The following is a 44,132-nucleotide window of genomic DNA, read 5'->3' on the forward strand; positions in this document are numbered from 1 at the left end:
CGCGCCCCGGGCGTGTGGGGGCGCGGGGTGCCCCCCCGGGGGGGGGCCCCCCGGGCGGTGGGGGGGGGCGGGGGGGGGGGCGGGGGGCCCCCCCCCCCCCCCCCCGGCTCTTTCATGATCTGGCGGGAGGGGCCGGGAGAAGGCCACGGCAGGGGGCTGCGACCTCGTCCCGCCGGCGTCCGCCGTGGCGATGCGACGCCCCGGCCTGTCATGATGTCGACCTGAGGGACCGTCACGCCTTCGGCTGCTGCTGGGTGATGCAGTGGATGCCGCCGCCGTTGGCGAAGATCTCGCGGGCGTCGACCAGTTCGACCGTGCGGCCGGGGTAGGCCGCGCCGAGGACGGCGGCGGCCTCCTGGTCGCGCGGGTCGTCGAAGGCGCAGAGCACGACGACGCCGTTGGCGACGTAGTGGTTGATGTACGAGTAGTCCACCGGCTCGCCGTCCTCGTCCGACAGGACGGTGGGGGCGGGCAGTTCGATGACCTCCAGCTGTCGGCCCCGGGCGTCCGTGGCGGAGCGCAGGATCGCCACCAGCTCCCGGCACACCTCGTGGTCGGGGTGCGACGGGTCGGGCTGGACGTGGGCGACGACGACGCCCGGGCGGACGAAGGCGGCGACGATGTCGATGTGGCCGCGGGTGCCGAACTCGTCGTAGTCGCGGGTGAGTCCGCGCGGCAGCCAGATCGCCTTGGTGGTGCCGAGGAAGGCGTGCAGCTCGGCCTCGACCTCCTCCTTCGTCCAGTCGGCGTTGCGGCCCTCGCCGAGTTGGACGGTCTCGGTGACCAGGACGGTGCCCTCGCCGTCGACGTGGATGCCGCCGCCCTCGTTGATGAGCCGCGAGGCGAACCGCCGGACACCGGTCAGTTCGCCGATGTGCTCGGCGACGTGCTGGTCGTTCTCCCAGCGGGCCCAGGACTGGGCGCCCCAGCCGTTGAAGATCCAGTCGGCGGCGGCCAGGCCGCCCTTGCCGTCGATCAGGAAGGACGGGCCGATGTCGCGCATCCAGGCGTCGTCCAGCGGGCGCTCGACGATCTCGACCTCCTCGGCGACGTACTTGCGCGCCTCCGCCGTCCCGCCCGTGTTGACGACCAGGGTGACCGGCTCGTACCGGACGACAGTGTTGGCGACCGCGGCCCAGGCCTCGCGCGCCGCGTGCAGGTGCTCGGGGGTGTCGAAGGTCGGGTTGTCGGTGGGGAACGCCATCCAGGTGCGGTCGTGCGGGTGCCACTCGGCGGGCATCCGGTAGCCGAGCGAGGCGGGGGTGGGGGTGGTCATCGTCGTGTTTCCTTGCGGGGCGGGTGAGGGTGGCCGGGGGGAGGGGGAGTCGGGTCGGAGGTCGGTCAGAGGAAGTAGAGGCGGCTGAGCGAGACGCTGTCGGCGGGCTCGGAGCGCAGCGGGGAGCCGTCGAGCGAGACCAGGCCGGTCTCGGTGACGTCGACGCGGCCGATCCTGGCGTTGCGGACCATGTCGCGCGGACCGATGCCGCGGGTGTTGCGGACGCCGACGCGTCGGCGTCGGGTGGGCAGGCCGTCGGCGGCCTTGTCGAGGTAGGCGCCGTCGGCGGCGGCCTGGGAGACGAAGGCGACGGAGAGGTCGGCGGCGGTGGCGCCGTGGGCGCCGAACTGGGGCCCGAGGACGAGGGGTTCGCAGCGGTCGGTGGAGGCGTTGGGGTCGCCGACGACGCCGTAGGCGGGGAAGCCGGCCTTGAGGACGAGCTGGGGCTTGGCCCCGAAGTGGTCGGGGCGCCAGAGGACGATGTCGGCGAGCTTGCCGACCTCGATGGAACCGACCTCGTGGGCCAGGCCGTGGGCGATGGCGGGGTTGACGGTGAGCTTGGCGATGTAGCGCAGGACGCGTTCGTTGTCGTCGCCGCCCTCGGTGGTGCCGTAGGAGCCGGTGCCGTCGAGGGGGCCGAGCTCGGCCTTCATCTTGCCGGCCATGGCGAAGGTGCGGCGGACGGTCTCGCCGGCGCGGCCCATGCCCTGCGCGTCGGAGGAGGTGATGCCGATGACGCCGAGGTCGTGCAGGACGTCCTCGGCGCCCATGGTGCCGGCGCGGATGCGGTCGCGGGCCATGGCGGCGTCGCCGGGGAGGTCGACCTTGAGGTCGTGGGCGGAGACGATCATGCCGAAGTGCTCGCCGAGGGCGTCGCGGCCGAAGGGGAGGGTCGGGTTGGTGGAGGAGCCGATGACGTTGGGGACGCCGGCCATCTTGAGCACGTTGGGGACGTGTCCGCCGCCGCAGCCCTCGATGTGGAAGGCGTGGATGGTGCGGCCGTCGAGGACCCTGAGGGTGTCCTCGACGGAGAGGCACTCGTTGAGGCCGTCGGTGTGCAGGGCGACCTGGACGTCGTACTCCTCGGCGACGCGCAGGGCGGTGTCCAGGGCGCGGGTGTGGGCGCCCATGTCCTCGTGGACCTTGAAGCCGGAGGCGCCGCCCTCGGCGAGGGCCTCGATCAGGGGGGCCGGGTCGGAGGAGGAGCCGCGGCCGAGGAAGCCGATGTTGACCGGCCAGGCGTCGAAGGCGTTGAAGGCGTGCCGCAGGGCCCAGGGCGAGTTGACGCCCACTCCCCAGACCGGGCCGAACTCCTGGCCGATGACGGTGGTGACGCCGGAGGCGAGCGAGGCCTCCATGATCCGCGGCGAGAGCAGGTGCACGTGGGTGTCGATGGCGCCCGCGGTGGCGATCATGCCCTCACCCGAGACGATCGTCGTCCCCGTCCCGACGACCACGTCGACGCCGTCCAGGGTGTCCGGGTTGCCGGCCCGGCCGATCGAGGCGATCCGGCCGCCGATCAGGCCGATCGAGGTCTTCCGGATGCCCTGGACCGCGTCGATCACCAGGACGTTGCTGATCACCACGTCGCAGGTGTCGCGGACGGCGGCGGGCTTGAGGTGCAGGCCGTCGCGGGCGGTCTTGCCGAAGCCGGCCAGGAACTCGTCGCCCGGCGCCTGCGAGTCGGACTCGACCCGGACGATCAGGCCGGAGTCCCCGAGCCGGACCCGGTCCCCTGCGCGGGGGCCGTGGACGGCGATGTAGTCGTGCGGGGTGATGGCGGTCACGACTCGACCTCCGCATCGTCGAAGCCGGTCAGGTATCCGGTGGCGCGGGCCTTGGCCAGCGCGGCCTCCTTGGCGCCGGGCGCGTCCAGCGGGCCGTCCACCAGGCCCGCGAAGCCGATCGCGACCCGGCCGCCGCCGATCGGGACGAGGCCGACCTCGACGGTGGCGCCCGGGTCGAAGCGGACCGAGGAGCCCGCCGGCACCGCGAGGTGGGTGCCGTAGGCGGCGGCCCGGTCGAAGGCCAGCCGGGGGTTGGCCTCGAAGAAGTGGAAGTGCGAGGTGACCGAGATCGGCACCCCGGAGGTGTTGTGGACGGGCAGGACGACGGTCTCCTCGACCGGGTCGTAGCCCGCGCCGTCGCCGGCCAGCGCGCCGCCGGGGGCCTCGTCGCCGAGCGAGCCGGCGCCCCGGAACGGGTCGTTGACCACGGCGAGACGGGTGCCGTCGTCGAAGACCGCCTCGACCTGGACCACGGTGACCACGTCGGGCACGCCGGGCAGGACGTCGTCGGCGCCGAGGACCGAGCGGCCGGCCTCGACGGCCTCGGCCAGGCGCCGGCCGTCGCGGGCTGCCTCGCAGACGGTGTCCGCGATCAGCGCGGTGGCCTCGGGGATGTTGAGGCGCAGGCCTCTGGCACGGCGGGCGCGGGCCAGCTCGGCTGCTGTGAAGATCAGCAGCCGGTCCCGCTCGGTGGGGGTCAGTCGCACGGTTCCTCGCTCGCGGTCGCCGGGGAGGGTGGGTGGGGCGGTGGGCGGTGGGGCCGGGGTTCCTGGGGGAGCTGGGGTTCCTGGGGGAGCTGGTGAACGTGGTTCCGGAGGGAAGTTAGAACGCCGTTCAAACATCCCGGGTCATTGAACCCGGACCCGGCCACCCTGTCCAGCGTTGCCGCTCGGGCGGCGTTCGGCTCGCCGGGAGCCGCCATCGGGCCCGGCGTGTCGCCGACGCGGCCGGGCGGCGGGCCTCGAAAGCGGACCGTATGCTTCGCAAACCTGTCCGGTGCGGGCAGTTGGATCACGCAGAAAGCCCCGTGCCCCTTTCACCCCAGGTGATCGCCCGTGCACTGTTCCAAATGCCGAAAGGTGGGCATGAGGATGGGTGGTCAGAACCACGGGGCCACCCGACCGGCGGGGGATCCGGCCCGGGGGTCCGGAGCGAGGGCGGGGGCAGGAGTGATGGACGGTCAGTCGCGATTCCCGCGACAGCGGACGGGTTCGGGGGGCGCCTTCCGGCCCACGGGTCACGGCGGTACGGCGACCCCGGCGGGCGCCGGCCCGGCAGGTGCCGGTTCGGTGGGCGCGGCCGGCGCCGCGCTGCAGGGCGTACCGGCACCGGGGTGTGCACTGCACCGCCGGCTCCACCTGGCGGTGGAGGCGGCCGACCTGGTCGCCGTCGGCGCGGTCCGCCGGCGGCTGCGTGCGGCCCTCGGGCACTGGGGGGTGCCGGAGCTGGCCGACACGGCCGAGCTGCTCTCCTCCGAGCTGGTCACCAACGCACTGCAGCACACCAGTCAGGGCGCCGTCTTCGACGCGGTGCTGACCGCCGACCTGCGGCTGCGGATCGAGGTCCAGGACGCCGCCGCCCGGCTGCCCGGTCGCCGTCGCGACCCGGAGGCCGAGTACGCCACCTCGGGGCGCGGGCTGGTGCTGGTCGAGGCGCTGGCCGACTCCTGGGGCGTTCAGCTGAGAGGGGACGGCAAAGTCACCTGGTTCGAGCTGGCCTCGGCCGCGGCCTGACGCGGCCGAACACTGTTCGCTGTCGAACGATGCCCTGAAGTGAAGGGCAAAGCCAAGATTTCCGGCCCGTTGCCATTGCCGCTGGGCCGAACATTGGCCAGGATGGTGGGAATGTGTGTCCACGTGCGAGGAGCGGCGGGGAATTCTCACCTCGACTGACCGTCGCCCGTCGGCACCGAGCCACCGAGCACCACCCATCACACCGCCATGCGGCCCGTCCGGACGGTCGGCGCGGTCCGCCACGGCAGCGGCAGGAGCAGCATGCCCACAGAGCCCGAGTCACCGGGGCCGGCCCTCCCGCCCGGCTCGTCCACGACCGGGTCGGGCCGGACCAGACCCCCCGCCCAGGCGGCCCGGCGGCACGCGCTGCGCACAGCTCCCGGCCTGGCCGCCGGCCGCCTCGCGCCGATGCTCTCCGGTGGCCTGCCGGTCGTCCAGAGCGACTCCACGCCGGACTGGCTGGAACCGGCGATGGCCGCCAACGGCATCGGCTCCTTCGACTGGGACATCCGCCGCGACGTCCTGGAGGGCGACCAGCGGGCCTGCACGATCGTCGGCCTGGACACGGCGGACAAGAGCCGGTTCGACCGCACCTCCGCCTCCTTCCTGGCCCTGCTCCACCCCGAGGACGCCCCCGTGGTGCGCCGCCGCGTCGAGCGCGCCGTCGCCGAGCTGGGCCAGTGCGGCGCCTACTACCGCACGGTCGGCCCCAGCGGCACCATGCGGGCCGTCCGGTTCCGCGGCCGCGTCCTCGCCGACGCCTTCGGCCGTGCCTCCCGGATGGTCGGCTTCGTCTGGGACGCCACCGTCGAGCTGCACAAACGCGACCGCGCCGACCGGATGGCCCTGCTGCGCGAGGAGCGCTCCCGCTTCATCAAGGAGGCCGCCCGCGCCCTCTCCGAGGCCGTCACCGTCCGAGACGTCGCCCGGGTCTTCACCGAACTGCCGCTGCCCGGCCTCCCGCCGGACGGCCTGGTGCTCGCCGCCTTCGAGGCCGGCCGGGTGCAGATCCTCGGCGCCTCCGGCTACCGGGCCGAGGAGCTCGCCGGCTACGACCGCTCGGTGCTGCCGCAGACCCACCCGGCCGCCGAGTCCCTGCGCAACCGCTCGCCGGTCTTCTGCGCCAGTCGCGAGGAGTACCGCGAGCGCTACCCGGAGGTCTGGGAACAGACCCGGCGGACCAGCCGCAGCTCCTGGGCCTTCCTGCCGCTGGTGGCCAGCGGCCGGGCGATCGGCGTCTGCGTGGTCAGCTTCGACGACGACCGCCAGCTGGACGCGGACGAGCGCACCCTGCTCTCCACCCTCGGCGGGCTGGTCGCCCAGTCCCTGGCCCGGGCCCGGCTGCACGACGCCGAGCACGAGCTGGCGGCCGGCCTCCAGCGGGTCATGCTCCCGCGCACCGTCCCCTCGGTGCCCGGCGTCACCACCGCCGTCCGCTACCTGGCGGCCGGCTCCGGCCTGCAGATCGGCGGCGACTGGTACGACGTCGTCCCCCTGCCCGGCGGCCACGTCGGCCTTGTGATCGGCGACGTCCAGGGCCACGACGTGCACGCGGCCGGCATCATGGGCCAACTGCGGATCGCGCTGCGCGCCTACGCCGCGGAGGGCCACCCGCCCGCCGCGGTGATGGCCCGGGCCTCCCGGTTCCTCGCCGACCTCGACACCGACCACTTCGCCACCTGCACCTACGCCGAGGTCAACGTCGACTACGGCGTCGTCTACGCCGTCCGGGCCGGCCACCTCGACCCGGTGGTCCGGCGCGCGGACGGCACCGCGGCCAGCGTGCCGGTGGCCGGTGGACTGCCGCTGGGCATCGCCCCGGACGAGGAGTACCGGGTCACCCGGTTCAGCCTCGACCCGGGCGAGACCGTGCTGCTCTGCACCGACGGACTGGTCGAGTCACGCGGCATGGACCTCGACGAGGGCGTGGCCCGGCTCACCGCGGTGCTCGCCGAACCGCTCGCCGACCCCGCGCGGGCCGGCCGCGACCCGTTGGAGGTCCTGGCCGACCGGATCGCCTCCCAGGCCGCCGACTCCAGCGAGCGCGAGGACGACATAGCGCTTCTGCTGCTGCGCTGGGACGGCCCCGAGGGCGGCCTGGCCGCGCAGCAGCTGCGCCGCCGGATCGGGCAGGCGGACCTCGCCCGGATCTCCGAGGTCCGCGCCGAGCTGCGCGACGCGCTGCGCCGCTGGGGAGTGGCCGAGCTGATCGACACCGCCGAGCTGCTCACCTCCGAGCTGGTCACCAACGCGATCCGGCACACCGACCGCGACGCGATGTTCACCGCCCGGCTCTACCGGGAGCCGGCGGCGGACGGCGGCCGGGCCAGGCTGCGGGTCGAGGTCGAGGACGAGTCGGACCTCTGGCCGACCCGCCGTACGCCGGGCGAGCAGGCCTCCTCGGGGCGCGGGCTGATGCTGGTCGAGGCGCTGGCCGACGGCTGGGGCGTGGAGCCCCGGGGGTCGGGCAAGCGGATGTGGTTCGAGATCACGGCGACGGCGACCGCCGCCGCCGGGGCGACGGCGGGCTGACCGGCGGCCGGGCCGGCGGCCGGGCCTGCGCCCGGCGGCGGCCCGGCCCCGGCCCGGGAACCCGTCGGCCCGCGGGCCGACGGGTCGGCCGACCCGTGGGTTCGCGGGCGCGCAGCTCCCCGGCGCCTCAGCCGAACTGCTGTTCCAGGTCCTTCAGCTTGCGCTCCAGCGAGTCCAGCCGGGGCAGGGCCACGGTGTCCTCCTCCGTCGTCAGGTCGATGGTGCGCCGTTCCGGGCGGGCCGGGAGGCCCGGCTGCGCCGGTGTCCCCTCGGCGGCCGCGCCCTCGACCGCTCCGGCCCCGTCGGTGCCGCCGGGGCCGCCCGCTATGGCGGACTCCGGGCCGGGTTCCAGCTGCCGGGCCCCCGACGACGAGCCGCCGCTGCGCTGGCGCCAGACACTGTGGGTGCGGTTGATCGCCCGGATCTCGGCCCGCTCGCGACGTCCGGCGAGTTTGCGCCGCTCCTTCTCCAGGGCGTTCTCGCGCTTGTCCTCGCGGACCTCGTCGACCGCCTCGTCCAGGCTCCGCACGCCCTCCAGCAGCATCAGGGACCAGGCCGCGTAGGTCTCGCGCGGAGCGCGCATCCAGCGGACGATCCGGATCTGCGGCAGAGGGCGGGGGACGAGTCCCTGCTCGCGCAGGGCGGCCCGGCGGGTCTGTTTGAGGGCCCGGTCGAACAGCACGGCGGCCGAGAGCGACATCCCCGCGAAGAACTGCGGGGCGCCGGCGTGGCCGAAGCCGCGCGGGGCGTGCACCCAGTTGAACCAGGCCGAGGCGCCCGCGAAGAGCCAGACCAGCAGGCGGGAGCCGAGCGCGGCGTCGCCGTGGCTGGCCTCGCGGACGGCGAGTACGGAACAGAACATCGCCGCGCCGTCGAGACCGAACGGGACCAGGTACTCCCACCCGCCGGAGAGGTTGAGGTTCTGCACCCCGAAGCCGACCAGCCCGTGGAAGGACAGCGCGGCGGCGACGGCTGCGCAGCAGAACAGCAGCGTGTACGAGGCCCCGCCGTACAGGGACTCCTTGCGGCGGCGGCGTTCCTCGGAACGCTCCCAGGAATCCTGGCCACCCGATCCGGTGGTGGATCCCCGACTCCGGACCAGGGCCACCAGCAGGGCGCTGACCAGCAGCACCGCAACGCCGGTGACGGCCCAACCAAGCGGTATGTCGGACAATTTCATCGCCTGGACCAGCCTCGCTTTCCTGCGTCGCAATTCCTGCGTCGTGATGGCGGGGACCATCATGACCGATGCTCGGCCCGAGAATGGCTGATTTGCCGTCAATGCGCTGACGAGAGGGATTTCTGGCGGGGGATAAGTCGCATCGTCATATGAATTCCGGGCGGGTGTCTCCCGGAATTCCGCCCCCGACCCGTTCCGCGCCGGGAGGAGTGCCGTCAACCTCGCGTGACGCGGGGACAGCCCGCGCACATCGCCTTGGCCTCGACGGTGTACACGAGGCAGCAACTGGCCCGGCAGCGGTCGAAGTGCACTGCGGAGCCGGACGCGGGGCCGGTGAATCCGGCGCCCGGCGTGAAGGGCGCGCACTCCGGCGCCGGGCGCGCGTCCTGTAGGCCCGGCGCGAGCAGCGCGGACAACTCGGCCCGGGCGCGCTCCTCCTCGCCGAACAGCCCGGCGGCGTGCCAGAGGCTCTCGACCGCGGCGTCCGTCGCCATCGCCCAGAGCGTGCGCGGACCGCGTCGCACCTCCGGCCGGAAGGCCGCCAGCAGCGGGGTCAGGAAGTCGGCCAGGGCGATGCGCAGTTCGCCGGCCAGCGCCGCCTCGTCGGGCACCGTGCGGGCGGTGTGACGGCGCACGGCGCACGGCGTCTCGGCCGCCGTGCCCGCCGTGTCCGGCGCTTCCGGTCGGGCCGTCGCGCCGCCCGGGGCGGCCGCCGGGTCGTCGGGCAGGCAGACGAAGGCGCCCGGACGGACCGTCAGCTCGCCGGTGCGGCGACGGATCGAGATGTCGGCGGGGGTGAGCAGCGGCACCCGGCGCTCCAGGAACCACGGCAGGGTGAACAGCAGCGAGACCGGCCAGACGAAGCGGTGCAGGCCGAACCCGGCGGCCACGTCCGGACGCAGTGGCCGCCCGTACCGGGCCAGGCCCTGCCGGGCGTCGTGGGCGATCAGTTCGCGCAGTGCCTCCGGGTGGGTCAGGAGGTCGGCCCCGGCGATCCAGCCCCGGCCGGTGCGCGGCGGGGCGCAGTGCACCCGGAGTGCCGGCAGGAGCTCGCCGAGCCGCCGGTAGGCCGCGGCGCCCGGGGCGGTGCTGCCCGGGGCTGCGGCGCCCGGGACGGTGGTGCCCAGGACGGCGGTGCTGTCGGCTCCCGGGTCGGTGCAACCCGCAGCGCCGGGTGCGGTGGTGACGGGCCGTGACGGCGGTAGGGCGAGTGCCGCTTCGACGGCGGCGGAGGCGCGCGGCGCGGGGCCGGGCCGGGTGCTGCTCACGGTCATGGTGCGGGCCCCATCGGGTCGACCGGAGCCCGTGCCGGACCGCCCGGTCCCGCGCCCGGCGGGGGCGTCCGTCGTCGAAGCACCCCGGGTGCCCTCGCCGTCGTTGCGCCCTGCGTCTGGGCCCGGCCGGACGTAGGCCTGGCGGAGCCCGGGAACGGCAAGGCGAACCTGGCCGGGTCACTGCTCGACCCGGCCAAGTTAGGCTCACCTTAGCTGATCGGTCCCTGGGCCTGCCTTCCGATGCGTCCGTCCGGGGGAGCGCCCGGCGTGCGCGCCGCGCTCAGCTGGCGCGCGAGCCATACCGGAACACCCCCGAGCGCCTTCACCAGCCGGGCCGCCTCCGCCCGGAGCCGGGCGGCCTCGGCCGGTTCGGAGACCTCGGCCAGCGCCGCCAGCGCGGGCGCCACCCCGACCGTGAAGCCCAACTGCTCGCGGAGCCGGAGCGAGGCCTCGAACCCCTCGCGGGCCCGCTCGCGGTCGCCGGCGGCCAGGGCCAGGGCCGCCAGGTGCCGCCAGGTGGAGGAGCGCAGCAGGTCGTCCCCGCGCTCGCCCGCGCCGTCGTGCGCCCGGCGGTAGGCGATCCAGGCCGCCGTCGGGTCGCGCAGCAGGTTCTCCGCGACCAGCCCCCGCCGGAAGTCCAGCAGCGGACGGCCCGGTGCGTCCGGCGGCAGCAGTGCGGACGTGCGCCCGAGCGCCGCCTGTGCCTCGTCGAGCCGGTCCCGCGCACTCAGCACGCTGGCCGCGTACGCCAGGAAGCCGCGTGCGCAGGCCGCCGCCGCGCGCTGTTCGGTGGAGGTCGCCCCGGCCTCGGCGAGCCGCAGCGCCTGTTCCGCCTGGGACCAGTTCGCTGCGGTGAACAGGCATTGTTCGATCAGGAGTTCGGCTCTGGCCAGCGCCGCTGTCGGATCTCGTTCGGCGGCCGGGCGTAACAGCTCCGCGGCCTCCCGCCAGCACGCCCGGGACCGCAGCCGCCACACGGTGTCCCCCGGCTCCTGGGGTGCGGTCGCCCGCCCCCGCCCGTCCCGGCCGCTCGGGCCCCATCCGTGCTCCGACAACGCCACCTCCTTGTGCGCGCCATCCAGCAGGACGCGGACCCTGCCCCTCGTGGCATGACACGCCCCCGGGCCCGCGCTGTGGCGGCAATTCAACACGGGGGCGAGCTTGTGCACCAGATCACGAGCGGAGGTTGTTGCGCTCGGGCGGGTTTTCGTCTAAACGATCAGCGGTCGGCGGGTCGGGTCCGAACGGGGGCTCAGGACGTCCAGCCGGTCTCCATCAGGGCCTCGGCGGCGCCGTTGGCGGGCTGCGGCACCCCCGCCAGGTCCAGGCTGAACAGGGCCACCAGCAGCTGCTCCCCGCGCACCGTGGCCTGGTGCGAATAGCCCGCAAGAGTGAACATCGCGGCGGCCATCTCCTCGGCGTGCAGGGTCTGCAGCCAGAGGCACTCCACCGACTTCACGTCCGCCGGTTCGGTCCAGGTGTCCACCTGGGCGACCATCCGGCTGCCCAGCAGCGTCACCCCGTCGCGCTCCTGAGCCTCGGTCAGCTCCAGGTCGTCGAAGCCCAGCCACTCCAGGTAGCGGGCGGCGGTGAACACCGCGTCCTGCGAGGTCCGCACCGGGTGCGGACGGAACGGCGCCCGCCGCCGCCACGGCGTGGCGGGGCCGCTCGCCCCTGCGGTCGGCGCCGGGGCGGGCGGCGCGTCCAGCGGCTGGGTCGGCCGCGCCGGGTACGGGTGGGAGGCGCGGGGTCCGGCGGCGGCGCTCAGCGGCCCGGTGGACGCGCCGCCGCCCAGCCGGGTGGTGCGGTCCACCGGGAGCCGGACGGTGGCCCCGCAGTTGCAGGTGAACTCGGGCTGCGGCCACTGGTCGGAACGGCCGCAGTGCGGGCAGCGCATGTTCAGCCAGGAGTCCTCCCAGGACCGGAACCGCACCTGCACCGGCACGCCCCCGCGCAGCAGCGGCACCTTCAGCGAGGCTCCGCACGGGCAGGGCAGCGACGGCGGCTCGTACAGGTGCTCGCGCCGGCAGGCGGGGCAGCGGATCGCCCGGGCGCCACCCCCGGTCCCCGGCCCGCGGCCGGCCGGGTCGTGTCCGGTGAAGTCGTCGGGCAGTCCGGCCATCGCGGGCACCGTCCGTTCGAATCGGGGAGGAGGGACGGGTCCCATGCTCCCCGAAACCCGCGGACCGCGGCGCGGAATGAGGCAATCCTCAGGGAGGAATCAGGGGTGTGCGCTCGATTCCTCGGCGGGGAGGAGGAGGGCGGTTCCACCCCGGAGGGGGATCCGTTCGAAGAAGAGCGGTACCCGCGTCACCCCGCACCCCAACGGGCGAGGTCGGCAGGCGTGTCCAGGTCGTCCGGAGTGGCGACATCGGCGCACTCGACGAGCGTGATCCCCTCGGCGTGCGCCGCCAGCAGAGCCCGCGCGCCCGCGTCCCCGACCGCCCCCGCCGTCACCTCGGCGAAGTACCGGGCCCCGATCAGCACCGGGTGCCCCCGCCGCCCGCCGTACGCCGCCGCGGCCAGCTCCGCGCCCGCCCGGTGGGCCGCCAGCAGCCGGGCCACGGCCGCCGCGCCCACCCCCGGCGTGTCCACCAGCATCACCAGCACGGCCCGGGTCGGCGACGGCAGCGCGGCCATCCCGGCCCGCAGTGAGGAGCCCATGCCGGACTCCCAGTCCGGGTTGGCCACCAGCCGGCAGCCCGGAAGGTGCGCCGTCGACCGGACCCGCTCCCCGGCCGCGCCCAGCACCACCGTCACCTCCCGGCAGCCGCCGGCCCGCACCGCCGCCACCGCGTGCTCCACCAGCGGCCGTCCCCGGTACGGGACCAGTGCCTTCGGCCGCCCGCCCAACCGTCGCCCGCCGCCCGCCGCCAGGACCAGCGCGGTGACCGCGTCCTCGTTCTGCATGCGTCCAGCCTGCCGGTCCGGCAGGGCGGCCCGCAGCACCGGCGGGTGACCCTTGGACGAAGCCACAACCGGGGCGGGTGCCGGGCGCCCGCGGCCCGGCGGTTCGGCCGCTGGAGTTTCCGCGCCGACCCCCCTGTACTGGGCCGATGAACTCCGCACCGCGCCCGCTGGTGGACCGCTTCGGCCGGGTCCACACCGACCTGCGGGTCTCCCTCACCGACCGCTGCAACCTGCGCTGCACCTACTGCATGCCGGCCGAGGGCCTCGCCTGGCTGCCCGGGGCCGAGCTGCTCGGTGACGACGAGGTGGTCCGGCTGGTGCGGATCGCGGTGCGCCGGCTCGGGATCAGGTCCGTCCGCCTCACCGGCGGCGAACCGCTCCTCCGGCGCGGCCTGCCCGGCCTGGTCCGGCGGATCGCCGCGCTCGGACCCGAGGTGTCCCTGACCACCAACGGCATCGGACTGGCCCGCACCGCCGCGGAGCTGAAGTCCGCCGGGCTGCACCGGGTCAACGTCAGCCTGGACACCCTGCGGCCCGAGCGGTACGCCGCGATCACCCGCCGCGACCGGATCGCCGACGTGTTCGCGGGCCTGGCCGCCGCGCGGGACGCCGGCCTCGCCCCGGTCAAGGTCAACGCGGTGCCGGTGCGCGGTGTCAACGACGACGAACTCGTCCCGCTGGTGGAGTTCGCCGCCGAGCACGGCTACCGGATGCGGTTCATCGAGTCCATGCCGTTGGACGCCCAGGGCGCCTGGGACCGGGCCCGGATGGTCACCGCCGACGAGATCCTGGCCGCGCTCGGTACCCGTTGGGAGCTGCTGCCGACCGGCCGGGCCGCCGGGGCGGAGGGGGCGGGGCCCGCCGGGGCCGGTCGGCGCGGCACCCCGCCGGCGGAGGAGTGGCGGATCGCCGGGACGGACACCGTGGTCGGGGTGATCGCCTCGGTGACACGGCCGTTCTGCGGCGGCTGCGACCGCGTCCGGCTCACCGCCGACGGACAGTTGCGCAACTGCCTCTTCGCCACCGAGGAGTCGGACCTGCGCGCACTGCTCCGCGAGGGGGACGGCGGCGGTCACGGGGGCGGCGGTGGGGACGACGAAGGTGACGCCCGCATCGAGGCCGCCTGGCGCGCCGCGATCGCCGGGAAGGGGCCGGGCCACGCCATCGGCGCCGCCGGGTTCGTCCGGCCGGCGCGCCCGATGTCGGCGATCGGCGGCTGAGCGGCACCGGCCCCGGCCGGCGGGCTCGGCCCCTGCCGTGTCGACGGTGCGGGCGTCGCCTGCGTGGTCCGCGCCGGCCCTTCCGGGCGCGCCCTTCCGGGTGTGACCTTCGACATGATCGAAATGCTCCGTGTTGTGCCCCCTTGACCGGGTGTGGGGCGGCTGGTCTGCTGGTGCGCCGTCAGTCGCCCGCCACCTGGGGAGTCCTCCGTGCCCGCCCGTCGCACCGCTCTGTCCGCCGCCACCGTCTTCCTGATATCCGCCCTGGCGCTGACCGGCTGCTCCGGCGCCGGGAAGCGGGCCGCCGACGCGGCCTCCGCGGGGGCGGGATCCCCCGGGGCGGCGGGCGCCGCCGGCCCGGGCACCAGCCCGCTGCAGAACCCCGACGGCACCAAGCCCGGTCTGGGACCGCTGACTTCGCCCGAGGAGCTGAGCGCCGGCCGGGAGCTGATAGCCAGGGTGGCCACCGCCAGGACCGGCTCGAAGGACGGATACGACCGCGACGAGTTCGGCCCGGCCTGGACCGACAACGTGGACGGCGTCCCCGGCGGCCACAACAAGTGCGACACCCGCAACGACCTGCTGGCCCGGGACGGCACGGCGGTCGAGCGCAAGGACGGGTCCTCCTGCGTGGTCACCTCGATGACCATCCACGACCCGTACACCGGCAGGACGGTGCAGTGGTCCAAGCAGCAGGCCTCGAAGATACAGATCGACCACGTGATGCCGCTCTCCTACGACTGGCAGATGGGTGCGGCCACGTGGGACAAGGCCAAGCGGGTGCAGATCGCCAACGACCCGCTCAACCTGATCCCGGCCGACGGCTCGCAGAACGCCTCGAAGGGCGACTCCGGCCCGTCCGCCTGGCTGCCCGCCGCGCCGGAGATCCGGTGCGCGTACGCGGTGCGGTTCGCGCAGGTGTCGTTGAAGTACCGGCTGCCCGTCACGGAGGCGGACAAGACGGCCATGCTGCAACAGTGCGGCGGATGACGGGAGCTGATGAGCCGTGGCCGGTCGGTCGGGCGGTCGAGCGGCGGCCCGGCCGGGCGGGAGAGTGGGCGGGCGCGTGACCGCTGAGCGGCAGGTGCGTGGCTGAGGAAACGATTCCTCTTGGTTCGCCGGACTTTGTCCCAGCGCCACGGACGCCGGAGGGTGGGGGCGAGATGATCAGTGTGATGACCGGATGATATTCGTGTGCGGTGCACTCGATGATCACCCGGTTCTCCCGCGGCGCCCTTCCCGCCGTCGCCGTAGCCGCCCTGCTGGCAGGCTGCACCAGTTCGGCCGGATCCACCGACGCGGCCTCCGGCACGCCGTCCCCCGTCGTGACCGCGACGCCGACCCCGGCGGACACCCCCAGCCCCACGCCGACCCCGACCCCGACGGTCAAGCCCACGGGCCAGGCGGATCCGGCACTCCAGCCGTTCTACGGTCAGCAACTCGGCTGGGCGGCCTGCAAGGACGACCCGAAGACCGACAAGCTCGACGAGTCGGCGGTGCAGTGCGCCACCCTCAAGGTGCCGCTCGACTACGCCAACCCGGCGGGCGACACCATCGACGTCGGGATCGTCCGCAGCCCCGCCGGCAAGCCGGACCAGCGGATCGGCTCCGTCCTCGTCAACCCCGGCGGTCCGGGCGGCTCCGGCGTCGGCTTCCTCCAGCGCAACCCCAAGCAGTTCCAGGGCGCCGTGGGCGAGCGCTACGACACCGTCAGCTTCGACCCGCGCGGCGTCGGCCTCACCGCCCCGGTGAACTGCCTCGACGACAAGGCCCGCGACGGATGGGTCACCACCGACGCGCTCGGCGTCGACCACGGCAAGGTCCTCGCCGACGCGTGCCAGGCCAAGTACGGCAAGGTGCTGCCCTTCCTCGGCACCCGCAACACCGTCCGCGACATGGACGTGCTGCGCGGCGCGCTCGGCGACCAGAAGCTGACCTACTTCGGTCTCTCCTACGGCACGTACGTCGGCGCCCTCTACGCGGAGGAGTTCCCGGACCGCGTCGGCCGGCTCGTCCTCGACGGCGCCGTGGACCCGTCCATGCCGCTGCTCCAGCACAACATCGCCCAGTACGCGGCCTTCGAACGCTCCTTCAAGGACTTCTCCGCGGCCTGCGCGAAGAAGGACCAGTGCCCGATGGGCAAGGACCCGGCCAAGGCGGCCGAGAAGCTCGCCGACTTCCTCGACGGCCTCAAGCAGAAGCCGCTCACCACGGCGAGCGGGCGCACCCTCACCGCCAACGCGGCCTGGGTCGGCATCATCGACGGGCTCTACGGCGGCCAGCCGAGCTGGGACTCCCTGCGCAACGACATCGGCTGGGCGATGCTCCGCGGCAAGGGCGACTACCTGCTCGCCCGCGCCGACAGTTCCAACCGTCGCGACAAGGACGGGCACTACATCGTCTCCGCCGACGCCTACACCGCGATCCACTGCGCCGACGGTGCGACCAACGTCGCCGCCGGCGCCGAGCTGGAGGCCGCGTACGCCGACCTGGCCGCCAAGGCCCCGCTGATCACCCGGCACGAGCCGGACACGGCGCTGTTCGACCCCGACTGCCGGACCTGGGCCTTCCGTTCGGCCGAGAAGGCGCACCCGATCGCCTCGAAGAGCGCGTCCACCATCGTCGTGGTCGGCTCCACGGGCGACGCGGCCACGCCGTACGCCTCGGCAGAGAAGCTCGCCGCCCAGCTGGGCAACGCCGTCCTCCTGACCCGCGACGGCGACGGGCACACCGGCTACGGCTGGAGTGCGTGCATCCGCACCTCGGTGGACGCCTTCCTGCTCGACGGCACGGTGCCCGCCGCCGGGACGCGTTGCGCGACCGACACCGCGGGATGACCTGATCCGACGCGCGCGCGGGGCGCGTCACGGCGGCTCGGGATCCGAGTGCCGTGGCGCGCCCCTGCTGTGTCGTGCTCGGTGCCCGCGGGCGCCCTCCGGTGCCCGGTGGGTCAGGAGGTGGGCGGCTGGGTGAGGTCGTAGACGGTCGAGCCGCCGACCGTCCGGGCGGTGTAGTGGCTGGTGACCCAGCTCTCGATCTGTGCGGTCGGCGAATCCGCCGATCCGGGGCCGCTCGGGCCCGCGGTGCCCGCGGTCGGGGCGCCGGGGCCACTGCCGTTGGCGTCCGTGCCGTCGGGCGAAGTGCCGTCAGGTGTCGTGCCGTTCGGGGCCGTGCCGCCTGCGCCGTCTGTGCCGCCTGCGCCCTCGCCGTCCGCGCCCGTACCGCCTGCGCCTGCGCCCGTGCCGACCGTCCGGCCCGGGCCGCCGCTGCCGGCGATGAACCAGTGCACCTTGCCCTCCTTCACGTACTGCTGGAAGGCGCTCAGCGTGAGCGACGGGTCGGTGCTGTTGAAGCCGCCGAGCGCCATCACCGGTACCCCGGAAGCCAGTTGGTAGCTGGCGGCGTTCTGCGAGCCGCTGGTCGCGGCGGCCCAGCGGTAGCGGTCGGCGTCCTGCTTCAGCAGGGCGGCGGCCTCGTCGCTCACCTTGGCACCGTTGAGCAGCCCGCCCATGCCGCCGGGGCCGCCCATGACGCCGTAGACCGACTGGCCACCGCCCGGCAGGCCGCCGGTGCCCTGGCCGCCGCCCGGCCGGTTGCCCCGGCCGCCCTGCGGCGGGGTGCCCGGACCCCCGCCCTGGCCGCCGCCCTGCGGGGGAGCGACCTGCTGGCCGTTGATCCAGAACATCCCCTCGCCGCCCGGCCCGCCACCGGGCCCGCGTCGCATCGCGCCCGGTCCGAACCCGCCCGCGACCGCCGGGCCGGCCGTCACGATCGAGCCGGTGTGCGCGGTGTTGACGGTGTCCACCGCGTACGCCGCCGGACCGCCCAGCGCCGCCGCGGCACCCGCCAGACCGGCCACGGTGGTCAGCCGCCCGGCGAGCCGGTGGCCCTGACGCCCGTTCCTCGGAGCGCCGTTCACGCCGTTCACACCGTGCGCGTCGTCCGCCCCGGGACCGCCGTCGCCGTGCGCGCCGCCGCCCTGTGCGTCCGGCGCGTCCTGTACGCCCCGGGCGCTCTCACGCGGTGCGAGCCGGGCGGCCAGCGGCCCGGCCGCCGCCAGCGCGACCGCCGACACCAGCCCGCCGACCAGCACCGTCCAGCGCAGCCAGGGCAGGAAGTCGGAGCTCCGCCCGAGCAGGACGAACGCCCAGGACACCGTGACCGCCAGCGTCCCGGCCAGGACGGCCGCGTACGGCAGCCGGTGCCGCGCCCGCCAGAGCCCGTCCACGCCCATGCCGACCAGGGCCGCGACCGCCGGGGCCAGCGCCACCGTGTAGTACTCGTGGAAGATCCCCGACATGAAGCTGAAGGTCAGCGCCGTGCAGACCAGCCAGCCGCCCCAGACCAGGAAGGCCGACCGCGCGGTGTCCGTCCGGGCGTACCGGCGGGTCGCCCAGAGGCCGAACAGCAGCAGGACGAGCGCGGCCGGCATCAGCCAGGCGATCTGCCCGCCGATGTTGCCGTCGAACATCCGGGTGATGCCGGTCTCGCCCCAGCCGCCCCCGCCGCGCACGGTCGGAGCGCCGCCGGCGGGCGCCTCCATCCCGGCCGGGAAGCGGGCCCGGTTGCCGCCGCCGACGCTGCCGGTCTCGTTGCCGTTGAGCCGGCCGAGGCCGTTGTAGCCGAAGGTGAGGGAGAGGAAGCTGTTGTCCTGCGAACCTCCGACGTACGGGCGGGCCGAGGCCGGTACCAGCTCGACCACCGCCACCCACCAGCCGCCCGCGACCACCATCGCCAGCCCGCCGGCCAGCAACTGCCGGACCCGCCGCCAGAGTCCGGTGGGCGCCACCACCAGGTAGACCACCGCGAAGCCGGGGAGCACCAGGAACGCCTGCAGGGTCTTGGTGAGGAACGCCAGCCCGAACATCGCCCCGGTGAACACCAGCCACCGGGTGCTCGCGGTCTCCGTCGCCCGCACCAGCCCGTACGCGGCCAGGGTGAGCAGCAGCACCAGCAGGGCGTCCGGGTTGTTGAAGCGGAACATCAGCGCCGCCACCGGGGTCAGGGCCAGGGCGACGCCGGCCAGGAGCCCGGCCAACGGGGAGAAGCGGCGGCGCACCGTCGCGTACAGGGTGGCGACGGTCGCGACGGCCATCAGCGCCTGCGGGGCCAGCACCGACCAGGAGGAGAGCCCGAAGACACGGGCCGAGAGCGCCATCGGCCAGAGCGCCAGCGGCGGCTTGTCGACGGTGATGAAGTTCCCGGCGTCCGAGGAGCCGTAGAAGAAGGCCTTCCAGCTCTCGCTGCCGGCCTGCACGGCGGCCGAGTAGAAGGCGTTGGCCCAGCCCGAGGCGGACAGGCCCCAGAGGTAGAGGACGGCGGTCGCGGCCAGCAGCGCGAGCAGGGCGGGCCGGACCCAGCGCGGGTCCTCCGCGCGCCCGCGCCAGGTCCGGGCCGGCAGGGTCCGCAGGCGGTCGGCCCAGGATGCCGGGCCCTTCGGCCCGACGGGCGGCAGCGGGAACTCGGGGTAGAGCGGGGGCTCGGCGGGCCGCGCCTGCGGGACGTCGGCGGCGGGGCCGGCCGGCCCCGCCGGTCCGGCGGGCGGAAGCTGCGGCGGCGGGTAGTTCGCGGCCTCCGGCCAGGGTTCGCCGGCCGGCGGGGAGAAGCTGGTCGTGGTCATGGGCGCTACGTTCGGGCGCCCGGCTGAGAGAAGGGTGAGACGGGAGTGTGAGCCGCCTGTGATCCTCGCGGGATCACTCGTTCGGGCGGTCCGTGCGCGGTGCGCCCGCGCCGTCCGCTACGCCCTAGGCGGGCTGGGGCATCGTCAGGTGCTTGCCCAGCCACTCCAGGGCGGGCGGGATCTCCCTGGTCCAGGTGTGGAAGTTGTGCCCGCCGGTGTCCAGGGTGATGGTGGAGAGCTTGGTCGGCGCCTTGAAGGAGTCGACCATCGCCTGGGTGCCCTCGTAGTTGTTCTCGTCGTAGCTGGTGGCGAGCAGCAGGGCGACGGGCTCGGCGGGCTTGTTCTTCAGCCGCCAGACGAGGTCGTTCTCCTGCTTCAACCGGTCGTTGCCGCCGAACAGGTCGCCGGTGGTCTCGTCGATCGGCGCGGTGTAGTAGCCGGAGAGCGAGATCGCCGCCCGGTAGACGTCGGGCTTGCGCAGCGCGAACTTGAGCGCGCAGTAGCCGCCGGTCGAGTTGCCGATCACCGCGCGGTTGGCCGGGTCGGTGCCGATCCGGTAGTTGCCGGCCAGGGCCTTCGGCAGGTCGCTGGTGAAGAAGGTCTCCACCTGCGGGCCGCCGGGGACGTCCATGCACTCGGTGTCCCGGTTGCCGACCAGCGTCGGGCGCATCAGCACCAGGACGGTCGGCGGCAGCTTCTTCTCCTCGATCGCGGTGAGGGCGGACGCCGGGTACTGCATCAGCGTGATGAGCTTCTCCGCCGAGCCGGGGTAGCCGGCCAGCACCAGGGCCATCGGGAACTTCCGCTGCGCGTACTCCGGCTGGAAGTACTGCGGCGGCAGGTAGACGTAGGCGTCGCTGCTCAGGCCGCTCGCGGTTCCCCTGACGGCGACCTCCTGGATCAGCCCGGAGCGGTCGCGGGCCGAGCCCTGCGCCGAGTACATGCTCTTCTCGCCGGTGACCGAGAGGGACGCGGCGGCGTTCGGCTGGTGGTCGACGACCGTGCCGGGCTTGCCGTTGGTGCCCAGCAGGTCGCTCCAGGAGCTGTAGAAGCCGAAGTAGCCGTTGGCGATCAGCCCCATGGCGGCCAGGACCGTGACCTGGGTGGCGAGGAACGCCCCGATCCGCCCCGACCAGGCCCTGAGACCGTTCCCGCCGAATCTCGGCCAGAGCCACATCGTGGCGGCGAAGACGCCGATCGCGACGACGGAGGCGATGATCTGGAGGGGCATTCCCGTGAGGCTCAACACGAGCCGATCGTAGTTGACCCGGAGGTCCGGCCCGCGCGCCCCCTGTGCGCTCCCTGTGAGATTCTGTGCGCCGCCTGTGCGCCCTGTTGACCGCGTCTCATCGGGTCGGGATCATGTGCGCGGGGATTGCAGAGTGCACGGAGCGTGCACGAGAGAGCACCGAGAGAATTCCGGGGGAGCGGCATGAGGTCCGTGACCAAGATCGGCCTGGCGGTCGGTACCGCATTGCTGCTGACGGCCTGTTCCGGCGGCAGCTCGAAGAGCTCCGGCAGTTCGGACGCCGCGGGGGGCCGCACCGAGAGCTCCCGGTCCGCCACTCCCACTCCCACGCCGACCCCCACGCCGACGCCGACTCCCACCAAGCCCCCGTACGGCCCGGTGCTGGCCGGCTACATCGACCCGGTCAACGCCGCCCTGGCCAAGCTCAACCCCGCCGGGAGCCTCGACGCCTTCGCCCTCTCGCTCCAGGAGGCGGCCACCGCGGCCAACTCCGCCAGCAGCGGGCTGGGCCTGTCCGGCGAGCCGGACACCGTCACCACCGTCCGGCGCCAGCTGGTGACCGCGCTCTCCCAGCTGTCCACGGACCTGACGAAGGTGCGCACCGACATCAAGGGGAAGGGCGTCTGCACCACGACCTCGGCCTTCGCCTCGGTCGGCCTCTCCGAGGGCCTCAAGGGGGTGCCCGCCGCGCTCGCCCAGATGACCGCCGCGGGCTACCCGACGACCTTCAACGTCCCGCAGACCCCGCAGCTGCAGGCCCGCTCGCTCGACAACGGCACCATGATCCGCAAGGGCCGCCTGCGCGGCGAGGGCGGGCTGGAGGTCGACAACACGGGTGGCAGCTCCGACTCGGTCGTGACGCTCTCCCAGAACACCAAGGCGGTCCACTCGCTGTACGTCGGCAAGGGGAAGAAGGCGTCGATCGACGGCATCGAGGACGGCACCTACGAGGTCTTCTTCTCCGACGGCGTCGACTGGGACACCTCGCTGAAGATGTTCACCCAGAACTGCTCCTACACGAAGTTCGACGACACGCTGTCCTACGAGACCGGCCGGACGGCCACCACGTGGTCGATCACGCTGACCGCGAAGGTCGGCGGGAACGCCAAGACCAGCGACGTGGACGAGGAGACCTTCCCGCAGCCGTGACCGGGGCTGCCCTCCGCCGGGCCGGCGGAGGGCGCTTCCCCTCCCGGCGTGCTCGGCCGCTCCGCTGCCCGGGCGACTGCCTCCGGTCTGCCCGCCGATCCGTCGTCCGTCTGCCCGGCGGGCTGCCCTCCCACGATCCCGCCCCCCTGCCCCCCGCCTCCCTGCCTCCCCGCCCGTCAGGGGGCGAAGGTCGGGAGCAGGGTGCGGGCCACCGTTTCGACCGGCGGGACGAAGCGGTCGGCGTCGTCGCCCAGCAGGTAGTGGTAGAGCGCGCGCTGGTGAGCGGCGCCGATCAGGAGCAGTGCGCCGGTGACCGGGTCGAGCCCGGCGGCGAGGCGTCCGGCCGCCTGGTGGACGCGCAGCGCGTCGCCGACCGGCCGGAGCGCGAGGTGCGGTCCGATCTCGCCGCCGTGCGCCACGAGGAGGTCGCGCAAGGTGCGGCCGGACTGCATGGCGCCGAGGATCGGCATGATCCGCCGGTAGAAGTCCTCCAGCCCGGTGAGCATGGCGGCGAGGTCGGCCTGGAGGTCCGGGTCGCCGGCCGGACCGCCGTCCGCCGGCGGCGCGGGCCGTTCGCCGAGGACGGCGGTGGTGTCGGCGAACACCGGCAGGTACTGTCCGATGACGGCCTGGATCAAGCCGCGCCGGTCGCCGAAGTGGTAGAAGATGCTCGACTCCGCGACGCCCGCGCGGTGCGCGATCTCCTTGGTGGACAGCGCCAGCCCGGCGTCCCCGAGCATCTCTCCGGCGGCCCTGAGCACCGCTTCCCGCGCCCCCGTCGAGGGGCGGCCCCGCCTCGCTGCCTGCGCCACTGCGGCTCCTCCGATGGTCGTCGGCCCGTCCTGGCCGAAGTCTCTTGCGAGCGATGACTCGGCTCGGGGAGAGGTTAATTAAATGATGAATCACTGGTGGGATCGACACGGCAGGTAGTCCGACTCGAAAGGGTTCGTCCACGATCCCGCCGGCGCCCTCGCGGACCCGGGACCTCCGCGCGCACCCACGCGCCCCCGCTCCCCGGTGCCTCCCCGGCGCCCCGTCGGCGCGGCCGGGCGTGCCGGCCGTCGAGCCGCGCGGCGGCGCCCGCCGGGGCACAACTCCGTTGTCGGTGGCGTGTGCCAGACTCCGCGCATGGCCCTCGAACCGCTCTCCTCCCTCACCCTTGCCGCCTGGCGCCGGCTCGACCTCGCCACCGCCACCCGCCTGGCCGCCCGCGCGGCCGACGTGGTGGGCGGTCGACCGGAGCAGGTCGAGACGGTCGAACACCTGGGCGCGCCGCTGCACCGGGTGCTGGTCGAGCGCGGGGAGCGGCTGTTCGCGCTGGTGCCGGGTGGCCGGGTCACGGTCGGGTTCGACCTGGCGGCGTGGCAGCCGTCGGCCGAACTCCTCGACTGTTACCGGGAGGAGAGCGTCAGTCAGGGCTTCGGTCTCGACGACGACCTCCGGCTCCACCTCGCCCGGTACCTCAGCCCGCACCGGACCGTGACCGTGCCGACGCTGCTGATGGCCGTCGAGGACGAGGACCTCGTCGAGCCGCTCGCCGACACCCCGGCGGCGCTGGCCGCGGAAGGGCTGCGGCTCCCGCACCCCGACGAGTGGGAGCACGCGTGCGGCGCCGGCGCCGGGACGCTCTTCCGCTGGGGCGACGAGTTCCCGCTCGACCGCGGCCCGTACCAGGACGACACCGGCCCGCACACCGGGCCGAACGCCTTCGGGCTGCGGATCGCCTACGACACCTACCGGTCCGAGATCACCAGCGACCCGGGCGCGATCCACGGCGGCGACGGCGGCGAGTCGGTCTGCGGCGGGTACGGCATCGTCCTGGAGTGGCTGCCCCTCGCCACGGCCAACCGGAACACGGAGCTGGCCGCGCTCGTGTACGGGCCGGACGGCACGGGCATGGGCGACGAGCTCTCGACCCGGCCGGTCCTCGACCTGCGCTGAGCGCGGCCGGGCCGCCGGCCCCGGCTGCTCCCGGCTCCTCGTCGAACGGCGGGACGGGCCACCGCGGTCCGGCCCGGCGCGGCCCGGCACGGCCGTCGACCGGTGTCGGGTGCCGGCCGGTGCCGAGTGCCGTCGCCGACCTCGATCGTGGCGATGCGGCGGACACGCGGTCCGGGTTTTGCTTCACTGGGAGGGTGAGCGTACTCACCGACCTGGCGCTCACCGGCGCCGTGGCCCTCGCGGCCGGATGGATCGTCGAGCGCAGGCATCTCGCGCGCGCCCGGAAGCTCGCCGGGGGCGCGACCGCCCGAGTGATGTGCATGGTCAGGAACCCTCCTCAGGAAGGGCGTTGGCGCACCGGTCGGCTGCTGATCGGGCCGGACGGGGTGGTCTGGAGGCCGGTCCGCGGGCGAGCCGGCGCGAGGCCGCTGCCGACGGGACTGCGGAAGGTCGGGATGCGGCGGACGACCTGGCGCGAACGGGTCCGGATCCGATCCGACGCGGTGGTCGTCGAGTTCGCGTCCGAGGGCGGTGAGCGCGGCGAGGACGGCGCCCTGGAGGTGGCGCTGATGCCGTATGACGTGGCCTACGTGGTGACGGCTCTGACGGGGGAGTGAATTCCGAGGCCGGGCTGTCGGCCTGCTCGCCGGCCCCGGTCGTCGGTGGCGAGCGGGCCGGAGCGGGCCGGAGCGGGCCGGAGCGGGCCGGATCGGGGCCTCGCGGTGTCCGGAGCGGGGCGGGCGGTGCGCCTGCTGGCGCTTCCGGGTGCCTCCCCGCGCCCCTGGGCGGATCCGGGCGGACGAATTCCGTACGCATGGTTGACCGATTGAAGTGGGCATGGCACTTTCGTGCGGCGCGGGCGTCCGCAACCGGTCGTACGCCCCGCATCCCCCACAAGGAGAGCCATGTTCAAGAGACTTGCCGCCGCGTCCGCCGCGGGCGCAGTCGTCGCAGGGGTTCTGACCTGCGTCACTGCCACCCCCGCGCAGGCGGTACAGGCCGGTGACCTGACGTCCACCATCGCACTGAGCAACTGCTCCGCCTCGCTCGTGCGTTACCCCTCCTCGGTGGACACCGACCGCGCCCTCATGCTCACCAACGGCCACTGCCTGCCGACCATGCCGACGGCGGGCCAGGTCATCCAGAACCAGAGCGCCAGCCGCAGCGGCACGCTCCTCAACGCGTCGGGCGGCTCGCTCGGCACCGTGCAGGCGGACAGGATCCTGTACGCGACGATGACCGGCACGGACGTCGCCCTGTACCAACTCACCGACACCTTCGGGTCGATCACCTCCAAGTTCGGCGCGACGGCGCTGACCGTCAGCGACACGCACCCGGTCGACGGCTCGGCGATGTTCATACCGTCCTCGTACTGGAAGCAGACCTGGAACTGCTCCATCAACGGGTTCGTCGGCACGCTGCGCGAGGACGAGTGGACCTGGCGCGACTCGATCCGCTACAGCTCCGGCTGCAACACCACGCACGGCACCTCCGGTTCGCCGATCGTCGACGCCGCGACCAAGAAGGTCGTCGGCATCAACAACACCGGCAACGACGACGGCCAGATGTGCACCATCAACAACCCCTGCGAGGTGGCGGCCGACGGCACCACCAAGGCCGTCAAGGGCCAGAGCTACGGGCAGGAGACCTACTGGTTCACCACCTGCCTCGGCACCGGGCGGGTCATCGACCTCAACGTCAGCGGGTGCCTGCTGACCAAGCCCGCGGGCAGCGGCACCGTCTCGGTGGCCAACCCGGGCAACCAGTCCACCGCGGTGGGCGGTTCGGCGAACCTGCAGATCCAGGCGAGTGGCGGATCCACCCCCTACACCTACACCGCCACCGGTCTGCCGGCCGGCCTGTCGGTCAACGCCTCCACCGGCGTGATCAGCGGGACCGCGACGACGGCGGGCACGTACAACGTGACCGTGACGGCGAAGGACTCGGCGAACAAGACCGGCAGCACCGCCTTCGGCTGGACCGTCAACGGCGGTGGCGGCACCTGCACCCCGGCGCAGCTGCTCGGCAACGCGGGCTTCGAGACCGGCACCGCCGCACCCTGGACCACCTCCAGCGGCGTCGTCGACAAGTCGGCCTCGCAGGCCCCGCACGGCGGCACCTGGAAGGCGTGGCTGAACGGCTACGGCTCCACCCGCACCGACACGCTCGCCCAGACGGTGACCGTCCCGGCCGGCTGCAGGGCCACGCTGAGCTTCTACCTGCACGTCGACACCGGTGAGTCCGGCTCGACCGCCTACGACAAGCTGACGGTCTCGGCGAACGGTACGGCGCTGAAGACGTACTCGAACGCCGACGCGGCCTCCGGCTACCAGCTGCGCACCTTCGACCTCTCGGCCTACGCGGGCCAGTCGGTGACGATCAAGTTCACCGGCACCGAGGACGCCTCGCTGCAGACCAGCTTCGTGATCGACGACACCGCGATCGCCACGAGCTGACGCACGGCCGGTAGGGGACCCGCGGCCGCCCGGCCCACTGCAGGGCGGCCGACGGGGTGCGGCGCGTGCGTGCCGCCAGGTCCGGCCCGGCTCCCCTGCGGAGCCGTGCCGGACCGGTGCGGGGTCCTGCGGTCATGCGCGCAGTGTGGCGAGTTCCGCGTCGGCGCGCTCGGTGACCAGGGCGAGGACGCGGCCCGCGGCGGCCAGGTCCTCGGCCGGTATCCCGCCCCAGATGCGGGCGGAGAGGGGGGCGGTGTCCGCGCCGGTGGCGGCGAGCAGCTCGCGCCCCGCCTCCGTGGGGAGAAGGTGTGCCCCGTCCGTGACGAGCAACTGCCGGGTCAGCAGCTCGTCGAGCGTGGCGCGGATGTCGGCCGGATCGGCCTTGAGGGCGTGCTGCACCTGGGCGACGAGGTCGTCCGGCGTCTGTGCGGTGTCGGCGGTGACGGCGGCGCGCAGGGCGATCTGCTGCGGGAACGTGACGCCGTGCCGGGCCAGGACGTGTTCCAGGACGCCGCGGGCGGCGTAGTGGGCGAGGCCGAGGGCGCGGGCGGTGGCCGGTGCGGCAGCGGGCGCGGTGGTGACGGGTGCGGTGGCGGTCATGGTGGTGTCCCCTGAGTGTTCTCGTCGTGCGGGAGGGCGGGGGTGAGAGGGGCGTCGAGCAGGGCCGTCAGCTCGGCGGTGAACGCGCCGGTCCGCTCGGCGTCGAGGCCGCCGAGTGGTTCCAGCAGTTGCCGGAGCAGTCCCTGGACCACCTCGACGGCCTGCCGTGTGACGGCCCGGCCCTCGTCGGTGAGGGCGAGTTGGACGGCGCGCGGGTCGCGCGGGTCGCGGGCGCGCTCGACGAGGCCGGCCGACTCCAGGGCGCGGGCCAGCTTCGAGACGTACAGCGCCTCCAGGCCGGTGTGGTCGGCCAGTCGGCGCTGGCTGGGCCGCTCGCCGGTGCGGTGCATGCCGTACAGCGACGCGACCAGGACGTACTGCGCGTGGGTGAGACCCAGGGGGGCCACCGCGCGATCGACCGCGACGCGCCACTTGTTGGCGAGCCGCCACACCAGGAAGCCGGGCGTGGGGCCCGGGGAAGCCTTGCTCATGGCGAATAGAGTACATAGCTACTATGTCCATGGCTACTGTTTTTCGGTGGATGTGACGGTGCCTCGGAGGTGGGTGGGCCGGCCCCGGTCCGGTCCGGTCCCGCCCCGGCCCCGGCGCGGCTCCCGGGGCGGCTCCCGGGGGGCCTAGAACGCCGAGTGGGCCAGCCAGTGGTCCAGGAGGGCGCGGTCGCCCGTCACCGTCACCCGGCCGTCCTGCGGCGTGATGCGGCGGGCGATCAGCAGCATGAGGTCCGCCGCCGACCCCGACGCCACCACGTCCGCCTCGACCGGCCCGCGTTCCCACCGCAGCCCCCCGGGCCTCCTGGTGACCACCCAGCCCTCCGCGGACCCCGGCCGGAACCCGATCTGCTCTCCCCGGCCGCGCAGTTCGGCGACCGCCGGCCTGACCGCCGCGAAGGCCGGCATGGTGGGCAGGTCGAGGTTCTCGCCGATCACGACGGCCGCGAGGTCGTCGGCGATCTCGAACGCGGTGGCGGTCGCGCACGCCGCGTCGTAGTGGTGGACGCAGGTGTCGGCCAGCATCCTGCGCAACCAGAAGGCGGCCGGAAGCGGACCGGCGAAGGTGTCCGACTCGCGTTCGGCGCCGACCCGCCGGACGGCCCGGATCAGCTCCTCGGCGCCCTGCTCCAGCCACTCGGCCCACTCGTCCGGGGGCCCCGGATCGGCGCGGTGCGGGTCGGGCGGCGGCAACTGCTGCCCGCTGCGGACCAGTTCGGCCGCCCAGCGGTGTTCCTGTCCGAGGTGCCCGACGAGGGTCCGCAGCGGCCACGCCGGACAGGTGGGTACCGGCGTGTCCGGGGCGCGTCCGGCGACGGCGCGGGCGACCCGTGCGGTCCGTTCCCGCAGGCCGTCCACGAGGCGTGCGGTGGCGGTGGCGGTGGTGGCGATGTCCGGCGGCGTCATCACGGAGCTCCTCTCGGGGGTGATGCGGGTACCGTAGGTTCTCCAGTCAGGTGGAGGTTCAAGTGCCTTTTCTCGACGAGACGTTCGGGATCGGGGAGCTGGCCCGGCTGACCGGTGTGCCGGTGCGGACCGTTCGCTTCTACTGCGACGAGGGCATCGTCGAGTCCGTGCGCAGCGCGGGTGGGCACCGCAGGTTCGACCCGGCCGCCGTGGAACGGCTCGGCCTGGTCAGGCGGTTGCGCGGGCTCGGTCTCGGGCTGCCGTCCGTCAGGCTCGTGCTCGCCGGGGAGCGCTCCGTGGCCGAGGTGGTCGCGGCCGAGCGCGCCGCGCTCGACGTGCAACTCGCGGGCTTGGCCTGGCGACGGGCCTCCCTGCGCGCGGTCGAGGAGGCCGGGCCGGCCGACCGGGCCGCCAGGTTGGAGCTGGTCGCCGCGGTGCAGGACGGGGGCGCCGCCCGTGACGCGCTGATCGACTTCTGGCGGCGCACGATGGTCTCGTCGGTGTCGTCGGCGTCCGGGGCGATGCTGGACGTGTTCGTGGCCCTGGCCGTGCCCGCGCCGCCCGTCGACCCGACGCCCGGGCAGGTGGTCGCGTTCGCCGAGCTGGTCGCGCTGGCGGGTGACCGGGCGCTGGCCCGCACGCTGCTGGCCATGGCGCGGTCCAACGCCGAACTGGTCTCCGACGAGGCCGCGTTGATGGCGGGGATCGGTGAGGCGTGCGCGCTGGCGCGGCCCCTGGTGCGGGCGGGGGAGGCTCCGGGTGCGGGCCCCGCACTGGACCGGTTCGTCGACGCGCACGCGTCGGTGCGCGGCGGCCGGGACACCCCGGGGTTCCGGGGGGAGCTGCTGGCCCACGTGGCCGCCGACCGCGATCCGCGGATGCGCCGCTACTGGCGGCTGGCGGCCGAGGCCGGCGGTGAACCGGTCACGCTCGGCGCGTCCCACCTGTGGCTGACCGACTCGCTGGCGCTCTCGGTGGGCGACGGCGGCCCCGACGGGCGGGGACGCGCGAGAGCGGCGGCGTTCCCGCCGGTCGGGGGAGCGGTGCCCGGCGGTCGGCGCGAGGAAAGTGCCGGGACAGGGTGACGGTACTGCGTCAGAATGGCCGGATGATCATCTCTCACGACGTGGACGGGCCCGAGGGCGCGCCGGCCGTGGTCCTGCTGCACTCGTCCGTCTGCGACCGCCGGATGTGGGACCCGCAGTGGAGGCCGCTGGTCGAGGCCGGGTACCGGGTGGTGCGAGCCGACTTCCGCAGCTGCGGCGAATCCCCGGTCGGGTCGGCGCCGTACTCGGACGTCGGCGACGTGCTCGACCTCCTGGACCACCTCGGCATCGGGCAGGCGTCCCTGGTCGGCTCCTCGTACGGCGGCCGGGTCGCGCTGGGCGTCGCCTGGCTCCGGTCGGAGCGGGTGTCCGCGCTGGCGCTGCTCTGCCCGGGCCGGCCCGGGCAGGTGGCGGGGCCGCAGATGCGGGCGTTCGGTGCCGCGGAGGACGAACTGCTGGAGGCCGGTGACCTGGACGGTGCGGCGGCGCTCAACGTCCGTACCTGGCTGGGGCCGGACGCCACGGAGGAGGTCCGCGAGCTGGTGGGGCGGATGCAGCGCGGCAACTTCGAGGCGGGCCTCACCGAGGGCGCGGTGGACTTCGAGCTCCCCGAACCGGAGGCCGTGCTGTCCGCGGTGACGGCCCGCGCCCTGGTGGTGTCGGGCGCGCACGATCTGCCGGACTTCCGCCGGATCGTGGCCGAGGTGGCCGCCGGGCTGCCGAACGCGCGTGCGCTGGATCTCCCGTGGGCCGGGCACCTGCCCTCGTTGGAGCGCCCGGCGGAGATCACCGCCCTGCTGCGGGAGTTCCTGGCAGACGCCGCCCCCGCGTAGGGCGCGGGCGGGTGGGGTGGGTGACCGCCTCGCCTGTCCGCCCGCGAGCCCTGCCCGCGCCCTGCCTGCCCGCTCGGACGGTGGCGTTCTCAGCGCTTGGTGCCGTCCACGATGACCGGGGTGCCGCCGCTGTTGCCGCAGGGGCTGGCGTAGACCGCGTTCTTCTCGGCGGCGGCCTTGAACGCCTCGATGCACTGGCTCATCAGGATCTTGTCGGTGAGGGAGTTGGCGATCGCCGCGTTGGCGGTGGCCTGGCTCTCCGAGTCGATCTTGCGCTTCTCGGCCTCGGCCTTGGCGGTGCGGACGGCGGCCTCGGCCTGCGCGGTGGTCTGGTCCTGGGCGATCTTCGCGTCGATCGCCTTCTGCAGGTCGTCGCTGGGCCGGACGTTGCGCAGGTTGACCCCGTTGACCAGGATGCCGCGCGGCGCGAGCCGGGCGGTGACCAGCTTGTCGATCTCGCCGGCGATCGCCTCGCGCTGCGAGCTGTAGCCCTCGACGCTGGTGTGCTTGGCGAACACGTTACGGACGATCTCGCGGCTGTCGGGGAGGACCAGACGCTGCTGGACGGCGTCCGAGTCGCCGGCCAGCTTGTAGAGGTCGACCGTGTGCTGAGGGTCGATCGACCACTTCACGGTGAGGTCGGCGAACAGTACGCCGCCCTCGGAGGAACGGACCTCGACGGTGTTGTCGCCCGTCAGATTGAGGTCGGACGGGCGGGTCGAGAACGCGGTCACGTCGGTCAGCGGGGACTTGACGTGCAGTCCGGGCTGCCACGTCCCGCCGATCTTTCCGAGCCTGGTCGGCACGGCCACCTCGTACGGCTCGACCACGTAGAGGACGGTGGTGAGGCCGAGCAGGGCGCCGAGGACGATCGCGCCGATGCCGCCGAGCGTGGCGGCGCGGCCTTCGAACACGCGGCGCCACCGGAGCACGAGCACGACGAAGCCGGGGATGAGGAGCAGCAGCGAAATGATCAGCACAGCCGCAGCGTAGTGATGGGTCGAATCCACGTGCGATCGGGTGGGCTGATGTTCACGCCGTGTAGGGCGGATGTTCCCCTGGGCCTGGATGGCCGGTGGCGTGGTCGGCCTGCCGCCTCTACGCCGCACAGGAAGTCGGCGGGTCCGACTTCCTGTGCGGAGCGGGGGGCAGGCCGGGTGGGTTCAGCCCTGGTGGGGGAGGGTGCGGGCGAGGAAGAGGTCGTGGTGGTGTTCGACGTCGATGCCCCCGCCGTGCGCGTCGAGCACGGCGGCGGTGTCGGCGAGGGCCCGGTCGCGGCGGTCGGCGGGCAGGGCGCGGTAGACGGAGATCGAGGTGAGGTGCCCGAGGTAGCGGTCGGTGTCGAAGCGGGTCCGCTCGCGGATGCGGAGCGAGCGGAGGTCGGTGAACCGGCCGTCCTGGCGGCACTCCTCGTCCGGCCACTGCCCGAGCAATCCGGGCCAGTGGCCCGGGACGTCGCCGAAGGAGGAGGCCAGTCCGGTGTGCGGGGTGAGGGTGAGGCCGTACCGGTGGTCGACCTCGCGGAGGGCGGCCTGGAGGCCGGGGTCCAGGAGGCCCTGGGGGTTCCAGAAGAGCGCGACGGCGCCACCGGGGGCGAGGGCGTCGTGGACCCGGTCCCATCGGGTGGCCGGGTCGGTCCAGTGCCAGGAGGTGGCCGCGAGGAGCAGCCCGAACCGGGTTTCGTCCGGCCGCCACTGCTCGAAGGCGCTCACCTCGACCCGGACGTGCGGGAAGGCGGCGGTGTTGCGGCGCAGCACCTCGGCCATCCGGGCATCGGGTTCGACGCAGACCATCGGGGTGCCGAGCGCGGCGAACGGAACGGTGGCCTTCCCGGTGCCGGCCCCGATCTCGACGGCCGGCAGATCACCGAGGGAGGCGTAGGCGAGTACCTCGGCTATGAGGGCGTCGGGGTAGCCGGGTCGCGCGGCGTCGTAGGTCTCGGCCACTTCACCGAACACCCGGCTGTTCGCCATGTCGAAGGGCTGGGAGGAGGTCATGGGCGCCTTCCGGTGAAGGGTAAGGCCCGGCGCCCCCAAGGGTTCGCCGGGCCGGTGGGCTGCGGTGGCGCGGTCAGAGGAGACCGAAGTCGAACTCCCCGTCGGAGACCGCCGCGATGAACGCGCTGTGAGCGGCGGCCGAGAGGACGAGTGCAGGGCCGGAAGGATTCTTCGAGTCACGAACGTAGGAGACGGATCCGCCGGAGGAAGCGAACTCGACACAGTTGGTTGACTCGTTGCTTCGTGAGGACTTGTGCCAAGTCAATTTGAGGGCATCCGAGTTCGGGATAGACGTCATGTGACCTTGTCTCTCTGTTCGGTGATGATGGCGAGCGAGTCGTCCAGGCCGAGGGCGTCGGCCCGGATGGCGTCGAACTTCGCCGCGTACTGCTCCACCTCGGAGGCGCCCTCGACCCAAAGGTTGCTCAATGTGCTCTCGACCAGAGCGACATCCAGGTCCTGCCGTTGTGGAAATCCGAGGATCGTGAAGGCTCCGCCCATACCGTGGTGCGCGGGAGCGCCGATCGGCATCACCTGAATGTTGATGTTCGGCTGGACCGCTCGATCGGTCAGGCGCCCGAGTTGCTCGGCCATGACCTTCGGGCCGCCGACTCCGGAACGGATCGCAGCCTCGTGGATGACCGCCCAGAGCGTGAGCGGTTCAGCCCGGGTGAGGGCGCCTTGGCGGGCTACGCGGACGTCGACCAGTGCCTCGACGTTGACGTCAGGGCGCATGTTGAGCTTCTTGATGATCTCGCGCGCGTAGGCGGGGGTCTGGAGTAGGCCCGGAATGAAGGCGCTCTCGTAGGTCCGGACGGATGCAGCGCTTGCCTCAAGCGAGATCAGGTCGCCGAGGACCTGGCCGATGTGTACGCCGTAGCTCTGCCACCACATGCCTCGGTGTGCGCCGTTCCTGGCGAGGTCGACCAGAGCCGAGATCAGGTCGTTGTCCTCGCACTTGTACAGGGCGAGGAGCTTCTTGACGTCGTCGACCTTGGTGGCGCCTCTGCCGTTCTCGATGCGGGAGAGCTTGGGTTGGCTCATGCCCGTCAGGGTCTCGGACACCTCGTCGTGCGAGAGGCCGGCTTCCTCGCGTCTACGGCGCAGTTCGGCGCCGAGCTGCCTCCGTCGAACCGTCGGGCCTGTTGCTGTGGCCATCCCCGCCCTCTCTGAGCCTCGCCGGACCAGTGTGCCCCGCTGTCGGTCACGTTCGCCACCGACAACTGCCACTGTAGGGGCCTTGGTTGGTGTTCGATTTGGATTTATCCAAAAATCTGAGACGAGTTGCCAAGATGGCCTCCGTGGCTCCATGCTCATTGTGACGAGCCGCACACGTTCGGCAACCGCCGATCGACGGTGTGTGCGCTGGCGTCATGAGTGCGCCATGGCCGGATCGGTTTGATTGATCATCAGGCGCTCGGTGGCATCCACTTCACCCCCCACGGAGGTCGCTTCGTGTTTCCCCTTGGACTCCCCCCTGACTGGTCGGCCGCGCGTGAGGAGTTGCGCGGGGCCCTGGCGCGCGCCGGGTGGCCCCTCGACACCGTCGCCGACGCGGAGTTGGCGCTCCACGAACTCTTCGTCAACGCGTGGAAGCACGGCGGCTCGCCGGCTCCGCTCGTCGTGGTCGTCCTCCTGGACGGCATGCTCCGCGTCTCCGTCAGCGACGGCAGCCCGGACCTCCCCGAGCAGCGGGCGTATGCCGACCCCTACGCGGTGTCCGGGCGCGGTCTTCACCTCGTCCGCTCCCTCACCCACCGGTTCGGCGCCGACCCCCGCAGGCAGGGCAAGTCGATCTGGTTCGAGCTGGACTCCGCCGCGTGAGCGCCCGCCCCGAGCCGCCGATCGCACCGGACGACCCCCGGATGCGGACCTACACCGAACCCGAGGTCACCGCTCTCCTCGCCGAACTCCACGAGCGCGGCCGACCGTTGGGCATCGTCTGGCCCTCGGCCACCACCGCCGGCATGGTCGACGGCCGCGTCCTCGTCCGCTTCGGCCACGCCTCGACCGCCACCGTCCTCAACCTCCTCGACGTGTTCACCGTCCTCAAGAGCCGTGACCACGACCACGCCGACGACAACGACGGGACGGCGGCCCCGTCGTGGGACTCCTGAGCCACCCCGGCGTCGCCCGCGCGTTCGTCGGTCTCGCCCTCCTGCTGCTCCTCGCCCTCGCCTTCGCCACCGTCGCCCTCGGAGTGATCGCCACTCGGCGGATGCCCCGCCGCCCGGACGACGAGCACGAGAGCGATCCCCGGTACCGCCCCGCTCGTGGCCTGCGCCCCTGACGGTGCCTTGCCGGGACGTGCCCTGGCAGACCCGCCAGGGCACGTCTCCTTGACCCCCTCCCGCGAGGGCCGCGCCTCGAATGCCACGCCGGTCACCGCCCGGGGGAGGGGCCCGCCTACTCGTCGACCGGCTCCTCCGGGACCTCGGCGACCAGGTACTCGGCGTCGCGCAGCAACTTCTCCGTCATCCGTACGCCCGTCAGGCGTTCGGCGAGCGCCAGGACCGCCGCCTTGCTGTCGAGGGCCGGGTCGCTGTCGCCGTCGGGATCGAGGCCGAGGTCGCGCAGCAGGTCGTTCAGGTCGTCGGGGGTGGTGCCGTCCCGGTGGGTGGGGTACTCGAAGCCGGTCCGCCGCTCACCGTTCTCGTACCAGTGGAAGAAGTGCATCGGCTTGCCCGAGTTGCTGTCGTGCGAGACGGCGCGTGTGCCGACGGAGAACGTCGCCAGGAGTTCGGGCCGTGCCCCCAGGTCGCTGCCGAGCTCCAGGACGACCGCCCAGTCGCGGCCGTCCGCGTCCCGAGCGGAGAACGCGCCGACGAGGGCGGACTCGGGATCGTCGCCGCACTCCTCCAGGAACTCGGCGTGTGCGTCGCCCAGTTCGCCGGACCCCCGGCAGGTGCCCCACGGCGATCCGCCCATCGCCCCGAGCACCTGCTCGGGCAGGACGTCACGCACCAGCAGCATGCTGTACCCGGTGTCCATCAGGTGGCCGAAGAACGAGGCAGGGGAGCGGATCCAGCCGTAGTCGGCGGCGGTGGGGGCAGAGGGAGAGGTCACCCGGTGCATCCTGCCAGCAACCGCGGGGCTGGGCGGGGGTCGTCCGATCTTCCGTTCGCCCGGGATTCCCGGCCCCGCGCGGGCGGCAGGCGCCGGATGCGGCCGTCCGCGGTGGACCCCGGACCCCGGACCGCGTCGGGACGGGCCGGGTCACCTCGGGATGCGCTGGTGCCACTCCCTGCTGAAGACGACGTCCCCGCCCTCCAACGCCCGCAGGTGCGTGTCGGCGATCAGGTGGGTGGGGTCGCAGCGCAGCTCGGTGCGGACGTGGACGGTGGCGTCCCAGCCGATGGCGGGGCGCTCCACCCGGACGGTGCGGTCGGCGCGGGCCCGGGCGCTGAGGGGGGTGGCGGTGAGGACGCGGTAGGCGGCGACGGTGTGCTCGTCGCGGACCAGGCCGTCGGGGTGGGTGCGGGTGCCGTCGGTGGCGGGGGAGAGCTCGGTGCGCCACTCGCGGCGGCCGATGTCGTGCACGGTGACGCGTTCGGGGCGGGCGGTGAGCGGCTCGGTGACGTGCAGCGGGGGCGGGAGCGGGAGGGTGGGGGAGATGAAGGTGATCGGGTCGGGGTCGGCGGCGGGGCGGCGGATCGGGAGACCGAGGCCGGAGTGGGACGGGTCCAGTTCGAAGCCCGCCGGGTCGGGGCCGGGCCAGAGCCAGGGCCAGTAGGTGGAGGAGAGGGCGAGCCGCAGCCGGTGGCCCGGCGGGACGGTGCGCCCGACGGCGGCGAGGCCGACGGTGACCTCGACGGCCGAGCCGACGGAGCCGTTGGAGGCAGCCGAGCCGGCCGAGCTGGCCGAGTCCGCCGTCCCCGGAGTGGTGAGGACCCCCCGGGTGAGCAGCGTGGAGGTGCCGTCGGGGGCGACGGCGCAGAGGCGGGCGGTGACCGTCGCGCCGGTCGGCGCGGTGCGCAGCCGCAGGGACAGGACCGGGGTGCCGAGGAGCTCGACCGGTTCGGGCAGTGGCCGCGAGTCGAAGCAGACGGAGCGGCCGTCCTCCTCGCGCTGGTCGGGCGGCTGCTCGGCGGGGCGGCCGGGCTGGACGTAGGCGCCGGCGTTGAGCCCGGTGTGCTGGGGGGAGCGGACGTGCACCCAGCGGTCGTCGGAGGCGGTGCCGGCGGTGCGCAGCGGGCCGTCCAGGCCGTAGTGGACGTCGCGCACCCCGGGGGAGGGCCAGGCGCCGTCGGCGGCCCAGCGGGTGGAGAGCCAGCTGCGCAGGGCGGGCACGGCGAGGACCCCGGTGTCGGTGTCCCGGAGCCAGTGGTCGTACCAGCGGAGCGCCTCGGGGAGGATCTCGTCGGGCAGGCCGTGGGACCAGGGGCCGAGGACGGTGCGGACGGGGACGGTACCGGCGGACGCGAGCAGGTCCAGCAGGCGGGAGGCGGACGGGTCGGACCAGCCGGCGACGGCGAGGGTGGGGGCGGCGGCCGCGACCGGGGCGTCGGGCGGGGCGGCCAGCCAGCCCGCGAGCGGCGGTTCGAGGGCCTCCAGCCGGGCCAGCCACATCGCCCGCCAGCCGTCGCCGACGTACTGCGGGTCCGGTGGGCGGGCCGCGTCGGCGAGGTGGGCCGTGGCGCGGGCGTGCCCGTCGGCGGCGAGGACGGCGCCGCCGAGGCGGTGCGGGCCCTCGGGGCAGGCCACGACCACGGCGTGGACGGCGTCGGGAGCGCGGGCGGCGAGGCGCAGCGCGACGTCGCCGGCGGCGCCGGTGCCGAGCAGGCCGACCCGTCCGCTGCACCACGGCTGCCTGGCGAGCGCACGGACCAGCTCCTCGCCGTCGGCGGCCCCGTCGTCCGGATCGGACGTCGCCAGGCCGCCGGAGTTGCCGTGGCCGCGGGCGTCGGCCCGGACGGCGGCGTAGCCGTGGCCGGCGAACCAGGGGTGGCGGCGGGCGTCCTCGGTGGCGGTCCAGTCGGTGAGGCGGCCGGTGGAGTACTCCAGCACGACGGGGACGGGTTCGTCGGTCACCGGGCGTCGGACGCGGGCGAAGAGCTCGGTGCCGTCGGGGAGGGGGACGCGCAGGTCCTCGCGGGTGGTGCGGTAGGGGTACGAGGGCATGGCCGCTCCCATCGAGTCCCGGTCGGCGGGCCGGACGGCGGGGCCGGGAGGCACGGGCAGGCCCGGCCGACCGTGCCCGCGCCGCGGCGTCGGTACTCCGACGGTAGGGGAGGAAGCGGGCGCGCGCCCGGTGAGCGGGTCCGGGCCCGGCCGCACCGCGTCCAGCCGTGCCCGGCGGCGGCGTCGGGTACGGAGGGAGCGGTCGGCGAGCGTCTCGTCCTTGCACATGACTTGCACCTGCTTCCCGCAGGGGGGAAAGATGGCCCAGCTTTCCGCCCCCCACACGACAGGACGTACCGATGACGGCCCCCCGTTGGCGCGACAGACTCACCCGTGAGGAGTGGATCCGACTGGCAGGCATGGGCGGGTTCATCCTCGCGCTGCACGTGATCGGGTGGTTCACCCTGCTCGCGGTCATCGCGCCCGAGCACTACGACGTCGGCGGCCAGGTGTTCGGTGCGGGGATGGGACTCACCGCGTACACCCTCGGTATGCGGCACGCCTTCGACGCGGACCACATCGCCGCCATCGACAACACCACCCGCAAGCTGATGGGCCAGGGCAAGCGGCCGCTCTCGGTCGGCTTCTGGTTCTCGCTGGGCCACTCGTCGATCGTCTTCGGGCTCTGTGCGCTGCTCGCCTTCGGCATCAAGTCGCTCGCCGGGCAGGTGGAGTCGGACGACTCCGGCCTGCACGAGGCGACCGGCCTGATCGGCGTGGCCGTCTCCGGGACTTTCCTGCTCCTGCTCGGCCTGATCAACCTGGGGGCCTTCAACGGCATCCTCAAGGTGTTCCGCAAGATGCGCGAGGGCGAGTTCGACGAGGCCGAACTGGAGGCCCAGCTGGAGAAGCGCGGGCTGATGAACCGCGTCCTCGGCCGGGTGACCAGGGCCGTCACCAAGCCGTGGCACATGTATCCGGTCGGCCTGCTGTTCGGTCTGGGCTTCGACACCGCCACCGAGGTCTCGCTGCTGGTGCTGGCGGGCGGCGCGGCGGCGTTCCAGCTGCCCTGGTACGCGCTGCTGGTACTGCCGGTCCTGTTCGCGGCGGGCATGAGCCTGCTGGACACCATCGACGGCTCGTTCATGAACTTCGCCTACGAGTGGGCGTTCTCCCGGCCGGTCCGGAAGATCTACTACAACCTGACGGTCACCGGGCTCTCGGTGCTGGTCGCCCTGGTCATCGGCTCGATCGAGCTGATCGGTCTGCTCGGCGAGAAGCTGGACGTCACCAGCGGGCCGGTCGCCTGGATCGCCGGGCTGGACCTCGACTTCGTCGGGTACGCCATCGTCGGACTCTTCGTGCTCACGTGGGTGGCGGCCGTCGCCTACTGGAAGTTCGGCAACGTCGAGGAGAAGTGGTCGGCGGGGCTCGTCGCGGCCGGGGACAAGGCCGCGGAGTAGGGCGCCGCGTGGGAAGGCGGCCGGCCCGGGGGTGCGCCCCCGGGCCGGCCTTCCTGTTGCCGGGCGGGGCGGGGCGGGGCGGGGCCGGGGGGCCGGGCCGGGCGGGGCCGGGCGGGGGTCGCCCGGGGAGGGCCCGGAACTCCTCGACGGTCCCGGGCCGCGCACGGGATTGGGCGGATTGGCGTGCATGTGCCAGTAATGAGCCGGTCAAGCCATGGGCATGAATCGGCCAGAATTGCGAAGGGGCGGCGGGTGAACGAAATGTGGACGGATGGTCAGGAACCGCGCAGTGCGCCCACGGGAAGCGTGCCGGACCCGGGGTCGAACCGCACGGGGCGTCGGCCCGGACGGGGCTCGTGCGGGGCTCGTGCCGCAGGAGGGGCGGGGCCGGCGGCAGGGCCGCGCACGGCGTCCGGCGCAGACCGTCCGCGGGGGCGTCGGCGGCTCGACGGACCGTCCTGTCACCCTGCCGTCGCACCGGCTCCACGGTCCGCGCGGCCCGGCCCGGCCGCGCCGGGGGCAGGGCCCTACAACCGGGCGGCCACCGCGAAGCGGCGGGCGGGGCCGCCCGCCAGCGCCCGGTCGAGCAGGGTCTGAGCCCGGAGCTCGGCCACCGGGTGGTCGGGGGCGCGGACGAACAGGACCAGGCCGACGCCCCCCGGTACCGCGCGGGCGCGCACGTGCTCCAGGCCGTCGCCCGGGCCGGCGTTCGCCCACAGGGCAGCCCTGACGTCCGCCGGTCCGGCCTCGCCCGGTGGCGCGGCGGAGACGTCCAGGAGGGTCAGGTGGACGGGGATCACCGGCCGGTCAGTCCCAGCCGATGCCCGGGGTGCCGGCGGGCGTGACGTCCCAGCCGATGGGCCCGGAGGACGACGGTCCGTCCCAGCCGATGCCGGGCCCGCCGGGGGCGGTCGCGGTGACGGCGACGGGCTGGGCGGACGGGGCCGCGAAGGCGGGGGCGGCGGTGGCGAGGGTGAGCGCGAGGGCGGCGACGGCGAGCAGCCGGACGGTCTTCGGCACGACGATTCCTGTTCTGTGCACGGTCGTTCGGGAGTGTGGTGCAGGGCGTGTGGGCTCGGGTCCTGGCCGCTCGGGGCGTGGTTGCTCGGGGCTTCGTTGCTCGGGGCGGTGTCGCTCGGGGGTGACGGCGGTGCAGGGTGAATCCTCCCGGGTGCGGGGCCGGTGGCGGGAGGGGGAGCGGCGGGCAACAACCGGACAGGCAGCTTGCTGCAACGCCGGTCGGTCGACCGGTGTGCCGGCTGTAGGGGAAGGGGCCGGGGCGGGGGTCCGGGCGGGGTCCGGGCGGCGGTCGGGGTGGGGGCTGCGGCCCGGCGCGACGGTCGACCGATCGGAAAGCGGACCGGACGGTCCCGTTTTGCTCGCCTGACCGGATCGTGCCTTGTGGGTGCGGGGTACCGGCGGAAGGATCTGGATCCGGCGGACCGTCCGGATGTCCATTTGCGCTGATGTGATGATTCAGGGGTCGTTGACGTGTTGGAACTGCTGGGCCTGGACAGCACCGCAGAGGCCGTGTACCGCGAGATGCTGGCGGACCCGGAGGGCGGGGTGGTCGAACTCTGCGTGCGGGTCCGGCTCCCGGAACCCGCCGTCCGCGCCGCCCTCGACCGGCTCGCCGACCTCACCCTGCTGCGTGCCTCCCGCGAGCGCCCGGGCACGCTCTGGCCGGTCAGCCCGGAGCGCGGGCTGGAGCTCCTGCTCCGCCGCCAGGAGGAGGAACTCGCCCGCCGCCAGCAGGAGCTGGCCGTGTCCAAGGCCGCCGTCGCGCGGGCCGTCGCCGAGTACGCGACGCTCCGCTCGGCCACCCTGGTGGACGGCGGGGAGCGGCTGGTCGGCCTCGACGCGATCCAGGCCAAGCTGGAGGTGCTGACCGCCCGGCTCACCGGTGAGTGCCTGGCCGTGATGCCCGGCGGCGCGCAGTCCCCCGCGAGTCTGGCCGCGTCCCGTCCGCTCGACGAGGACGCCCTGCGGCGCGGGGTCGTCCTGCGCACCGTCTACCAGGACAGTGTCCGCAACGACCCGGAGACCTTCGCCTACGCCCGGTGGATGACCGCCCTGGGCGGCCGGGTACGCACCGCGCCGGTGCTGCCGCCCCGGATGCTGGTCTTCGACGGGACCACCGCCGTGGTGCCGATCGACCCGGAGAACACCCGGGCCGGCGCCCTGTGCACCGAGGAGCCGGGCATCGTCGCCTCGCTGGTCGCGCTCTTCGAGCAGACCTGGGAGACGGCCCTCCCGCTCGGCGACGACCGCCCCGACGACGTGGGCACCGGCCTGAGCGCCGGTGAGCGCGAGCTGTTGCGGCTGCTCTCCACCGGGCTCACCGACGACGCGGCGGCCAAGCGGCTGGGCGTCTCGGTGCGGACGGTCCGCCGGCAGATGGCCGCGCTGATGGACCGGCTGGCGGCGGCGAGCCGGTTCGAGGCGGGGCTGAAGGCGGCTCAGCGGGGCTGGCTGTAGCCGGCCGGGCCCGCCGGCCGGTCAGCCCGGCGGGGCCGCGTGTAGCGGGGGTCACAGCTTCGGGGTGGCAATTCCTCGGCGTACCGGAGAAGTTAACCTCCGGGGTCTTGTCGGGTCATTTTCTACGCGCGTATCTTTGGGCGCTGCGGGGGGCGCCCACCGACTTCCGCACGAATTTCTACGCGGGTAGCGGGAGCGCGCGGTGTGCGCCCGACTGACCCACCCTCACGGTCCGGCCGGTCCCACGCCGCCCGGCCACCTACCACCCCCGACTGCCGTGCCGCGCCGCCGCGCGCCCGGCAGAGCTAGGAGTCCCGTCCCGGTGACCACGCCCACCGCTCCCCGCTCGCGCCGCGCGCTGCTCCGCGCCACGCTCCTCCCGGCCGGCCTGGCCGCCTCGCTGGTGCTCGTCCCGCTGCCGTCCGCCGTGGCCGCGCCCTCGACCGACGCGGTGATCGCCGAGGTGTACGGCGGCGGCGGCAACTCGGGTGCCACGCTGAAGAACGACTTCGTCGAGCTGGCCAACAAGGGCGGCGCCGCCTTCGGCCTGGACGGCTGGAGCGTCCAGTACATATCCGGCACGCCCGGCGCCAACTCCCAGTGGGGCGTCACCCCGCTGACCGGTGCGATCGCCCCCGGCGGGCGCTACCTGGTGGCCGAGGCGGCCGGCGCGGCGGGCACCGTCGACCTGCCCACCCCGGACGCGGCCGGCTCGCTCGCGCTCTCCGGCACCAGCGGCACCGTCGCGCTCGTCCGCGGCACCGACCCGCTGACCTGCAAGACCGCCGCCGACTGCGCCGCCGACCCGCGGGTGCGCGACCTGGTCGGCTTCGGTACCGCCGTGGTCCACGAGGGTTCGGCCTCGGTGGCCGGCGCCTCCAACAGCGCCTCGGTGGCCCGCCGGACCGGCCTCGCCGACACCGACGACAACGCGGCCGACCTCGCGGCCGGCGCCCCGACGCCGACCAACACCAAGGGCGAGGTGGCCGAGGGCAGCACCCCGACCGGTCCGACCGAGCCGGGCACCGTCCGGATCCACGACATCCAGGGCACCACCCGCCTGTCGGACCGCACCGGCAAGACCGTCGCCGGCGTGCCCGGCATCGTCACCGGCGTGCGCGCGTACGGCTCCAAGGGCTTCTGGATCCAGGACCCGACCGCGGACGCCGACCCGGCCACCAGCGAGGCCGTCTTCGTCTACACCGGCTCCGCGAACCCGACCGTCAAGGTCGGCGACTCGGTGCTGGTCACCGGCAAGGTGACGGAGTACTACCCGAACTTCAACGGCGGGTCGCAGTCGCTCACCCAGCTGACGAACCCGGCCGTCACCGTGCTCTCCTCAGGCAACGCGCTGCCCGCGCCGGTCGTGGTGGACACCCGCAACATCCCCGGCACCTACAGCCCGCAGGCCGGCGCCGACGGCACCGTCAACGGGGTCGCCCTGAACCCCGAGAAGTACACCCTCGACTTCTACGAGTCGCTGGAGGGCATGCTCGTCCAGGTCAAGGACGTCCGGGTGATCCAGGCGACCGACAAGTACAACGAGCTCTGGGTCGCGGCGGACAAGCAGGACCAGCGCAGCAAGCGCGGCGGCGTCCTCTACGAGTCCTACGACGAGCCGAACGTCGGCCGCCTGATGGTGCAGCAGCAGGCGCCGGTCGCCCAGCAGCCGTTCCCGGTCGCCAACGTCGGCGACGTGCTGACCGGCGAGACCACCGGCCCGCTGGACTACAACTCGTTCGGCGGCTACACCCTCGTCGCCGGCACCCTCGGCGCGCTCCAGGACAACCACCTCCAGCGCGAGGTGACCACCCCGGCCGCCGACCGCGAGCTCTCCATCGCCACCTACAACGTGGAGAACCTGGCCGCCACCAACCCCGACGCCAAGTTCGCCGAGCTGGCCCAGGCCGTGGTCACCAACCTGCGCTCGCCCGACATCCTCGCCCTGGAGGAGATCCAGGACAACAACGGCGCCAAGAACGACGGCACGGTCGACGCGAGCGCGACCGTCGCCAGGTTCGTCGCCGCGGTCAAGGCGGCCGGCGGCCCGGCGTACGACTGGCGCTCGGTCGACCCGGAGGACGGCAAGGACGGCGGCGAGCCCGGCGGCAACATCCGCCAGGTCTTCCTCTTCAACCCGCTGCGGGTCTCCTTCACCGACATCCCCGGCGGCACCGCCACCACCGCCGTCGACGTCGCGGGCACCGGCACCGGCGCCGCGCTGACCGCCTCGCCCGGCCGGATCGCCCCGGCCGACGAGGCCTGGGCGAGCAGCCGCAAGCCGCTGGCGGGGCAGTTCTCCTTCCGCGGCAAGAAGGTCTTCGTCATCGCCAACCACTTCAACAGCAAGGGCGGCGACCAGGGCATCGACAGCCGCTTCCAGGCCCCGACCCGCTCCTCCGAGGTGCAGCGGATCAAGCAGGCCACCGTCGAGCAGACCTTCGTCGCCAAGCTGCTGGCCGCCGACAAGGAGGCCAAGGTGGTCTCGCTCGGTGACTTCAACGACTACCAGTTCTCGCCCGCGCTGGCCGCCCTCACCAAGGACGGCGTGCTGCGCTCGCTGGTGAACGAGCTGCCGGAGAAGGAGCAGTACTCGTACGTCTACCAGGGCAACTCGCAGGTGCTGGACCACATCCTGGTCAGCCCCGAGGTCGGCTACGCGAAGTACGACATCGTGCACATCAACGCCGAGTTCGCGCAGCAGGCGAGCGACCACGACCCGCAGGTGGTCCGCATCAAGCCGTGACCGGCCGGCGGGGTTCACCGCGGTCCGCCGCGGGTGCGCCGCGGGTCCGCTCCGCAGTGCTCCGCAGGACGGCCGAGGGGGGGGGGGGCGGGGTTCCCCGCCCCGCCCCCGCCGGGGTTTCCGCCCCCGGGGGGGGGGGGAGAGGGCGCACCCCCCGCCGAACAGT

At 73.9% G+C, this 44,132-nt stretch carries 39 protein-coding genes; 17 read left to right on the plus strand and 22 right to left on the minus strand.

Translation table 11 applies throughout. The annotated features are described in order from the left end of the window. Positions 1 to 232: 232 nt before the first annotated feature. From ACFWIC_RS03375 to ACFWIC_RS03385, 3 genes are all read right to left on the minus strand, one after another. Complete coding sequence (locus tag ACFWIC_RS03375) at positions 233 to 1,276, minus strand: agmatine/peptidylarginine deiminase (protein ID WP_380515403.1); 1,044 nt, start codon at positions 1,274 to 1,276, stop codon at positions 233 to 235. A 65-nt stretch (positions 1,277 to 1,341) separates the two neighbouring features. Further along, positions 1,342 to 3,063: an urease subunit alpha gene (locus ACFWIC_RS03380; RefSeq protein WP_380362936.1), complete on the minus strand. Its 1,722-nt coding sequence runs from the start codon at positions 3,061 to 3,063 to the stop codon at positions 1,342 to 1,344. Then, a complete protein-coding gene (locus ACFWIC_RS03385; RefSeq protein ID WP_329881929.1) occupies positions 3,060 to 3,770 on the minus strand; it encodes an urease subunit gamma in 711 nt (236 codons plus the stop codon). The genes ACFWIC_RS03380 and ACFWIC_RS03385 overlap by 4 nt, the downstream gene beginning before the upstream one ends. Positions 3,771 to 4,352: 582 nt before the next feature. On the opposite strand from ACFWIC_RS03385, the gene ACFWIC_RS03390 reads away from it, so the two are divergent. Both ACFWIC_RS03390 and ACFWIC_RS03395 read left to right on the plus strand, forming a co-directional pair. Next, entirely contained in the window at positions 4,353 to 4,796 is a 444-nt protein-coding gene (locus ACFWIC_RS03390) for an ATP-binding protein (protein ID WP_329952146.1), read from the plus strand. A 261-nt stretch (positions 4,797 to 5,057) separates the two neighbouring features. After that, a complete protein-coding gene (locus tag ACFWIC_RS03395) occupies positions 5,058 to 7,328 on the plus strand; it encodes a SpoIIE family protein phosphatase (RefSeq protein ID WP_380515408.1) in 2,271 nt (756 codons plus the stop codon). A 127-nt stretch (positions 7,329 to 7,455) separates the two neighbouring features. Here ACFWIC_RS03395 and ACFWIC_RS03400 read toward each other — a convergent pair whose 3' ends face one another. The 5 genes from ACFWIC_RS03400 to ACFWIC_RS03420 form a co-directional block, all read right to left on the minus strand. After that, positions 7,456 to 8,508, minus strand: a complete 1,053-nt coding sequence (locus tag ACFWIC_RS03400; RefSeq protein WP_329881932.1) for a DUF2637 domain-containing protein — start codon at positions 8,506 to 8,508, stop codon at positions 7,456 to 7,458. 215 nt (positions 8,509 to 8,723) lie between these two features. Beyond that, positions 8,724 to 9,782, minus strand: a complete 1,059-nt coding sequence (locus ACFWIC_RS03405; protein ID WP_380515411.1) for a (2Fe-2S)-binding protein — start codon at positions 9,780 to 9,782, stop codon at positions 8,724 to 8,726. A 209-nt stretch (positions 9,783 to 9,991) separates the two neighbouring features. Continuing rightward, positions 9,992 to 10,837: a hypothetical protein gene (locus tag ACFWIC_RS03410; protein WP_380362149.1), complete on the minus strand. Its 846-nt coding sequence runs from the start codon at positions 10,835 to 10,837 to the stop codon at positions 9,992 to 9,994. A 197-nt stretch (positions 10,838 to 11,034) separates the two neighbouring features. Further along, on the minus strand, positions 11,035 to 11,904 hold the full coding sequence (locus tag ACFWIC_RS03415; protein ID WP_380515414.1) for a hypothetical protein: 870 nt from the start codon (positions 11,902 to 11,904) through the stop codon (positions 11,035 to 11,037). 188 nt (positions 11,905 to 12,092) lie between these two features. Then, complete coding sequence (locus ACFWIC_RS03420; RefSeq protein ID WP_380362154.1) at positions 12,093 to 12,692, minus strand: NTP transferase domain-containing protein; 600 nt, start codon at positions 12,690 to 12,692, stop codon at positions 12,093 to 12,095. A 146-nt stretch (positions 12,693 to 12,838) separates the two neighbouring features. Between ACFWIC_RS03420 and moaA the strand changes: the two genes are divergently transcribed. The 3 genes from moaA to ACFWIC_RS03435 all read left to right on the plus strand — a co-directional run bounded on the left by moaA (position 12,839) and on the right by ACFWIC_RS03435 (position 16,749). Beyond that, on the plus strand, positions 12,839 to 13,912 hold the full coding sequence (gene moaA, locus ACFWIC_RS03425; RefSeq protein ID WP_380515418.1) for a GTP 3',8-cyclase MoaA: 1,074 nt from the start codon (positions 12,839 to 12,841) through the stop codon (positions 13,910 to 13,912). A gap of 210 nt (positions 13,913 to 14,122) precedes the next feature. Beyond that, on the plus strand, positions 14,123 to 14,902 hold the full coding sequence (locus tag ACFWIC_RS03430) for an HNH endonuclease family protein (protein WP_380362158.1): 780 nt from the start codon (positions 14,123 to 14,125) through the stop codon (positions 14,900 to 14,902). Positions 14,903 to 15,120: 218 nt separating this feature from the next. After that, the gene (locus ACFWIC_RS03435) at positions 15,121 to 16,749 is read left to right on the plus strand and encodes an alpha/beta hydrolase (protein WP_380362172.1); all 1,629 of its coding nucleotides are present in this window, start codon (positions 15,121 to 15,123) and stop codon (positions 16,747 to 16,749) included. A 113-nt stretch (positions 16,750 to 16,862) separates the two neighbouring features. Here the strand turns inward: ACFWIC_RS03435 and ACFWIC_RS03440 are convergent, their stop codons facing one another. Both ACFWIC_RS03440 and ACFWIC_RS03445 read right to left on the minus strand, forming a co-directional pair. Beyond that, positions 16,863 to 19,532 carry an ArnT family glycosyltransferase gene (locus tag ACFWIC_RS03440; RefSeq protein WP_380515422.1) on the minus strand — a complete coding sequence of 890 codons (2,670 nt, stop codon included), beginning with the start codon at positions 19,530 to 19,532 and terminating at the stop codon, positions 16,863 to 16,865. 124 nt (positions 19,533 to 19,656) lie between these two features. Then, positions 19,657 to 20,763: an alpha/beta hydrolase gene (locus ACFWIC_RS03445; protein ID WP_380515425.1), complete on the minus strand. Its 1,107-nt coding sequence runs from the start codon at positions 20,761 to 20,763 to the stop codon at positions 19,657 to 19,659. Between the two features lie 201 nt (positions 20,764 to 20,964). Here ACFWIC_RS03445 and ACFWIC_RS03450 point away from each other — a divergent pair, with 201 nt between their 5' ends. Further along, positions 20,965 to 21,930: a hypothetical protein gene (locus ACFWIC_RS03450; RefSeq protein WP_329881939.1), complete on the plus strand. Its 966-nt coding sequence runs from the start codon at positions 20,965 to 20,967 to the stop codon at positions 21,928 to 21,930. Positions 21,931 to 22,106: 176 nt separating this feature from the next. Here the strand turns inward: ACFWIC_RS03450 and ACFWIC_RS03455 are convergent, their stop codons facing one another. After that, entirely contained in the window at positions 22,107 to 22,742 is a 636-nt protein-coding gene (locus ACFWIC_RS03455) for a helix-turn-helix domain-containing protein (RefSeq protein ID WP_329881940.1), read from the minus strand. A gap of 316 nt (positions 22,743 to 23,058) precedes the next feature. On the opposite strand from ACFWIC_RS03455, the gene ACFWIC_RS03460 reads away from it, so the two are divergent. The 3 genes from ACFWIC_RS03460 to ACFWIC_RS03470 all read left to right on the plus strand — a co-directional run bounded on the left by ACFWIC_RS03460 (position 23,059) and on the right by ACFWIC_RS03470 (position 26,327). Next, positions 23,059 to 23,871, plus strand: coding sequence for a hypothetical protein (locus tag ACFWIC_RS03460; protein ID WP_380362165.1), 813 nt, complete (start codon positions 23,059 to 23,061; stop codon positions 23,869 to 23,871). Positions 23,872 to 24,065: 194 nt separating this feature from the next. Next, positions 24,066 to 24,488 (plus strand): hypothetical protein, encoded by a 423-nt coding sequence (locus tag ACFWIC_RS03465; protein WP_380515430.1) that lies wholly within the window; start codon positions 24,066 to 24,068, stop codon positions 24,486 to 24,488. 288 nt (positions 24,489 to 24,776) lie between these two features. Continuing rightward, positions 24,777 to 26,327, plus strand: coding sequence for a putative Ig domain-containing protein (locus ACFWIC_RS03470; RefSeq protein WP_380515433.1), 1,551 nt, complete (start codon positions 24,777 to 24,779; stop codon positions 26,325 to 26,327). Between the two features lie 132 nt (positions 26,328 to 26,459). Here ACFWIC_RS03470 and ACFWIC_RS03475 read toward each other — a convergent pair whose 3' ends face one another. The 3 genes from ACFWIC_RS03475 to ACFWIC_RS03485 all read right to left on the minus strand — a co-directional run bounded on the left by ACFWIC_RS03475 (position 26,460) and on the right by ACFWIC_RS03485 (position 28,342). Beyond that, a complete protein-coding gene (locus ACFWIC_RS03475) occupies positions 26,460 to 26,927 on the minus strand; it encodes a MarR family transcriptional regulator (RefSeq protein ID WP_380359927.1) in 468 nt (155 codons plus the stop codon). Next, positions 26,924 to 27,418: a MarR family transcriptional regulator gene (locus ACFWIC_RS03480; RefSeq protein WP_329879167.1), complete on the minus strand. Its 495-nt coding sequence runs from the start codon at positions 27,416 to 27,418 to the stop codon at positions 26,924 to 26,926. Before ACFWIC_RS03480 ends, ACFWIC_RS03475 begins: the two co-directional genes overlap by 4 nt. Before the next feature lie 144 nt (positions 27,419 to 27,562). After that, positions 27,563 to 28,342 (minus strand): maleylpyruvate isomerase family mycothiol-dependent enzyme, encoded by a 780-nt coding sequence (locus ACFWIC_RS03485; protein ID WP_380515437.1) that lies wholly within the window; start codon positions 28,340 to 28,342, stop codon positions 27,563 to 27,565. A 62-nt stretch (positions 28,343 to 28,404) separates the two neighbouring features. On the opposite strand from ACFWIC_RS03485, the gene ACFWIC_RS03490 reads away from it, so the two are divergent. Both ACFWIC_RS03490 and ACFWIC_RS03495 read left to right on the plus strand, forming a co-directional pair. Beyond that, positions 28,405 to 29,427: a MerR family transcriptional regulator gene (locus ACFWIC_RS03490; protein WP_380515440.1), complete on the plus strand. Its 1,023-nt coding sequence runs from the start codon at positions 28,405 to 28,407 to the stop codon at positions 29,425 to 29,427. Between the two features lie 23 nt (positions 29,428 to 29,450). After that, positions 29,451 to 30,221: an alpha/beta fold hydrolase gene (locus ACFWIC_RS03495; protein ID WP_380515443.1), complete on the plus strand. Its 771-nt coding sequence runs from the start codon at positions 29,451 to 29,453 to the stop codon at positions 30,219 to 30,221. An 89-nt stretch (positions 30,222 to 30,310) separates the two neighbouring features. Here the strand turns inward: ACFWIC_RS03495 and ACFWIC_RS03500 are convergent, their stop codons facing one another. The 4 genes from ACFWIC_RS03500 to ACFWIC_RS03515 all read right to left on the minus strand — a co-directional run bounded on the left by ACFWIC_RS03500 (position 30,311) and on the right by ACFWIC_RS03515 (position 33,535). Then, positions 30,311 to 31,201: a prohibitin family protein gene (locus tag ACFWIC_RS03500; RefSeq protein ID WP_380515446.1), complete on the minus strand. Its 891-nt coding sequence runs from the start codon at positions 31,199 to 31,201 to the stop codon at positions 30,311 to 30,313. Positions 31,202 to 31,384: 183 nt separating this feature from the next. Continuing rightward, a complete protein-coding gene (locus tag ACFWIC_RS03505; protein ID WP_380515448.1) occupies positions 31,385 to 32,218 on the minus strand; it encodes a class I SAM-dependent methyltransferase in 834 nt (277 codons plus the stop codon). Between the two features lie 73 nt (positions 32,219 to 32,291). Then, the gene (locus ACFWIC_RS03510; RefSeq protein WP_329879162.1) at positions 32,292 to 32,516 is read right to left on the minus strand and encodes a DUF397 domain-containing protein; all 225 of its coding nucleotides are present in this window, start codon (positions 32,514 to 32,516) and stop codon (positions 32,292 to 32,294) included. Beyond that, a complete protein-coding gene (locus tag ACFWIC_RS03515) occupies positions 32,513 to 33,535 on the minus strand; it encodes a helix-turn-helix domain-containing protein (RefSeq protein ID WP_380515451.1) in 1,023 nt (340 codons plus the stop codon). Before ACFWIC_RS03515 ends, ACFWIC_RS03510 begins: the two co-directional genes overlap by 4 nt. A 138-nt stretch (positions 33,536 to 33,673) precedes the next feature. Here ACFWIC_RS03515 and ACFWIC_RS03520 point away from each other — a divergent pair, with 138 nt between their 5' ends. From ACFWIC_RS03520 to ACFWIC_RS03530, 3 genes are read left to right on the plus strand one after another with little or no spacing between them, the layout of a single operon-like run. Continuing rightward, positions 33,674 to 34,042, plus strand: coding sequence for an ATP-binding protein (locus tag ACFWIC_RS03520; RefSeq protein ID WP_329947602.1), 369 nt, complete (start codon positions 33,674 to 33,676; stop codon positions 34,040 to 34,042). Further along, on the plus strand, positions 34,039 to 34,335 hold the full coding sequence (locus ACFWIC_RS03525) for a hypothetical protein (RefSeq protein WP_329947601.1): 297 nt from the start codon (positions 34,039 to 34,041) through the stop codon (positions 34,333 to 34,335). The genes ACFWIC_RS03520 and ACFWIC_RS03525 overlap by 4 nt, the downstream gene beginning before the upstream one ends. Further along, positions 34,323 to 34,508, plus strand: coding sequence for a hypothetical protein (locus tag ACFWIC_RS03530; protein ID WP_380515455.1), 186 nt, complete (start codon positions 34,323 to 34,325; stop codon positions 34,506 to 34,508). The genes ACFWIC_RS03525 and ACFWIC_RS03530 overlap by 13 nt, the downstream gene beginning before the upstream one ends. Positions 34,509 to 34,624: 116 nt before the next feature. Here the strand turns inward: ACFWIC_RS03530 and ACFWIC_RS03535 are convergent, their stop codons facing one another. Together ACFWIC_RS03535 and ACFWIC_RS03540 are read right to left on the minus strand one after the other, a co-directional pair. Further along, positions 34,625 to 35,284 carry a DUF6461 domain-containing protein gene (locus ACFWIC_RS03535; RefSeq protein ID WP_380515458.1) on the minus strand — a complete coding sequence of 220 codons (660 nt, stop codon included), beginning with the start codon at positions 35,282 to 35,284 and terminating at the stop codon, positions 34,625 to 34,627. A 150-nt stretch (positions 35,285 to 35,434) separates the two neighbouring features. Further along, positions 35,435 to 37,339 carry a CocE/NonD family hydrolase gene (locus ACFWIC_RS03540; RefSeq protein ID WP_380515461.1) on the minus strand — a complete coding sequence of 635 codons (1,905 nt, stop codon included), beginning with the start codon at positions 37,337 to 37,339 and terminating at the stop codon, positions 35,435 to 35,437. Between the two features lie 299 nt (positions 37,340 to 37,638). On the opposite strand from ACFWIC_RS03540, the gene ACFWIC_RS03545 reads away from it, so the two are divergent. Then, positions 37,639 to 38,742: a HoxN/HupN/NixA family nickel/cobalt transporter gene (locus ACFWIC_RS03545; protein ID WP_329879101.1), complete on the plus strand. Its 1,104-nt coding sequence runs from the start codon at positions 37,639 to 37,641 to the stop codon at positions 38,740 to 38,742. A 527-nt stretch (positions 38,743 to 39,269) separates the two neighbouring features. Here ACFWIC_RS03545 and ACFWIC_RS03550 read toward each other — a convergent pair. Continuing rightward, complete coding sequence (locus ACFWIC_RS03550; protein ID WP_329947597.1) at positions 39,270 to 39,542, minus strand: hypothetical protein; 273 nt, start codon at positions 39,540 to 39,542, stop codon at positions 39,270 to 39,272. Between the two features lie 7 nt (positions 39,543 to 39,549). Continuing rightward, positions 39,550 to 39,762: a hypothetical protein gene (locus ACFWIC_RS03555; protein WP_329879099.1), complete on the minus strand. Its 213-nt coding sequence runs from the start codon at positions 39,760 to 39,762 to the stop codon at positions 39,550 to 39,552. Positions 39,763 to 40,233: 471 nt separating this feature from the next. Between ACFWIC_RS03555 and ACFWIC_RS03560 the strand changes: the two genes are divergently transcribed. Together ACFWIC_RS03560 and ACFWIC_RS03565 are read left to right on the plus strand one after the other, a co-directional pair. Continuing rightward, positions 40,234 to 41,220: a LuxR C-terminal-related transcriptional regulator gene (locus ACFWIC_RS03560; RefSeq protein ID WP_329879098.1), complete on the plus strand. Its 987-nt coding sequence runs from the start codon at positions 40,234 to 40,236 to the stop codon at positions 41,218 to 41,220. A 322-nt stretch (positions 41,221 to 41,542) separates the two neighbouring features. Then, complete coding sequence (locus ACFWIC_RS03565) at positions 41,543 to 43,966, plus strand: endonuclease/exonuclease/phosphatase family protein (RefSeq protein ID WP_380515466.1); 2,424 nt, start codon at positions 41,543 to 41,545, stop codon at positions 43,964 to 43,966. Positions 43,967 to 44,132: the final 166 nt, after the last annotated feature.

Origin of the sequence: Kitasatospora sp. NPDC127035 (genome assembly GCF_042726075.1) — a bacterium.
Taxonomy (GTDB): Bacteria; Actinomycetota; Actinomycetes; order Streptomycetales; family Streptomycetaceae; genus Kitasatospora.

What these genes read in the sequence shown, in the direction of transcription:
- ACFWIC_RS03435 (WP_380362172.1), top strand. Translation starts at nt 15,121, where the DNA reads ATGATCACCCGGTTCTCCCGCGGCGCCCTTCCCGCCGTCGCCGTAGCC.
- ACFWIC_RS03480 (WP_329879167.1), bottom strand. Translation starts at nt 27,418, where the DNA reads ATGAGCAAGGCTTCCCCGGGCCCCACGCCCGGCTTCCTGGTGTGGCGG.
- ACFWIC_RS03450 (WP_329881939.1), top strand. Translation starts at nt 20,965, where the DNA reads ATGAGGTCCGTGACCAAGATCGGCCTGGCGGTCGGTACCGCATTGCTG.
- ACFWIC_RS03415 (WP_380515414.1), bottom strand. Translation starts at nt 11,904, where the DNA reads ATGGCCGGACTGCCCGACGACTTCACCGGACACGACCCGGCCGGCCGC.
- ACFWIC_RS03510 (WP_329879162.1), bottom strand. Translation starts at nt 32,516, where the DNA reads ATGACGTCTATCCCGAACTCGGATGCCCTCAAATTGACTTGGCACAAG.
- ACFWIC_RS03475 (WP_380359927.1), bottom strand. Translation starts at nt 26,927, where the DNA reads ATGACCGCCACCGCACCCGTCACCACCGCGCCCGCTGCCGCACCGGCC.
- ACFWIC_RS03485 (WP_380515437.1), bottom strand. Translation starts at nt 28,342, where the DNA reads ATGACGCCGCCGGACATCGCCACCACCGCCACCGCCACCGCACGCCTC.
- ACFWIC_RS03420 (WP_380362154.1), bottom strand. Translation starts at nt 12,692, where the DNA reads ATGCAGAACGAGGACGCGGTCACCGCGCTGGTCCTGGCGGCGGGCGGC.
- ACFWIC_RS03400 (WP_329881932.1), bottom strand. Translation starts at nt 8,508, where the DNA reads ATGAAATTGTCCGACATACCGCTTGGTTGGGCCGTCACCGGCGTTGCG.
- ACFWIC_RS03505 (WP_380515448.1), bottom strand. Translation starts at nt 32,218, where the DNA reads ATGACCTCCTCCCAGCCCTTCGACATGGCGAACAGCCGGGTGTTCGGT.
- ACFWIC_RS03495 (WP_380515443.1), top strand. Translation starts at nt 29,451, where the DNA reads ATGATCATCTCTCACGACGTGGACGGGCCCGAGGGCGCGCCGGCCGTG.
- ACFWIC_RS03545 (WP_329879101.1), top strand. Translation starts at nt 37,639, where the DNA reads ATGACGGCCCCCCGTTGGCGCGACAGACTCACCCGTGAGGAGTGGATC.
- ACFWIC_RS03440 (WP_380515422.1), bottom strand. Translation starts at nt 19,532, where the DNA reads ATGACCACGACCAGCTTCTCCCCGCCGGCCGGCGAACCCTGGCCGGAG.
- ACFWIC_RS03395 (WP_380515408.1), top strand. Translation starts at nt 5,058, where the DNA reads ATGCCCACAGAGCCCGAGTCACCGGGGCCGGCCCTCCCGCCCGGCTCG.
- ACFWIC_RS03540 (WP_380515461.1), bottom strand. Translation starts at nt 37,339, where the DNA reads ATGCCCTCGTACCCCTACCGCACCACCCGCGAGGACCTGCGCGTCCCC.
- ACFWIC_RS03470 (WP_380515433.1), top strand. Translation starts at nt 24,777, where the DNA reads ATGTTCAAGAGACTTGCCGCCGCGTCCGCCGCGGGCGCAGTCGTCGCA.
- ACFWIC_RS03460 (WP_380362165.1), top strand. Translation starts at nt 23,059, where the DNA reads ATGGCCCTCGAACCGCTCTCCTCCCTCACCCTTGCCGCCTGGCGCCGG.
- ACFWIC_RS03375 (WP_380515403.1), bottom strand. Translation starts at nt 1,276, where the DNA reads ATGACCACCCCCACCCCCGCCTCGCTCGGCTACCGGATGCCCGCCGAG.
- ACFWIC_RS03405 (WP_380515411.1), bottom strand. Translation starts at nt 9,782, where the DNA reads ATGACCGTGAGCAGCACCCGGCCCGGCCCCGCGCCGCGCGCCTCCGCC.
- ACFWIC_RS03445 (WP_380515425.1), bottom strand. Translation starts at nt 20,763, where the DNA reads ATGCCCCTCCAGATCATCGCCTCCGTCGTCGCGATCGGCGTCTTCGCC.
- moaA (WP_380515418.1), top strand. Translation starts at nt 12,839, where the DNA reads ATGAACTCCGCACCGCGCCCGCTGGTGGACCGCTTCGGCCGGGTCCAC.
- ACFWIC_RS03515 (WP_380515451.1), bottom strand. Translation starts at nt 33,535, where the DNA reads ATGAGCATGGAGCCACGGAGGCCATCTTGGCAACTCGTCTCAGATTTT.